Below are 57,671 nucleotides of genomic sequence, written 5' to 3' on the forward strand. Positions count from 1 at the left end.
TCTCGGCGCAACCGGCATGGTCGGTCAGCGGTTCATCCAGCTTCTGGAAAACCATCCCTGGTTCAACATCACCTGGCTCGCCGCCAGCGATCGCAGCGCCGGCAAGACTTACGCCGAAGCCTGCGCCTGGCGCCTCGACACGCCGCTCCCCAAACGCATCGCAGGCATGGTCCTGCAGCCAAACATCCCCGAGCTCTCCACCAGCGAAATCCCGCGCGTTATCTTCTCCTCCGTCGACGCTCCCATCGCCCGCGAGCTCGAGCCTCTCTTCGCCGCCGCCGGTTGCGCCGTCATCTCCAACTCGTCCGCCTTCCGCATGGCCCCCGACGTCCCCCTCGTAGTCCCCGAGGTCAACGCCGACCACCTCGCCTTCATCGAACAACAACCCACCCGCAAGCGATCAGGCGGCTACATCGTCACCAATCCCAACTGCTGTGCGATTGGCTTAGTTCTCCCCCTCGCTCCTCTCGAAGCCCGCTTCGGCATCGACAAACTTTTCGTCTCCACCCTGCAAGCCGTCTCCGGCGCCGGCTATCCCGGCGTAGCCTCACTCGACATCCTCGGCAACGTCATCCCCTACATCAAGAATGAAGAAGAGAAGCTCCAGGAAGAAGTAGCCAAGCTGCTCGGCACGGCTTCCACCTCTGGCTTCGAGCCCGCGCCCCTCACTCTCTCCGCACACTGCAACCGTGTCGCCGTAGTCGACGGTCACACCGAGTGCGTCAGCATCAAGCTCCGCAAGCCCGCAACCCACGAGCAGATCCTCCAGGCCTGGGCCGAATTCCAGCCCCTCCACGGCCAGGGTCTCGACGGCCTGCACCTCCCCTCAGCGCCGCTCTACCCAGTCGAGTACGCGCCCGAAGACACCCGCCCCCAGCCTCGCCTCGACCTCATGCGCGGCAACGGCATGGCCACCACCGTCGGCCGCCTCCGCCCCTGCTCCCTCTTCGACTGGAAGTTCACCCTGCTCTCCCACAACACCATTCGCGGAGCCGCCGGCGCCGCCCTCCTCAACGCCGAAATCCTCGCCGTCATGGGCAAGTTCGACTTCCGCGCGTACCCACCGATCTCGTCTGGTGAAAAATCAGCGACGCTGGTGCCTGCATGAGCACACCGCGCAGCAACATCGTCGTCATGAAGTTCGGCGGAACTTCCGTCGAGGACGCCACCGCCATTCTTCGCACCGCCGCCATCGTCGCCTCGCGCCTGCGTAGGAACCTCAACCCAATCGTCGTTGTCTCCGCGATGTCCAGGGTCACCGATACCCTGCTCGCTGCCGCAGCAGCCGCCGGCCGCAACGATCGCGAAGAGGCCCTCAAGATCTCCGACGCCCTGCGGACCCGCCATCTCAACACCGCCGCCGAGCTCGTCTCCAACCCTCCCAACTCCCATCCCGACGAACACGGCGACCGCCTCACCAGTCTCCAGCTCAACATCCACCACGACTTCGACACCCTCGACGACCTTCTCCGCGGCATCTCCGCCGTAGGCGAACTCACGCCGCGCACCTCGGACAACGTAGTGAGCTTCGGCGAGCGCCTCTCGTCCGTCCTCGTCACCGCAGCCTTCGCCCAGCAATCCATCCCCAGCACCCACGTCGACGCCCGCACCGTCATCCTCACCGACAACCACTACGGCAAGGCAGCTCCCAACGAGCCCGCCATCGAAGCCGCGCTCACCGAGCAAGTCCTCCCCCTCATCGACCTCGGTCGCGTCCCCGTCATGGGCGGCTTTATCGGCTCCTGCAACGGCATCACCACCACCCTCGGCCGCGGCGGCTCCGACTACACCGCCGCCATCGTCGGCGGCGCTCTCCACGCCGGCGCCATCGAAATCTGGACCGACGTCAACGGCATCATGACCACCGACCCGCGTATTGTCCCCGAAGCCCTGCGCGTCAAAACCATCTCCTTCGAAGAAGCCGCCGAGTTAGCCTACTTCGGCGCGAAAGTTCTTCACCCCGCGACCATCCTCCCCGCAGTGCAAAAGAACATCCCCGTCTTCGTTCTCAACTCCCGCAACGCCGACAATGAAGGCACCAAAATCACCGCCACGCCTCCACCCTGCGCCAGCCCCTTCAAGTCCATCGCGGCGAAAAAGAAACTCACCATCATCGACATCGTCGCCAGCCGCATGCTCCTCGCGCACGGCTTCCTCGCCGCCGTCTTCGCCATCTTCGACAAGCACGGCTGCGCCATCGACATGGTCTCCACCTCCGAGATCTCCGTCTCCGTTACCGTCGACTCCAAGGAAGCCCTGCCTGCCATCTGCGCCGACCTCGGCCAGATCGCCGACGTCAAATACGAAGGCAACAAAGCTCTCATCTGCCTGGTCGGCGAAGACATTCGCGGCCAGTCCGGCATCTCCGGCCAGGTCTTCTCCTCCATCGCCCACGTCAACGTGCGCATGATCTCGCAGGGCGCCAGCGAAATCAACATGAGCTTCATGGTCAACGAAGAAGACGTAGACGAAGCCCTCCGCTCCCTCCACAAAAAATTCTTCGCCAACCCCGACCCCACCATCTTCGACATCGAAGCTCGCGTCGCGGCAATGGACAACGTTTAGAATTTTTCATTCGTGGACGCCCTTATGTTGCCGTCATCCTGAGCGAAGCGCGCAGCGCGTAGTCGAAGGATCCTTGTATTCTGCTCGCACCGCCGATACTCTTCGAGGGGTACCCCAGCGATGGCGCCAGTTCACGTCAACATCAAATCCCGCTCAACACTACTATTCATCGCATCCGCCTCGCTCTTGCTCGCCAACCTCCACGCTTTCGTCGCCCTCTCTCACAGACTCACATCCGTCGCAAGTCTGCTCGGCATCCTTCTCACCGGTTCCGTTGTTTGGAACCTCTATCAGCTTCACGACCAACTCTCCCCAGAGCCCCAAGACAAGCCCTCAACGTCATGGATTGATGCACTCTTCGCTGTAGCGGGTACAGCTCTCCTGCTGGTAAACCGATTCATTCATCTCAGGCCTTCATGGCATGGCGTTTTTAGCATTGCTGGATGGCTGCTAATTATCGCCTGCTGGTCATTCCCAACCTCACGCGCACAATCGTTCGCCGTCTCTGGCGTCTGCCTTATCGCGATCACCGACATTCGCTGGAGGACATTCGCCGCTTTCCGTGATGTGCCAACCTACGTAACGATTGTCCTCGGCGTGCTCTGGCTGACGGTATCCGCACTCACCTACCTCTACCTTTCCCGCCGAGCTGCATCTCCTTCGCCGCGGGTCTAAACTAGTCCCATGCGCATCCTAATTCTCGGTGCCGGCAAGACCGGCAGACTCGTAGCAGAAGTAGCCTCCGAGCGCAGCCACACCGTTCGCGTTCTCGCCTCGAGCGAAAACGCCAACGCTTCCGCCCTCACCCCCGCCTTCCTCAAAGACTTCGACGTCGCCATCGACTTCACCACCCCCACTGCCGTCGTCGCCAACATGCGCGCCTGCCTTCCCAACGGCATTCGCATGGTCATCGGCACCACCGGCTGGTACGGCCAGCTACCCGAACTCCGCGCCCTCGCCGCCCAACACAAAACCGCGCTCCTTTATGGCACCAACTACTCCATCGGCATGCAGATGATGCTCAAGCTAGCCAAAGAGATGACCACCACCCTCAAGGACGCAGGCTACGCCTTCACCATCTCCGAAACCCATCACGTCAGCAAACTCGACGCACCCAGCGGCACCGCCCTCACCCTCCGCGACGCCGTCCTCGCCACACTCGACCTCAAAGACGCCAGCCCCAACAATGAAATTGTCATCACGGCCAACCGCACGGGCGATGTAGAAGGCATCCACTCCCTCATTGCCACCGGCACCTGCGACCGCCTCATCCTCACCCACGAATCCAAATCTCGCCGCCCGTTCGCCGAAGGTGCCGTCCGCGCCGCCGAATGGCTCACCACCCACACCGGCGTCTACGATTTCCACGAAGTCTTCACCGAGCTCTAGACCCACCCGTCAACACCAGACCCCGCCCTGCAAAGTTGCATACATCGCCGCTGCCGCCTACCCTTGCATCATGAGTTCTGCAACCGCCCTCGCGCACGCCCCCTTCGCTCTCCTTCCCTTCGAACATAAGCTTGACCGCCTCGCCGAAGTCGCCGTCCGTATCGGCGCCGGCCTCCAGCCCGATCAGGAGCTCGTCATCACGGCTCCCATCGAAGCCGTTCCGCTCGTCCGCCGCATCACTGAACAAGCCTACAAAGCCGGAGCCAAACTAGTCACCACCTTCTACGCCGACGATGCCGCCAGCCTCGCCCGCTACCAGCACGCGCCCGACGGCAGCTTCGACTACGCGCCCACTTGGTACTACGACGCCCTCGCCGCCGCCTACAAATCCAACGCCGCCCGCATGGGCATCACCGGCGCCAATCCTGCGCTGCTGGCTGGCCAGGATCCCGCCAAAGTTTCGCGCGCGAACACCGCCATGTCGGTGGCCTACAAGCCCGCCATGGAACTCATCACCCGCTTCGCAATCAACTGGACCATAGTAGCCGCCGCCACCCCCGCCTGGGCCGCGCTCGTCTTTCCCAACGATTCCCCCGAGCTCGCCCTCTCCAATCTCTGGGAAGCCATCTTCTTCACCTCCCGCATCACCGGCGAAGATCCCATCGCCGATTGGAAACAGCACAACGCCAACCTCACCCTGCGCGTCGACTACCTCAACCACAAGCGCTACCACTCCATCCGCTTCTTCACCCCCGACAATGCCACCGACCTGACCGTCGGTCTAGCCGATCAACACCTTTGGGCCGGCGGCGGTTCCACGGCCAGCAACGGCTTCTACTGCAACGCCAACATCCCCACCGAGGAGTGCTTCACCACACCCCACAAGGCGCGCGTCAACGGCCACGTAGCCGCCTCCAAACCCCTCTCGCACCAGGGCACGCTGATCGAAAACATCCGCTGCACCTTCAAGGACGGCAAGATCGTCAAAGCGACCGCCACCGCCGGCGAAGCTGCCATCAACAAACTCATTTCCACAGACGAAGGCGCACGCCAGCTTGGCGAAGTTGCTCTCGTCCCCCACAACTCGCCCATCGCGCAGTCCGGCATCCTCTTCTGGAACACCCTCTTCGACGAGAACGCCGCCAGCCACATCGCGCTTGGCCAGGCCTACTCCACCTGCCTCATCGGCGGCGACAAGATGTCCAAGGAAGAGCTCTCCGCTCTCGGCGCCAACGACAGCCTCATCCACGTCGACTGGATGATCGGCGGCCCCACCATGAACGTCGACGGCATCTCCGCCGATGGCACCGCCGAACCCCTCATGCGCGACGGCGACTGGGTTTAGCGCGAGCAATGTCATGCCTCCTGCAACAGTCTCCATCCGTCGCGCAACCGCGAGCGATCTCCCCTCCCTGCACGCTCTCCTTCAGCTCTATTACAGCGAAGGAGACGTGCACCACACCGAAGACGAGCAGTCACTCCACGCAACCCTCAACCAACATCCCTACGGTTTCTTCTTAGCCGAACTCTCTCCCACAGCCACCACAGCACAAAGCGCCGCGGCAAATACTATCGCTGGCTGCGTTCTCTACCGCGCCCTCGACACCATTCCCCAAGCCGCTGAGTGCAAGCGCCTCTTCGTCCTCCCCGAGTTCCGCGGCCACAACATCGCCGCCCGCCTCATGGACACGCTCGAAGACACTGCCCGCGACTCCGGCCTCCGCTGGATCTACCTCGACAGCAAAGAAAACTTCCAGGCCGCCATCACCATGTACCGCGGCCGCGGCTACACCGACTGCCCTCGCTACAACCAGAACGCCGAGGCCACTATCTTTCTCCGCAAAGATCTTGCAATCCACAAAGAGCTAGGAATGTGACGCAGCCACCGGCGCCTTCCCCCCGACCGCGGATCCCACAGCAGGCGTCACCGCCCGCATTCCCACTTTCGCAAAATCAATAAACGCCCGCGCCGGATCCGTGTGCAGCAGCTTCACGCTCACCTTGTCGCCCACATCCAGCCCCTGCTCGCCCTGGATCACGCGTCCCTCAAACGGCGGCTGAAGTACGCGCGCATACACACCCTTGTCGCTCGACCCGGTGACGACGGCCGCAAACACTTCGCCAATATGCGACGCCATTGCCACCGCGGCAACGCGCTTCTGCATATCGCGTTCAATCTTCCGCAACGCCTTGTCCGCATCATTGCAGTGCGCCGCAATCGCCGTAAGATCCCCGTCACTATAAGGCGCGGGCTCTCCATGCGCCATCGCGTGCAGAACCCTCTGCGTCACCAAATCCGGAAACCGCCGATTCGGTGCAGTCGAGTGCGTATAGTCACGTGCCGCCAAACCAAAGTGTCCCGTCGGATCGTCATCCGGCCGCATCAACATGTACTCACCCGGCCCCATCAACTTGATCACCGCCACCGCAATATCCGGATAGTGAACCGAATCCGTCCTCCGCTGCACCTCCAGAAAATCATTCAGCAACACCGAGTTCGGCACCGCCGGCAACTCGATCCCATGCTGCGCCGCCAGCGCTACAATCCGATCCCAACGCGCCGGCACCTTCACCACCCGCTGCAATCCACTGCGCCCGCCCTTGCGCAGCGCCCGCGCCATCACACCATTCGCCGCCACCATCAAGTCCTCAATCAAATTCATCGCGCGATTCTGTATCGCCTCCTGCACCGAAATCACGCGCCCATCCACCACCACCGGATCAGCCTCCGACTTGTGAAACTCCAGCGCTCCGTTCTTCACCCGCGCCGTATGCAGCGCCTGCGCCGCCTCATCCTGCAGCTTCAACTGCTCCACTAACCAGTTCGCCCCCAACGGTCCGGGCGCTGTAAACAGAGAAGCATCCGCATCATGCTCCCGCGCGCTATCCGACCGCAACGACATCACATCGTTATCCACCACGCCCGCTGCCGTATTCTCCAGCCACGGTCCCACCCGCGAGTACGCCAGCTGCGCCCGATTCCTCACCAGCGCCAGCGACACATTCTCATCCAGCATCTCGCCATCCGGCCCCACCGTGAACGTCATCATCACGGCCTGCCGGTCGCCACTCTCGTTCAGCGACGTCACACCCGTCGACAGCTCCAGAGGCAGCATCGGAAAATTCTTCACTGCCGTATAAATCGTCTGCGTCTGCGCCTGCGCATGTTGATCGATCGGACTTCCCTGCGCCACCGCCGCCGCCACATCCCCAATCGCCACCCTCAGTTTGATCCCACCCGCAATACGCTCCGCGACCTCAATCTGGTCCAGGTCCTTCGACGTATCGTTGTCGATCGACGACCATCCCAACCCCCTCAAATCCTCCACGCCCGCCGTCGGCGTCAGCTGCGCCAGCACCTTCTCAATCGCCGCCGTCTGCTGATCTACCCCCGGCCCAAACTCCGGCTTGAACCCGGCCGCATGCATCTCATCCAGCGCCGATTGAGCCAGGTCAAAACCGCCACCATGCCCACCATGCGTCGGCTGCGATTCTTCGTGCGATCCCTGCGGATGCTGTGGTTGCTGTTGTGAAGAAGGAATGGACGAGAAACCTTGCGAGCGACCTCCGCCACGCTGGCGGTAGCTATGTTCAGACATGCTCCGCAGACTACCACGCAACCCCTACCCCTCGCCTTCCCCGCTTCCATGTCAGCAGAACGGATCTGTTCCCTCGACGGGCCAACGAGCCTCTCCCTTTCTTTACAACTAGAGCAATCCGGTACAGCGCTCCCCGCAACCCCTGGTAGAACATTGAACTGCCTTCGCTTACGCGCTCAACTCCCAGGAGGCCTGCCATTCTCCCTCGCAACTGTCAAAACTGTTCGGTTCTCGGCGCCCCGGCCTTCGACACGCTCTCATCCAAGGCTCTGCGCGACTTCGATTCCATCGGAATTTGTCGCCATCGCGAATCCCACGCAGTCCTCTTCCACGAAGGCTTACCCGCCGATCACCTCCTGATCCTTTGCGCCGGCCGCGTCAAAGTCACCGCCTCCTCCAGCAATGGCCGTCTCTTCCTCCTCCGTGTCGCCGGCCCCGGCGACATCCTCGGCCTCGCCGCTTTGCATGAGCAAACCGCCCACCGCGTCACCGCCGAGACCCTCTCCCCCTGCACCATCAAATCCATCCCCCGCGCCGACTACATCCGCGTCATGAAAACCAACCCCGACGTCAGCCTCATCACCGCTTTGGCCATCGCACGCGAGTATCAAAGCGCCTTCCTCTCCGCGCGTCGCCTCGCTCTCCATACCTCCGCCGCCGGCAAACTCGCCAGCACCCTTCTTGACTGGGCCCGTACAGACCACGGCAGCCACTGCCCCACCCCAGCCAACCTCCCCATTTCCTTCCACATGCAACTTAACCAGGAAGAGCTCGGCAGCATGGCAGGCCTCTCCCGCGAAACCGTCAGCCGCCTCCTCACCCGCTTCCGCCGCGAGGGCCTCGTCGATCAGAGCGACGACCGGATGACCCTCAACAACCCCGGTCGCCTCGAAGCACGATACCGCTAGACCCTCCCACCCAACCCCTTAAATCTAGTTGCCGCTCGAGAGGGACCCCGAGCGGCAACGTCTCTATCCTGAGGCCCTTTCTCCCAAGAGAGTCCCGAATAGAGCTTCAGCTACCAGTAGTTACCGTCCTGCCGACAGCAATATTCACTGGTTTGAAGATCAATCTTCTACGCGGCTGCCTCCTCATCCAACGAAGCAGCCAGCTCCTTCTTGGCCTGATCCAGCGTCGCCAGCACCAGCAGCGAGGGGCAGCCAGTTCGAGTTCCATATCCAGCACAGGGTCCAGCACACGAACAAGGTGTCGGCAACGATTCCTGCACAACCTCTGGGAGAGAGTTCGACGGCATCTGGTGAATCCTCCAACAACTTCATCCTGAAGCCTCGCATCAAGACCCGTCTGTGATACTCATCACACCCCCAGCCTTTCTCTCCCCCGGACCCCACCTCGCGTCCAAACCCAATCCCATGACATCCTATGAGTGCATGCCTGCCACTTTACAAGTAGAAACAACCCGCGAAACCACCTTCGACCTCTTCCGCCGCTGGGGCTACCTTCAGGCCTCCCTCGACCCCCTCGGCCAGCTCCTCCCGCCCACGCCATTCCCTATCGCCGACCCCGCGCCCGACGAAGACTCCCCTGACACCAAAGAAGCCCGCCGCATTTACGCCTCCTCCGTTGGCGCCGAGTTCATGCACATCCCCTCCGCCGAAAAGCGCGCCTGGATCCAGCAGCGCCTCGAAGCTCCGTTTATCAATCCCGACGCCGTCACCCCCACCATCCCGGCCGCCCGCATCCTCACCGGCCTCCTCCGCGCCGACCTCTTCGAGCAGGTCATCCAGCAGCGCTACCTCGGCACCAAGCGCTTCTCCCTCGAAGGCCTCACCGTCCTTATCCCGTTCTTAGACCAGCTCTTCACCACCGCAGCCGAGCTAGGCGTCAACCGCTCCCTCTTCACCATGAGTCACCGCGGCCGCCTCAACGTCATGGTCAACACCATCAACCGTCCCTCCCGCGACATCTTCACCAAGTTCGAAGATGTTGACCCTCGCAGCACCCTCGGCGGCGGCGACGTCAAATACCACATCGGCGCCACCGGCGACTTCATCACCGCCACCGGCAAGACCGTGCACCTTCACCTCGCCTCAAACCCAAGCCACCTTGAAGCCGCCGACCCCGTCATCATGGGCCGCGCCCGCGCTTATCAAGAACGCCTCGCCAAAAACCGCAGCAAAGAAAACTTTCTCGAAGCCCGCCGCCAGGTTCTCCCCATGATCATCCACGGCGATGCCGCCTTTGCCGGCCAGGGTATCTGGGCCGAGAGCCTCAATCTCGCGACCCTGCACGGCTACAACATCGGCGGCACCGTCCAGGTCATCGTCAACAACCTCCTCGGCTTCACCGCCCTTCCCGGCGAATCCAACTCCTCACGCTTCGCCTCCGACCTCGCCAAGCGCCTCCCCATCCCCATCTTTCACGTCAACGCCGAAGACCCTCAGGCCGTCGTCCGCATCGCCGCATTAGCCGCGGAGTACCGCCAGACCTTCCACTCCGACGTCGTCGTCGACCTCATCGGTTACCGCCGCCACGGCCACTCCGAAGTCGACGACCCCACCGTCACCCAGCCCCTCCGTTACGCCAAAATCAAGGACCACCCGCCCCTCTACCAGCTCTACGCCAAACAGATTGGCGTTGACCCCGCAGAAGAAATCGCCTTCTCCCAAGGCAAGTTCCTCGAAGAGCAGAAAGCCGCCACTGCCGCCAACCGCAAGCCCAAGCTCTTCGACATCCGCGACTACTGGAACCCCTACTACGGCGGCCCTCTCCGCGCCGACGACGACCCCCGCACCGGCCTCGATCTCGCCGAAATCGCCTCCCTCACCAATGCCCTCACCACACCGCCCGAAGGCTTCCACGTCCATCCGAAAGTACAGAAGCTCCTCGAGCAGCGCGTAGAGATGGGCACCGGCAAGAAGCCCCTCGACTACGGCATGGCCGAGCTCCTCGCCTACGCCTCTCTGCTCAAAGTCGGCACGCCCGTGCGCCTCTCCGGTCAGGACACCCAGCGCGGCACCTTCAACCAGCGCCACTCCGTCCTCATCGACATCGAGAACGAAACTCGCTTCTCTCCACTCTGGAACCTTGGCCCCAAACAAGGCCGCTGGTCCGTCTACAACTCCATGCTCTCCGAGGCTGCCTGCCTCGGCTTCGAATATGGCTTCTCCCGCGACTACCCAGAAGCCCTCGTCCTCTGGGAGGCTCAGTTCGGCGACTTCGCCAACGGCGCCCAGATCATCATCGACCAATTCCTCTCCGCCGGCGAAGCCAAGTGGGGCCTGCTCTCCGGCCTCGTCATGCTCCTCCCCCACGGCTACGAAGGCCAGGGCCCCGAGCACTCCAGCGCCCGAATCGAGCGCTACCTCCAGCTAGCCGCGCAGGACAACATCCAGGTCGCACAGCCCTCCACAGCCGCGCAGTACTTCCATCTCCTCCGCCGCCAGTCCTTGCGCAAGTGGCGCAAGCCCCTGATCGTCTTCACCCCGAAATCCATGCTCCGCCATCCCGACGCCATGTCTCCCGTCGCCGACCTCACGCTCGACCACTTCCAAAACGTTCTCCCCGACAACTCCGTCACCAACCCCCACCGCCTGCTCGTCTGCACCGGCAAAATCGGCCACAACCTCCGCGTCGAACGCGACAAGCGCAAGGTCACGGACGTCGCCATCATCTTCCTCGAACAGCTTTACCCCTTCCCCGAAGCCGAGCTCCAGGCCGCCCTCGACCAGCACCCTTCTGCGACAGAAATTGTGTGGGTACAAGAAGAGCCCGCCAACATGGGAGCCCTCTCCTTCGTCATCCCCCAACTCCGCCGCCTCGCCGGCGACCGCGCCGTCCTAAGCGTAAAGCGCACCGCCGCCGCCTCGCCCGCCACCGGCTCCGCCAAGGCCCACGCCCTCGAAGAGAAAACCCTCATCGACTTAGCGCTAGGCCACGAGTCTTAAGTTCAGATCAGCACACAAACCGGGTGCCCTATGTCTCGCTTCTGAGACGTGGGTTCGCAGAATATAGTTCGGCGCATTCAACCCACTGAGTAAACCTCAGGCCCACTCAACTTGGGCCTGAGCGCCTTACTCTCGCTCGCCGCCGGCGTCCGCACCTCACCTCCCACCAACAAACGCTCGCCCTCGCCGAGCACCCGCACCCTCTCCAGCACGCCCGCGCGTTTCGCCGCCTTCAACAACCTCGCCAACGGCTCGTCCATCGACTCTCTTCCCAACCGAAACGTGTTGTAGTGCATCGGCACCATCGTCTCCGCGCCTAAATCCAGAAACCCCTGCAGCGCCTCCTCCGGACTCGTATGCACGCTCCGATAACTATCCGGGAAATATGCCCCAATCGGCAGCAGAGCAATCTTCGGCGCCAACCTCTTCCCGATCTCCGCGAACCCCCCAAAGTAAGCTGTATCGCCCGAGTGATAAACCGTCTCCGCCCCCTCAGCCTCAAGCACATACCCACCAAACCCCCGATGCGTGTCCTTGAACATCCGCGCGCCCCAATGCCGCGCCGGCGTAGCCGTAACCTTCAACCCCAACACCTCCGCAGACTCCCACCATTTCAACTCCACCACCTTCGAGAACCCAAGGTCCGCCACCAAATCTTCCACGCCGTTCGGCACAATCGCCACCGGCGCCACACGTCCCCGCCGCCGCATCTCCTGCACCACCGCGCGCAGCGACGGCCGATTCAAATGATCCATATGCGCATGCGTCAACAGCACCGCATCGATCACCGGCAAATCCTTCACGCGAACGCCCGGCCGCCGTTGCCGCCGCAACAAAATCAGCCGCGTAGCAAACACCGGATCAATCAACACACCCAGCCCCTTCATCTGCACCAAAAACGACGAGTGCCCAATGAACGTAGCCGCCTGCTCCTCAACCCCCAACACCGCAGGCTTGCGCGGCTCACCCTTGAGTGGCTCCGCATGACTCTCCCTCACCAACCGCCAAAGCTGCTTCAACTTCTCCATCCGAAACGCCATGCTCACTCCTAAACTCATTAACCAGTAGATGGCGCAACCGCGTCCCTCGATGCGGCAAACATCCCACGCCCAACCGGCCACATACCCGAGTGCCCCACATCTCGATTCTGAGATGCGGGTTGTACGATGAGGTCAAGCGACCGCGAGCCGCCTCGATCAGTCAGCCACCCCATGCCCCGCAAAACGCCTCATCCCGCTAGTCGCCGCCGCTTCCTAAAGCAAGCCGCAGCAGCAGCCCTCGCCTCAACCCTCCCCTGTCCCACGACCCACGCTTCCCCTATCGCGCCCACGACCCCCAAGAACCGCGCCCTCCTAGCCCCCAACGCCTTCTACCCTCTCCCGCTAGGCTCGGTCCGCCCCACCGGCTGGCTCCGCGCCCAACTCCAGATCCAGGCCAACGGCCTGGGAGGCCATCTCGACGAAACCTGGCCCGACGTCGGCCCCAACAGCGGTTGGCTAGGCGGCACCGGCGAATCCTGGGAGCGCGGCCCTTACTTCCTCGACGGCCTAGTCCCCCTCGCCTACCAACTCGACGACCCCCGCCTCAAAGCCAAAGCGCAAAAATTCATCGACTGGACCCTCACCCACCAGCAACCCAACGGCAGTTTCGGCCCCGCCTCCAACAACGACTGGTGGCCCCGCATGGTGATGCTCAAAGTCCTCACCCAGTATTACGAGGCCACAAGCGACCCGCGCATCCTCCCCTTCCTCACCCGTTATTTCGCCTACCAGCTCGCGACCCTCCCCTCACGGCCTCTGCAAGACTGGGGCAAGTTCCGCTGGCAGGACAACGCCCTCACCGCACTCTGGCTCTACAACCGCACCGGCGACACATCCCTCCCCACACTCGTCCGCCTGCTCCACACCCAGGGCTTCGACTGGCAAAAAAACTTCGCCGACTTCCGCCACACCGAACGCATGACCGCCGACCAACTCCACCTCCCCGAAGGCGGCCTCAGCGACCTAGCCCTCGCCACCCACGGCGTCAATAACGGCCAAGCCATCAAAGCAGCCCCCGTCTGGTCCGTCCTCTCCAACAAAGAAGAAGACCGCGCCGCCATCCACCGAATGCTCTCCGCGCTCGACACCTACCACGGCCTCCCCAACGGCATGTTCTCCTGCGACGAGCACTTCGCCGGCCGCAACCCCTCGCAAGGCTCCGAGCTCTGCACCGTCGTCGAGACCATGTTCTCCCTCGAACAATCTCTCGCCATCCTCGGCGACCCCACCCTCGGAGACCGCCTCGAACTCCTCGCCTTCAACGCCCTCCCCGGCGCCTTCACCGACGACATGTGGGCCCACCAATACAACCAGGAGCCCAACCAGGTCGAGTGCTCCCTCCACCACAAACCCTGGACCACCGATGGCCCCGAGTCCAACCTCTACGGCCTCGATCCCAACTTCGGCTGCTGCACCGCCAACTTCCACCAGGGCTGGCCAAAGTTCACCGCCAGCCTCTGGATGGCCTCCCACGACGATGGCCTCGCCGCGACCGCCTACTCTCCCTCCACGGTAACCACCACCATCCGCGGCGTCCCCCTCTCCATCCACGAAGACACCGAGTACCCCTTCCGCGATCGCATCACGCTCACCCTCAATCCCGCCACGCCGACAGCCTTCCCCCTACATCTCCGCATCCCCGCCTGGGCCGCGAACGCAACCCTCCGCATCAACAACCAACCTCAACCAACTCCCACCCCCAACACCTTCGCTCGCATCCATCGCACCTGGACCTCCGGCGACGTAGTCGAACTAACCCTCCCTCTAACGCCGCGCCTCATCACCGGCTTCAACCAATCTCTCTCCATCAACCGAGGCCCACTAGTCTTCTCCTACCCCATCGGAGAAACCTGGCTCAAACTCCGCGACCGCGACCTGACCGCCGACTGGCAAGTCTACCCCAACACCCAGTGGAACTACGCCCTCGCCGTCGACAACACCACAACCCTCCACGCAACCGAACACCCCCTCACCGACGCCCCCTTCACCCGCCATGCCGCACCCGTGACCATCACCCTCCCCGCCCGCAAACTAAAATCCTGGCAAGCAGTCGACAGCGTAGCCGACCCCGTCCCCCCAAGCCCAATCACCACCTCCGAGCCCCTCGAGCAAATCACCCTCATCCCCTACGCCGCCGCAAAACTCCGCATCACCGCATTCCCCCGATGCGCTCCCGCACAAGTCTCAACTTAATCCCACAACCTCTCCCAACTCCACATCGCACTTATTACATCCTTCGGCAACTCAAACCCCATCTGATGCGCCAGCATGCAAACCTGCCCACGATGATGCGCCTCATGCGCCACCATGTAACAAACCATCTCCGTCCCACCCGGTGTCATCCCCAAACGCCAGGCTGTCGCCCACCCATCGCGAAGAAACTCCCTGACCCCGCCGTTCTCTACCAGCGCCAGCATCCTCTCACAAGCAAGAGCACTCTCCCCTAACCCCACCTGCGCCTGCTCCTGCGTACAACTCGCCCACTTTAGCTGCGCCGGCACTCCTACCTGCGGTGCATTTAGCCGCACCCATTTCGCGCGCACATTGTGCACATGCGTAACGATTGCGGCAATCGTCCGCACCCCACCCACTGGCTTCGTTCTCCACGCCGCAGCATCCAGCCGCTCCAGCAGCAACTGGTTCACACGCTCATTCACCGCAAAGATCTCCGCAGCCGTCCGACCCACTCGAGTCTCCACCGCTCGCCGACTCTTCGCCACGGCTCTCACTCCTCAAGCGCGACATCCAGCAACAAAATCCGGCCGCCCCGTATCTCGATTCTGAGATGCGGGATTGCAGGATCCTGGTAAGGGCGCGCCGCTAATCCGCCGCCCGCTCCGTCCCAGCCACAAAGCTCTTCGCATGCGCAAACTCCGGCCGCGCCGACCCCGCTCCCCCGTCGGTGGACTTCAACAGCGCCGCATAATAAAACTCCGCCTTGCCCTTCTCGCCAGCCGCCTCCGCCGCCCTGCCCGCGTTGAACAATCCGTTCAGCCGGTTCGGACTGAGCTTCAGCGCCACCGCATACTCCGCCAGCGCCTCCTTCGGCTTGCCAAAATTCAGCAGCATATCCGCGAGCATCTCGCGCGCCGGAATGTCCACCTCGCCCTGCCCCACCTGGTCCTGCAAGTCGGCCGCGGCGCGCATCGCCATCAACGCCGCCTCCTGGTTGCCTTCGGCATACGCAACCCACGCCACCATCTCGTTGCGCTCAATCTTCGTACCCGTTCCCTCCAACTCGTACGCGTCTTTACTCTTCTGCACCTCCGCAACAAGCGCGTCATACTTCGCCAGATCTGCACGCGCCTTCTCCGGCTCCTTCAAGTGCCCATCTCCCACCACACGCAACCAGTAAGCCAGCGTAGCCGTTGCCGGTCGCGTTCCCGCCACCGGCTCTATCCCAGACGCGGCCTTCCACTCATGCATCTCCAGCGCATAGAACCCCGGTAACTTCAGCCGATAGTACGGAATCATTCCCGCCATATATCCCGCACCCATTCCCTGCATCGCCGCAATCTTATCCAGCGGCTCTTTACTCGCCTCCAGCTCCTTCTTCGCCTGGACATCCTCCCCACTCTGCAAATACGCATAGATCAAAAAGTCATACGAGTGCGGCTCGTCCATCAGCCCACTCTCACCCCGCTTCTCCGCGGCCTGTGACGCCGCAATCGACCCTAACTGCGACGCCTCATCCTTTTGCCACAATCCTAGCCGTGAGTAAATGTGTCCCGGCATATGAAACGCATGTGGGCCAGACTGCGCTATCTCGCCATAGTGGTCGGCCGCCGCCAAACCCTCCGCCGCCATCGCCGGGTTATCGCACGCATGAATAATGTAATGCACCACTCCTGGATTATCTGGGTACTTCGCAAACAGCGGCTTCAACACCACCATCGCCTTGCGGTCCTGTGCCTGTGTCAAATCGTCAGGAGTCTTCGCGGCCAGCAGTGACAGCGCGTAAAACGCCCCCGCATCCACGTCTTCCGGATACTTCGCATACAACCTCCCCATCGCATTCGAGTACGCCGCAATCCGCGCTGGATGCTCCGCCGGCCCCGGCTTATAAAACTCCGCCAGCGCAGCAATATAATCCTTCTCCCGCTCGGTTTTCACCGGCAGCGCCTCCGCCGCCTGCATCTGCTCCCACCCCAACTTCCTCGACTCCGCGTCCGGCCGATCCCATATCTGGTGGAACGAGCTCATCGCCAAACCCCAATGCGCCATCGCACACCCAGGATCGTTCTTCGCAATCCGCTCAAACTGCTTCGTCGCCTCCGCGTACCAGAAGTCATGCAGTAGCGCCACGCCGCGATCGAAATACGCCTGCGTCCCCGCCCCGCACGACACCGGAAACGAAACCGTGCCCAGCCGCTCTTGCATCTGCGCCGACGTAGCCATCACCCCCGCTTCCGCAGGCCCCATCGACATGCCATTCATCGACTGCGCACCCAACGGCGCGGCAACCAAACAAGAAAGAACCACTGGAAGGAGGGAGAAGGTCGCACACAAGTTTTTCATAACTGAGGAATTATAAGTCGCCGAAACCCACCCGCGCCCACCCCACATCAGCCGCCACGCGAAGCACCCTCGCCGTCCGCGTAGGACCCCGCCCACACCTGGTACGTAATCTTCGGCGACTCCGTCCCCCGATGCAGCGCATTCACCTGCTCGCGAATCGCCTGGTCCGCCAGCGTCATTCGCTCCCGCGACCGCAAAAAATCCAGCCAGCTTTCCATGATGAATGTCTCGTTCAGATGCTCCGGATCAGCCGCATCCCGATAGATACCCCACCGCACCGCGCCCCCACGCAATCGCACCCCTTCCAGTCCTCGCACAGCACGTGTAAACGCTGCATAGTCCTCCGCCGTCACACGGTAATCCACCGAGATGCGCACCGGCCCCTCATCCGGATCAGCGGCCGTCGCAAACCCCGGCAGCGGCCGCTTCCACCGATAAGGCGTAAGGTCCGGCAGCATGCCCTTCAAGATATGAATCCGCCGCGTCAACGGCAGGCTCATCGCCAACCCCACCGCCGCACAAATCAACGAAGTCTTCGTTGACGTCCGCTCCGCCACCGCCCCCCACAGCGCACTGCCCAGCGCCAGCCCGCCCTGGAACGCCATCAGGTACACGCCCAGCGCCCGCGCGTACACCCAGGCCGGCACACTCAACTGCACGCTCACATTCAGCGTCGACATCGTGGTTGTCCAAGCAAATCCCGCACCCAGCAGCGCCACAATCGCCACCCACGGCAGCGGCACCAGCGCCAGCACCACCATCGTCGCCACGTAGTACACACCCGTCGCCAGCAGCAGCGTATCCGCATCCACGCGCTGCCGAATCCACGCCAGCGTAGTAGCCCCAACCACCGCCCCCACTCCCAGGCAGCCATTCAGAATGCCGTACCCCATCGCCCCCTGGTGCATATCCCGCTTCGCCACCAGCGCCAGCAACGACCACACTGAACTCACAAAAAATGTAAACGTAAACGCGCGAATCAACGGCCCCTGCAAGTCCGGCGCATAGCGCAGATACCGCAGCCCCGATCGCACCGAGCCCGCAATCCGCTCCGCCGGCAACGCACTCTGAAAAATCGGCTGCCGCTTCCACCGCCACAGTATCCAGATCACCCCCGCAAACGACGCCGAGTTCAGCGCGAACACCCAAGCCGCCCCGCGATGTGGCACCGCATACGCCGCAATCATCAGCCCACCCAGCGCCGGCCCCAATGCGCGCGCAATATTATTGCTCGCCGCATTCAACGTCACCGCATTCGGAATTTCATCATGCGGCACCAGCTCCGGAACAATCGCCTGCCAAGCAGGATTGTTCATCGCCGACCCAATATTCAACAGAAACGTAAACAGCAGCAGAGTCACCGGCGTAATCACGCCCACAAACGTCAGCACCGCCAGCACGGCAACACTCGCCAGCATCCAACACTGCCAAAAGATCAGCAGCCGCCGCCGCTCATAAATATCCGCAGTAGCTCCGGCCAGCAATCCGAGAAACAACACCGGCAAGCTAGCCGCCGTCTGCATCAACGCAATCAGCAACGGCGACGTTGTCAGCACCGTCATCAACCACGTGCCCGCCGTGTCCTGCATCCACGTGCCCAAACTCGACACCGTCGACGCAACCCATCGGTCGCGGAACAACGGAATCTTCAGCGGCTCAAACGCATTCGGACTGCGCTGCAGCGTCTCCGTCGTTACGGCGATGTCAGTCGAATCTACGTGCCCAGTCTCACCCACACCTCTATGATGCCATCCCCGTCAGCTGTCAGTCTTTGCCTCCCGCATCTCGCCTCTCGTATCTCGGTTTATCCTTCAGCATGGGCCAACGCTGCCGCGCACTCTTCCTCTGCATCGCCAGCGCGACCAGCTCCGCTCAGCAACCCACGCCTCCGGCCGATGCAACGCCGCCCACCATGCAGCCGTTCCCTCCCACCACCCAACTTCTCCTCGACGTCGAACGCAATCAGAAAGCATCCGAGGCTGCCAACAAGGACTACACCTACCACGTTCACATCGAGCAGCAGGAGTTAGACCGCAAAGGCGAAATCAAGAAGACCGACACCACTGACTCCGAGAGCCTCACTATCGAAGGCATCCGCGTCGACCGCACCGTCGCACGCAACGGCAAGCCTCTCTCCGACAAAGATGTCCAGAAAGAAAGCGATCGCCTCGACAAAGAAGTCGCCAAAGCGAAGGAGCATCGCGAGAAACTCGCCAGCGAAGGCAAACCCACCGACGCCCGTGGTGACGACCTCCTCACCGTCTCCCGCATCCTCGAGCTAGGCACCTTCTCCAACCCCCGCCGCGTCGATCTCAACGGCCGCCCCACCATCGTCCTCGACTACGCCGGCGATCCCAACGCCAAAACCCACAACGAATTCGAGAAAGTGTTCCGCGACCTCGTCGGCACCGCCTGGATCGATGAACAGGACCATGTCCTCGTTCGCGGCCAGGGCCACTTCCTCCACGACTTCAAAGTCGGCGGCGGTCTCGTCCTCAACATCCATCAAGGCCTCAGCTTCGACTTCACCGCTACCCACATCACCGACAACATCTGGCTCCCAGCCGCCGTCGACGCCCAGGGCAGCGGCCGCTTCCTGCTATTCGACGGCATCAATGGACGCTTCCACCTCGTCACCTCCGACTACCGGAAGTTCCATTCAAAATCCACCATCATCGACTCGAACCGCCTGATCGGCCCGGACGGTCAGCCCATCCCCGACCCGCCACCACCCTCGACCACGCCCCCGCAGCCTTAAATGCAAAAGGGAAGAGCACAGCTCTTCCCTTTTGCTCAGTGAACAAAACTCACCCACCGGTCAAACCGCTTTAGCCGAAGCTTAGAGAGGCTGAACGTCGGACGCCTGCCACCCCTTCGGTCCCTTTACTACGTTGAACTGAACGGCCTGGCCCTCTTGCAGACTTTTGAAACCATTGGAGTTGATCGCCGAATAATGCACGAACACGTCTTCACCATTCTGACGGCTGATGAAGCCAAATCCCTTGGCGTCGTTGAACCACTTCACTGTTCCCTGTTCCATGTCTCGTAAATCCTTGTGATTGACTTTGACGCTGAATCCAAATGGGTATTCGGCTACCGCTGATGCAGAAACCAATCTGTTTCAAACGATTGAGAAATGTTAGCACGAAGGTCGAATTTTCCACCGGAAAAATTGCGAAAGGTTGATGTTTGCACTAAGAACAGTGCAACTATTCGCGCGATTCGCACAGTCTATCCCTTCGGCTCTCTCAAGTGAGCGTCAACAATCTCCTCCGCCGCCCGCAACACCTGCTCCAGGCTCATCGCCGTCGAATCCAAAATCACCGCATCCTCCGCCGCCCGCAGCGGAGACTCTACTCGATTCCGATCTCGCGCATCCCTCTCCTTGAGTTCGCGGATCACCGCTTCCTCCGTAACCTCCGCCTGCGCCGGCACCCCCTGCCGATACCGCCGATTCCCCCGCACCTCCGGCGCCGCATCCAGAAAAATCTTTACCTCCGCATCCGGAAACACCACCGTCCCGATATCGCGGCCCTCCATCACCACGCCACCAGCGTCCCCCAACAGCCGCTGCTGCTCCACCATCCATTGCCGCAACCGCGGATGCACCGACACGCGCGAAGCTGCCGCCGTCACATCCCCATCGCGCACCCGCCGCGATACATCCACTCCATCGAGCATCACCAGGTTGCCTTCCAGCTGCGGCTTCAACGCAATGCGCGTCCTTTCCGCCAGCTCCAGCAACTCCGGCTCCTCGTCAAAACTCAAATCATGGTCGATCGCCTTCAGCGCCAGCGCTCGATACATCGCCCCCGTCTCCAGGTTCAGAAACCCGAATCGCCGCGCCAAGTGTGCTGCCAGCGTACTCTTCCCCGCACCCGCCGGCCCATCAATCGCGATCACCGGCCGCGCCCGCCGCGCCTTGCTCTCAGCGCCCGCTGATTCCATTCCTGATCCGGTAGTCGCTGAAGGCGTGCTCATCCTCAACTCCTATGCCCCAGGCTTCCTGCGAAATGTCGGCTTCGCTCCACCAGGCCCACTCCGCTTCGCTCCAAATCCACCCGGCTTACCACCAAACTTCGGCTTGCCGCCAAACGAGGACTTGCCGCCAAAGCTCTTTCGCTTCGTCCCATCGCCCTCGCTCTTCGGAACCCACGGCTCCTTCGTAAACGGACGCGTATGCGCATCCGCAGCGCGAGGCTTGTACGGCCGCTTCGGCAACGACCGCTCCACCGTCGACTCCGCACCACCGCTAGCCTCAACTCGCGGCGTATACGCCTTCTTCATAAACGGTCGCGTCCCGCCTTCACGCGCTTTGTAAGGACGCTTCGGGAACGGCTTGCCCCCGCCTTCCTTCCCGGCAAAACTCCGTGGCTTGAACGAAGCCCGCTCTCCACCCTCTTCCGTCCGAGGCGTGTAGGGTCTCTTCGCAAACGGCTTCGCTCCACCCTCTGCGGTCCGCGGCGTATAAGGCCGTTTCGTAAACGAACCCTCTGCGCCCTCACCACGAGGCGTATAGGGACGCTTGGCAAAAGGCTTCGCTCCACCTTCAGTGCGTGGCGTATAAGGCCGCTTAGCAAATGATCCCTCACCACCCTCACCACGAGGCGTGTACGGTCTCTTCGCGAACGGCTTTGCACCGCCCTCAGCATCGCGCTTCACATACGGCCGCTTCGCTCCAAACCCGCCAGCCTTCGCCACGCGATCCTTGCTCTCATAACTCCGAGGCTTGAACGTCGCCCGCTCACCACTCTCTTCGGTCCGAGGCGTATACGGCCGCTTCTCAAATGACTTAGTCGCCGACCGTGGCGGAGTCCGCCGTTCCACCGGCAACCCCGCCTGCTCGCGCGCACCCAGCGGCGCACGATCCTCAGGCGCCGGCCGCCGAAACTTTGTGAACCCATCAGCCTTGGCAGGCGCCGCAGCCCGCGGCTTCCGATCCTCGTCCCAAGGTTTCGTGAATGTCTTCTTCACCCCACCAGCCCGCGCCGGCGCCGCTCCATCCTTCTTGAACGGCCGACGATCCTTATCCGTCTTCCCATCCAGCCGCGCCCCAAACCGAGCCGACGGTTTCACCGGCCCAGCCCCCGGTCGCTTCGCCGCAAACCCGCCACGTCCCGCAGGCTTTGCAAAACTCTTCCCAGCAGGCTTGCCCCTGAACTCGCTAGCAACCTTACCTTCGCTCGCAAAGCTCTTGATCCGTCCCGTCCCAATCTTCTTCGGACGCTCGACCACCGCAACCGGCTCTTCACCCTCCACCGCGAGCGCCTCGCCCTCAACCGCCGCAGCCACCGGCAGCCCACCAGGAATATGCAGCAGCGTCTTGCCCTCGACCACCACGGTCTCCAACTGCCGCGCACCCACCAGCGCATGCAGCACCTCGCGCACGCGCGACCGCGCTGTCAATGGCGAAAGAAATGTCGTCACCTCTTCTTCCGTCGCCGCAAACACCTGCGCCAAATACAACGACACCAGCGCCGACAGCGCCGTAGGCTGCCCAGCATTTGCCCCCGCCTTAATCGCCTTCGTGAATCTGCGCGACGTCAACTCCCACAACGTCCCGCCGTCACCCTGTGCCAACAGCGGAATCACCCGCAGCTGCGACCAAAGCTCTGTCAGCGAGCGCAGAATCGCCGCCTCCGTAACCTCGCGTCCCAACTCCTGCGCAACCTCCGCAGCCGACACCGGCCCACGCTCCGTCACCACCTCGTACACCTTCAGCCCCAGCGGCGAAACCTTCACCGCCCCCGACGTCGACGGCGGCTGCTTCCACGCCTTATCACCCCGCATCGTGAACACAAAGCTGAACACCTGCGCGCTCACTACGAAGTCCGGCGCATCGCCAGGCACTCCCAGCAGATTCAGCGGCAGCGCCAATCCCTCACCCACCAGCCGCGAAACCAATCCCCGCGCAACCTCTGTCTCGGCAAACGTAGGTGCAGCCTTCGCCACGCCAAGTGTAGCCTCCACCAGCGAGGGCGCCGGCACCGGCAGTTGCGAACCGCGCGGCGCAAACAGCACCAGCCCGCGTTCGTTGATCCAGTCGCGCGCCGCCTCGAGCGTCAGCAACGGCTCGCCCGTCTGCTTCCATGCTGCAGCGCGAGCAGCCTCGAGCTGCATATCGTTAAACTCCGGTGTTGTACTCAAAATTGCCTCTATCGTTTTCTGCTACGCCTTTTACGCGCAGCTTCCGAGATACCACGCAGAGAATAGACCTCAGTTCGCAGTGCTGTCATCGGAGAAAATCCTGTAAAGTATCCGTAAAAAAATCCTGCAAGAATAGCTCTTGCTCGCGCCTAGATACGCTGAAACGCGCGTTGGATGTCTCTTAGAGAATACCGCAATGCGATCGGTCTGCCGTGCGGACAGCTCATCGGATGCTCAGTTTTCCCCAATTCCCGCAATAACCAGTCAATCTTCGCCGGCTCCAGCACCATATTCACCTTGATCGCCGCATGGCACGCAATCGAAGCCGCAATCCGCGTCCGACGCAGCTCCTCGTTCTCCACCTGCGCCGACTTCTCCGTCACCCCCAGCACCTCCTCCAACACCCGTTCCAGCACCTTTCCCTCCAACCCCACAGGAGTCGCCTTCACCGCCAGCGTCCGTGGCCCAAACGGCTCAGCCTCAAACCCATTCCGCTCCAGCTCCTCAGCGATCGCAGCAAACGTCACAATCTGCTCCGGCAGCAACTCCACCAGTACCGGCATCAACAGCCGCTGCCGCTGCACCGCCTCCACCTGGCGCTCGCGCAGGATCTTCTCAAACAGCACCCGCTCATGCGCCACATGCTGATCAATAATCCAAAGCCCCTCCTCATTCACCGCCAAAATAAACGAGTCCCGCAGCTGCCCCAGCGGCTTCAACGAAGCCAGCCCATTCAACGTCGCCTGGCTTCCCACGCTCTCCTCCGCCAGCTCCGTCAGCGTCGCTCCCACGGCCTCCTCATACCCCACCGCCATCCCCGGCCCACTAAATCCCAGCCTCCCAGCCGAAGCAGGCACCAACCGCTCCCTCAACTCAAAGTTCGCCACATCGCCCGGCTCAATCGCCCCCTCACTCTCCTCCACCATCAGCGCTCGCGGCTCAAATACCGCACCATCCACACCCGGCAGCGGACTAACATCCACCATCAACGACTCGCTAGCCCGAGCTCCCCCGCTCAGCGCCTGAAAAAAACTAGCGGCAGGCCGCGCATTCATCAACGCCGTCCGCACCGAGTCCCTCACAAAATCATGCACAAAGCTTCCCTGCCGAAACCGCACCTCGGTCTTAGCCGGATGCACATTCACATCCACTTCCTGCGGCGGCATCTCCAGAAACAGCAGCACCACCGGAAACGAAGTCGGCGGAATGATATTTCGATAAGCCTCATTGAACGCATGCAGAATCAGCTTGTCGCGAATCAGCCGCCCATTCACAAACACATAAATCGAGTTCCGATTCAGCTTCTGCAACTCCGGCTTACTCACAAACCCACTCAGCCGCACAAAACCCGGCTCCGGCGCCTCATAATTCTGCTCTCGCTTCCACGGCGGAGGCTCCGGCAATCCCGCCCGTGCAAAATCAATCTCCGCCGCCACCGGAATCAAACTCTCAAACGTCTCACGCCCAAAAATCTGATAAAGTCTCTCGCCGGCATTCGCCACCGCAGGCGCAATCAACAACGCCTGAGTAGCCGAGTGCAACTCAAAATGTTTCCCAGGGTTCGCCAGCGCATAATGCGTCACCAGCGCCGCCACATGTCCCAGCTCCGTCTGCTCCGCGCGCAGAAACTTCCGCCGCGCCGGCGTATTAAAAAACAAATCCCGAACCGCAATCGTCGTCCCCTCAGGTAATCCCGCATCTTCCACGCGCAACAGATTGCCCCCCGCAATCTCCATCACCGTGCCTACTTCATCCTCCGCCGCACGCGTCTCCAAACTCACCCGCGCCACGCTCGCAATCGAAGGCAGGGCCTCGCCGCGAAACCCCAACGTAGAAATGCTCAACAAATCATCCGACGACCTTAGCTTCGACGTAGCATGCCGCTCAAACGCCAACAGCGCGTCATCTCTCCCCATCCCATGCCCGTTATCGACGATGCGAATCAGCTTCCGCCCGCCAGCCTCAATCTCCACCCGAATCCGCGTAGCTCCCGCATCCAGCGAATTCTCCAGCAGCTCCTTCACCACCGAAGCAGGCCGCTCCACCACCTCGCCCGCTGCGATCTGGTTCGCTACCTGGTCCGAAAGAACGCGTATCTTGCCCATGGCTCGATTGTAGTCAGCGGCCCCACATCAACCCTGCGCAAATCTCGCCTCTATCTATCCCCCGCCCGATGTAGCCTCATGAAATTCGTCGCGCCCGTCTTCGTCGCCGTTCCCGCCACGATCCCCACAACCTGCTGCGGCTTCAGATATCCGCGCTGCTCCAGCATCTCCTCAGCCATCATCACAAGCGTGTCCGTCCCCACAAACCGCTCGCAATGAATCGCCATCGTGCCCCACAGCAACATCGCCCGATGCACCACTTCTTCAAACGGACTCAGCGCAAAGATCGGCGCATCCGGCCTGTACTTCGACAGCAGCCGCGCCGTGTTCCCGCTCTCCGTAAAGATCGCAATCGCCGCCAGATCCAGATCCTGCGCCGAGTGCGCCATGCACTCGCAAATCGTCTCCGGCACCGTCAAATACGTTCGCTTCCCCTCGCTCACATGCCTCGGCCCAAGCCTCTGTCCCAGCTCATGCATATGCTTCTCTGTCTCGAGGATGATCTTGGCCATCATCGCCACAGCTTCCACCGGGTACTTTCCCGCCGCGCTCTCCGCAGACAGCATCACCGAATCGCTTCCGTCATAAATCGCATTCGCAACATCTGACGTCTCTGCACGCGTCGGCCTTGGGTTCTCAATCATCGACTCAAGCATCTGCGTCGCCGTAATCACCGGCTTCCGATACTCCGCTGCCCGCCGAATAATATGCTTCTGAATCGCCGGCACTCGCTCCGGAGGAACCTCCACGCCCAAATCGCCGCGAGCCACCATAATCCCATCGGCCGCCTCCAGGATGCTGTCCAGGTGGTCCACCGCCTGCGGCTTCTCCAGCTTCGCAATCACCCACGCGTCCGATCCCAGTTCCTTGATCCGCCGCTTCACGTACAACACATCCTCAGCCGTCTGCACAAACGACACCGCCACCGTGTCCGCGCCAGCCTTCAAACAAAACTCCAGGTCGATCTCGTCCTTCTCCGTCAGCGACGGCACCTTGATCGCCACGCCCGGCAAATTAATTCCCTTGTTCTCGCCCAGCATCCCGCCGTTGACGATCTCCGTCACCACATCGGCGCCGGCAATCTCCACGACCCGCAACTCGATCAATCCATCCGACAACAAAATCTGATCGCCCGACTTCAAATTCTCCGCCAGCGTCGTGAACACCGTGCTCACACGCTCCACCGTTCCCTCAACCGTCTCAGGAGTAATCACCAGCCGTTTGCCCGCCGTCAGCAGCACCGGCTTATGGTCCACCAGCTTCCCGGTCCGGATCTTTGGCCCCTGCAGATCCGCGAGGATGCATATCGGCTTCCCCTCTTCTTTCGCTACCTTGCGCACCATCGCGATCAGCTCAGACTTCTGCTCGTGCGATCCATGCGAGAAATTCAGCCGCGCCACATCCAACCCAGCCCGCACCAGCTCACGAAACGTAGCCTCGGTACTCGACGCAGGTCCCAGCGTTGCCACAATCTTTGCCCGGCGTCCGCCACTCAGCGGCGTCAATCTTTCCCGTACATCCATTCCTGCATCATCCTTCCAGCCCAACCCCTGAGATCACATTCCCAGGACGAGGCCGCAAACGTTTTCTCTCTGTCAGTCAGCAATTCTACCTGTCCGGCGTCTATGCAGTCCCGGCAGCTTCCACAGGAACTCCGAAAGCTCCGGATCGCGCCTCCCTGGACCTTGCGCCGCTCGCTGCGCATTAAACTCCGCGCCCAGCAACACGCTCAGCGCAATGATGTATAGCCACGCCATCAGAGCTATCGCCGCACCCAGCGATCCATACACCCTCGAGTAATCCGCAAAGCGCGTCACGTAATACCCAAACAGCAGCGTAGTCACCAGCCAGAACACCGTTGCCAGCGCCGCTCCCGGCAAACTCGCGCGCCAGCTCCAATCCTTGCGCAGAATCCCCCATGGCTCCCGCAGCAGCGGCTCCAGGTGCTCCCGCATATGCTTGGTCAAGTCCGTTCCCAGGTGATAGATCACCGCAATAATCCCCACACTGCCCGCAAACGCAATCGTCCACCGCATCACCGACGAGATCACCAGGACCGGCACGCGCAGCGCCGGCGTCACCTCTCCCGCGAGCCACTGCGAGATGAAATGGCCAAACACCACCAGCGCACTCGCCGCCGCCAGCGGCACCAGCGATACCGGTACCAACGCCAGCGATCGCACCCTTCGCGGCCAGAAGCTTCTCCGCGTCAACGGCAGCTCATACGCCCGCCGAAATCCTTCCATCAGCGTCCCCATCACGCTCGACGCACCCGTCACACTCACCACCACCGCCCCCAGCAGCGCCCTCACCGTATGCGCGCTTCGATTCACCGGCGAAAAATAAATTTCCAGCAGTGGACTCACATTTGGCGGCAGCACCTGGTTGAAGAACTGCGCCATCTGCGCTCGTAGCGGCGTCGTATCCGGAACGAAGCTGATAAATGCCGCCGCCACAATCAGCGCCGGGAATAAAGCCACCATCGCCGAATACGCTGTCGCCTGCGCCACCGTCAGCGCATCGTGCTCCAGCGCCGCGAGGGCCGCACGACGCACCATCTGCGCCGTGCGCAACGCCGCTCCCGGCCATTGCCTCCAGCCGCGCGTGTCCAAACTCTCGCCCGTCACAACTTCCATCCGAGCCTCGTGCTCTTACGGCTTCCACTTGTTCAGAAACTCCGTCACCGACGAGGCCTCCATGTGCCGCATATCCGCGAACTCATTCTTCTGCGAATACAGCACCTTGCCGTGCTCATCCAGCACCACCAGTGCCGGAACACCATGCGGCATCGGTACGCCGTACTTGCTCGCAATGTCAAGATTGGCGTCCTCGCGTCCGATATTCACATCCACCAGGATGAAATTCTTTTCCAGCAACTCCGCATTCGGGCTCTGGTGAAAATAAATATTCAGCACCTGGCAATCCCCGCACCAGTCCCCACCAAAATCCAGGATCACCCGCTTATGCGTCTTACGCGCCTCTTCCAGCGCCGCGTGAATATCCGCCTGAGCCGAATCCACCGTCGGATAGATGTGCGCATGTCCCGGCACAACCTGTGCCTCCACTCCAACACTCAACCCCAACGCCAACGCCAAACCCGCCGCAACCAAACCCATCCGAAGCTTCCCTGCTGTCATCACCGTCTCCTTGTTCCAACTACATCCATCATCTGTCAGGTTGCACCAGCATCCAAGCCCTAAATCAAAAAACGCGCCCGCTTGCCCTTCCCGGGCATCCAACCCGTCATGGAAATCGAGCAGCTTCCACCTAACCAGCCCAACTTTCTGCGCGTCGTCCTTCTCTTCGGCGCCGCTTTGATCGTGTTTTTCATCCTCGCGCTTTTCTTCCTCCGCTTCGACGGAAAACACCTCACCTTCCGCCACCACCGCGCGCACCCCACCTCGCAACTCGTTCTCCCCAAAACACCCCACACATTCGGGTTCCCCATTCATGACAGCTTCACGTCGTGAGTGGGTTCGGAAGAAGCTAGTCGCGCCCATACACCACCCCGGTTGACGCAATAAAGCTGCGCCATGGAGCCCGCGCAACTTACTCGTCGCTCTCCCGCAACTGCGCCAGGATGCTGAAGTCCTCCAACGTCGTCGTGTCGCCCTTCACCTCGCCCGTCGTAGCCAGCTCCCGCAGCAACCGCCGCATAATCTTTCCCGATCGCGTCTTCGGCAACCGTTGAATAAATCGCAGATCATCCGGCCTCGCCAGAGGTCCAATCTCCTTGCTCACCCACTGCCGCAGCTCCTGCTTCAACGCCTCGCTCGGCTCATGGCTTTCTTCCAGCGTCACAAACGCAGCGATCGCCTGCCCCTTCGCCTCATCCGGGCGACCCACCACCGCGGCCTCGGCCACGCTCGCATGTCCCACCAGCGCCGACTCGATCTCCGCCGTTCCCAGTCGATGCCCGCTCACATTAATCACGTCATCGACGCGCCCCATCAGCCAGTAATACCCATCCCCATCGCACCGAGCTCCATCGCCAGTCACATAAACGTTCTTCTCGCCCGGAAAGTACGCAGCCTCATACCCTGCAGCATTCCCCCAGATGCTTCGCGCCATCGATGGCCATGGCCGTGTAATCCTCAGCAGACCTCCATGTCCCGGCTCAACCGGCTCGCCGGTCTGCGACACAATCTCCGGCACCACTCCGAAGAATGGCCGTGTAGCCGACCCCGGCTTCGTCGCCACTGCTCCCGGAACCGGCGCCAGCATAATCGCTCCCGTCTCGGTCTGCCACCACGTATCCACAATCGGGCAGCGCTCCTTACCAATCTCGCGGTGATACCACATCCATGCCTCAGGATTGATCGGCTCGCCCACCGTCCCCAGCAACCGCAAGCTGCTCAAATCATGTTTGTGCACCCAATCCGTGCCCCACTTAATGAACAACCGCACTGCCGTAGGCGCCGTATAAAAAATGCTCACCTTGTGCCGGTCAATAATCTTCCAGAACCGATCCCTCTCCGGAAAGTTTGGTGCCCCCTCATACATCACCACCGTCGCGCCATTCTGAAGCGGCCCATACAGCCCATAACTATGTCCCGTCACCCACCCAATATCTGCGGTGCACCAATACACATCCTCGTCCCGCAGATCGAACACATACTTGGTCGTCAGATATGTCTGCACCGCATACCCACCCGTCGTATGCACCAGACCCTTCGGCTTACCCGTCGTCCCACTCGTGTAAAGGATGTACAGCGGATCCTCTGCATCCATCCACTCCGCCGCACAATCACTCCCCTGAAACTTCAACATCTCCGCATCCAACCAGTGGTCACGCGTCGGATGCATCGCGATTGGCGTTCCCGTACGCCGATGGACAAGAATATTCTCAACGGTCGGGCACAGGGCGACGGCCTCATCCACAATCGACTTCAATTTGATCTCAGTTCCGCGACGATATAAACCGTCTTGGCTGATGACCAACCTGCATTGGGCATCATTGATACGATCCGTCAGCGCCTGCGCACCGAACCCACCAAACACGACCAGGTGCACCGCGCCAATCCGCGCACAGGCAAGCAGCGCGATCGCAAGCTCTGGGCACATCCCCATATAAATGGCGACCCGATCCCCCTTCCGAACCCCCATCGATCGCAACACATTGGCAAATGCCTGCACCTGCTCATGCAACTCCCCATAGGTCAGCCGTCGCACCTCGCCACCGCCGCCCTCGGAAACCGGCTCACCCTCCCACACCAGCGCAACCTTATCCCTGCGCGCACCCTTCGCATGACGATCCACACAGTTGTGCGAAAGGTTCAGTTTCCCGCCGGTAAACCACTGCGCGTGCGGCCCACTCTCATCCAACACCCGCTCCCACGGCGCAAACCACTCCAGCTCCCCCGCCGCATCTCCCCAGAACCCCTCCGGGTCTTCCACACTGCGCGCATACATCCGTTCATACTCTTCCATGCTTCCCACGCGCGCTTTCGCCGAAAACTCGGCCGGCGGAGGAAACACACGCAACTCATGCATGTGCGTTTCGAACAAATCTGTATTCAAATTTAAAGTCACGACATCCTGCGGCATCGTCTCAATCCTACTGGAGTCCGAATCGCGAGCAGGATCGCGACACTCGGCACAGCACCCAACATCCTTAAATTACCCCAGAAAAGTCCCTCCAACTTCCCGGAAATAACTTATCCTGCGGCTGCTAGAACGAGCCGGCCTAGCCCTGCAGAGCACAGGGCATACCATTGCTTCATCGTGGACTTCTTCTCCAGCTCGCTCATCGGCGTCTTCCTTGGCTTCGTCTTCGGCGTCGGCTGCGCCCTGGCCGTCATGTACTCCATCTTCATGGGAGGCTACCGCGCCGCCATCAAAGACGCGCACCTGCCCTCGCCCCCAAAACGTCTCGTCGCCGCCCGCGCCAAATACCTTCCCACCCCAGCGCCGACCCCACCCAATGACTAGGCCGCCCGCAACTAGCCCTGCGCCGCGACTTCCCGCCTCAGTGCCTGCACCTCCGCCGTCAATGCCGCCAGCGCCTTCATAATCTCCCCCCGCTGTAAGTCATCGCTCGACAGTTTCTTCCCCTCCACGAAGAACGTCCCATTCGGCTCCAGCACGCACGTGTGCACGTCCCCCAGATCGTTAAACCCATTCTTGTTCAGCACCGAGATCAAATCCTCGTGCGTCAACGACTGGTTCTTGAGCTCCGCCTCGTCCACCACTCCGTCCCGTATCAGTGTCGCCGGATGCCCCGACAGCAGTACCGTAGCCTTCGGAGCACGATATAACACCCACGCCAGCACCCAGTTGATCGCCAGCAGCGAGAATGCCCCCACCAGCCCGCCCGAGACCGAGTTATCGTCCCCAATCATGGCATTCTGTACCGTGTTGGACAAACTCAGCAGTACCACCAGATCGAACGGGTTCAACTGCGCCAGCTCCCGCTTCCCGAAGATCCTCAGAAACACCACCAGGAACAGGTAGACAATCACCGGGCGAAGAATCTTCTCCGCCAACGGAAGCGGCATCAAAAACATGTCGTGGGACAGCGTATGCGTTAGCTCGTGCATCGATAGTATCTCCAATGGCTACAGGCCTATTTCAGACCCACCCCGGGATTAATCCGCCGGTACCTTTGTGCTATCCTAACCGCGACGGTGATCGCGCCTGTGAATCATTCCGGTCCGCCGTTCGACCTGCTGTATTTCTTCTCCTGTACGCGCTAGCCAAGTAAAGTCTCCGACCACGGAGCGCCTATATCCTACTTATTCGCCTCGCGATTCTTTCCGTATGCGATGAGTTACTTTTGGATCAGCTGCGTTCATGCTAGTAGCTAACTCGCCAATGAGAAGAAAGATGCACAGTGCCCACATACACTAGAACTTCAATCTTCGCAGTGATGGTTAGCGAAATTCTTCTGCTATGCTCTGGATACTCTTTTCCATGAGTGCTACCCCCTGCACCCCTATTAGTGCAAGTTTGAGGACCGAATTCTAAATGGCTAAGCCACTTCGTAGCGACGATCCCAATCCACCTAGTGTCCAGTTCCGGGACTTCGGTGTTCTTAACGACGGCCAGCGCAGCAAGGGTGCTGCCGCAGCCTCCATTGCGATCAATGTTACCCTCCTGGCCCTGGTGGTCATCTTGGGCATTGTCATTAAGACCAGCCCCGCGGTCGCCAAAGAGGTTGCTGTCCTGACCCTGCCCCCTCCGCCTCCCCCGGAGAAGCCGATCCCCAAGCCGCCACCCATCAAGATCAAGCCGGCGCCGCCCATGCCAGTGCCGCCACCCAAGATCAAGCTGCCCACGCCGCCGCCCATGCCGGTTCCCCCCGATATGAAGCCGCTGCCCACGCCGCAGCCCAAGCCCGTCCTCGCCCCACCGACACCGCCCAAGGCGGTCACGCCCCCACCCGCGCCGGTCAAAGTCAATCTCGGCGTCGCTTCGGCGGCCTCAGTTCCCAATCATGACCTTCACCCCAGCGCTGTCCGGCTTGGTGTAGCTACCAATCCCCTCAAAACCCTTGATGGTCCCGCCGTATCCAATGTCAACCTCGGCAATGCAGGCATGCCGGGTATGAACAAAGGCAATACAGGCAACGGCCCCCCAGCGACTGCCGTAAACCTCGGTTCCGGTTCACCCAACGGCAAGATGGGTGGCAAGGATAACGCCGCCCAACCCGTTCGCGGAGTCGCACTGGGCTATGGAACCGGCCCTGTTGGCGCCAAGAACTACGCCGCGGTCAAGCCCGTCGGTCTTGGGACCCCTCCGCCAGCGGCCGCCGAACGGCCCGCTATGAGTGCTTCTTCGATTTCGGCTGCAACCCCGCCAAAGGTCACCTTCAAGCCTGAGCCCGTCTATACCCAGGAAGCCAAGGACCACCACGTCGAGGGAGATGCAGTCGTCAAGGTCATCTTCCGTGCCAACGGCACGATCGAAGTCATCGGCCTGGTCCGCGGCCTCGGTTATGGTCTCGACGAACCGGCCCTCCAGGTTGCGCGAGGTATCCGCTTCCACCCCGCGCTCAATGCGGCTGCCGAGCCGGTCGACTTCCCCACCAACGTCATCATTCACTTTGTGATTAATAACTAACCGGTATGCCGACGATACTATTCGGTAGCAAGCTTTTAAAACTTCAGGATATTCTAAAGTCGTATCAGCACAATAGCCCGACAGGCGTACCTGATCAAACGTAGTCTTTTCCAGAATTTAGAAAGGGTCACCCGCAGGGGTGACCGCACTAGCCAAGGAGCCCCCGAATCCTATGAACCTCCCGTCAAAACTGACCGCCGCCGTGGCTCTCACCGTCCTGGTCGCATCGGCCCTGCCCGCTGCAGCCTTCAAACCCAAGAAGGCAGATGCGGACTCCCCCTTTGCGCGCAAGCTCACGCCGACCCAGAATGAACTGGTCAATAAGGCCATCGCCCGCGAGGCCGTCATCATCAAGACCCTCCGCGAGCGCAGCCCCATCGTCGAGACCTATATCCAGAACATGCGTCCCGACCCCGTCATGGGCCAGACCGTAGATAGCGATGCCCATTTCCTGGCACGCGTCGACTTCGGCAAGGTCATCGGTGAGAGCGGCTTCCTCACAGGCAATGAGGCGAAGCAAGGCCGCTTCAAGCACTCCCTCAGCTACGTTACCGGCCTCTCCAAATCGCTGCGTCTCAACTTCAACGAAGCCGGCTTTGTGCGCATGATCGTCATCGATAGCACCGGCTTCGATCGCCAGCACTACAACTTCGCCTTCCTGCGCAACGACTTCCTCGGCACTGTTCCCACCGTGGTCTTCGATGTCGCCCCCATCAAGAAGGTTCCGGGTCGCTTCTTCGGCCGTATCTGGGTTGAGCGCAACGGCGGCAACATCGTCCGTTACGACGGCGACCTGGCCGGCGGCGAGAAAGACAATATCAACGAGTACTTCCACTTCAACTCCGTCCGCACCAACGTTCAGGATGGCCTCTGGCTGCCCACCGCCTCCTATATCGAAGAAACCGACCCCAAGAGCCCGTCTCACAGCCTCAAGTTCAAAGCCATCAACCAGATCTGGGGCTACTCTCTGAAGGTTCCTGCCAAGGAAGAGGACCAGGCAGACATCGAAGTCGAAGGTGCAACCGACGAGAGCTCGCAGAACGGCAACCTGAGCCCCCTCGCCGCCCAGCGCCAGTGGATTCAGCAGGCTGAGGACAACGTCATCGACCGCCTCTTCTCGGCCGGTCTCATCGACGCCCCCAGCGACTTCGACAAGGTGCTCGCCCTGTTGGCCAACAACATCCTGGCCTACAACCAGATCCCCATCGATCGTCCCATCCGCGTTCGTACCCTGCTCACCGCGCCTCTGGAATCAGTAGCGGTCGGCAACACCATCCTGATCTCTAAAGGTATGGTCGACACCACCGCTGTAGTCACCGCGGACGGCGCCCAACAAATGGGTAACCTCAATGCCCTGCTGGCCTTCCAGACCGCCCACATCGTCCTCGGCCATCACATCGACACCAAGTTCGCCTTCAGCGATCGCCTGCTCTTCCCACCTGAGTCGGCCTTCGCCCGCCTTCCGCTCCAGCACACCGATGCCGATGACACCGAAGCCTCGAAAAAAACCCTCGAGCTCCTCAGCGTCAAGGATTTGGCCGACGGACAACAGTACTTCGGCCTTTACCTGCAGCAGTTGCAGGCTCGCGAGAAGGGTCTCAAGGCCCTCACTACCCCGCAACTCGGCGATAGCCTGGTCAAGACCGACGGAACCTTCTGGTTGCAGGCAATCATCTCCAAGTCTCCCAAGCTCAACAACACCGACCTCAAGCAGCAGGCTGCTGAGCCTCTCAACGCCTACCTTCGTAATGATCCCTGGACCGATCAGGTCATCAAGCTGAATGCAGCCGTTGAGCCGCTCCTCAGTGCCCGCGACAAGCTGCCCTTCGAGATCACGCCAGTCTCGGTGAACCTTGCCTACTGGAAGCCGGCCGCTGATCCCGATGCAACCTCCGGCGCCGCCGCACCCGCAGCTGCTCCTGCTGCTCAGCCCCAGCCCTGATCCCTGGGCATCCCCGCCGGGTCCAGGTAACTAATCAGTCACTCCAACCAACGGCACTCACCCTTCCAGTGAGTGCCGTTTTCCGATAGGATCACCACAACCCTCTTCGCACGAGGAGCGTCTTAGCTCCTAAGAGAAGCTTCAACTAACAACAATTGTGTCTCCTTCAGGTTCGTCCAAACTACTGGAATCATGAGGATATCCTCAAATAATGCTGGTATTTCCAGCACAACTTCAACTACACTGAAGTCGAACCCGATACCATACCCCGGCCAATGGAGGCCATCCATTGAAACGAATTGTTCTCATTCTGGCTATGTTGGCTGCTAGCTCCTCTTTTGCTCTCGGACAGGCTATACCCGGTGCCACCCGCAGGATTGATATTCAGGCGGGCGGCCTGTTTACCTACGCCGTCCCCGACTACACTCCGCAGAACGCCATAGGCTATGGCATCTTCGGGGATATAGATATTACCCCCCACTGGGGCGCCGAATTGGCGTTCAATTCGATCGACATCCTCCAGCACTCCCCTGCAAAAGAGTGGACGTTTGAGTATGGTGTCCGTTACCACCGTGACTACGGTCGATTTAGTCCCTACGCCAAACTCTCTGCCGGTCGCGGTACGTTCGATTCCATCCCCCTGTTCTATCAAGGCAACCGGTCTCTGGGCTATAACATGATCGTGTTTGGCGGTGGCACTGACTTCGCTATCAACAACCGCTTCAGCGTTCGCGCCGGTGCTGAGTATCAGGACTGGTTCACGGGCGGCCTCAAAGGCGCGGAGGGCGTTGGTGGACCTGGTCAAGACGTCTACCTGCCCCATGGACTAACGCCGTTCCTCGTTCAGGTTGGCATAGCCTACCACTTCACGGGTAGCGAAAAGATTCAGTAGTTGCACCCTCACCCATTTGCCTGGATAGCCGGGACGGATGATTTGCACGGGCTTACCCACGCAAATCCCTCCACCCCCGCTCTCCAGGCATTTGCCGTTTCTAAGCCGACCCAGCATCTTGCCCACCGAAGGACATCCTTCTCACCGCAAATGCTCAACCCTCCCGGCCGGCCCACCAGGAGACCGTCAACATTCCCGTCAGCATCGAGCCCCCAGCCTCATCGCCCTCGCCTCTAGCCCTCCTATACCGCCTCCCGCGTAGCGGCTCGGGCCTGTATCTTTCCCTCTCCCCCACCAAACAAAGCGGCCCAGCCATAAGGCTGGGCCGCTTGCGTCCTTCCCATCGAATTAGAAGTGGTAGGCAACACCAATCGACGGCGTCATTAAGATGTAGTAACGGTTGGTGGTAAACAGACCATCCGTTGCGCCAAACGTCGGTGCCTTCATGATGAAGCCGCGATACTCTGTCCGAATGTCCCAGCTCGGGCTCAGTTCATACGCCACTCCACCGCCAAACAGGCCGCCAATCTGCAGATCCTGCTTCAGGCCCTTCTGGGTCGTCCCGTTGTCCAGGATTGGCGTAAAGATTTCCACGCCAACGCCGCCTTCCAGAAACGGGTTCCACCGCTTGTACGTCCGCTGGTATACATAAGCGCCGCTAAGCTCCTGCGCGCGCGAGTGTACCCGGCTGTTGGGCTGCGAAATCGGGTTGTACTTAATCGAGTTCTGGAAAAAGGTGTAGTTCAACTCCACAGCGCTGCGGGGTGTCAGCAAATAACGGTAGCTCGCCAGGAAGCCTCCGGTGTGCGTCGTCACCATTGGATGAATATTCAGTCCATAAACGTCTGGTGCCAAAACCCCGAAAAAGCTGATGCTGGCGTCTTGCCGGCTCTCTTGTGCGTGTCCCACGGCGGCGATGCACAACGTCATCAGTGCACCGAGCAAAATTCTTTTCTTCATGCTTGCTGAAATCCCTTCGCATGCTCACCACGGCCCAAAAACTCCACACGTCTCTCGTTGTGGTCGTCCAGCCGGTAACCGCGGCGCGCTATTGTCTTATTGTACCTGTACGCGACGCCGTAACGCGCATCACGCCTCATTCTGGCCCGCATCCTTGCTTGTTTCTTCCTTAAGTTTGTTCTTCCGGTAGTGTCTAAATCATTTTCTGGTGGTCTCCCTATAGACGAAACAAGCCCCGTTCCGTGATCCGGAACGAGGCCTCTTCGCTTGCTTTTTGCTCTCTCTTACGCCTGCGGGCTTCCTGACGGTGGAGGAGGCACAGGCGCGCCCTGCCCTCCCTCATCGCCATGACGCTCCCGCATCCTCGCCTGCATCGCGTCAAACTTCGCCTGCTGATCCGGCGTTAGCACCGCGCGAATCCTCGCCTGCTCACCCTGGTGCAGCGTCATCATCTGCGCCCGCCGATCCCCTGGCGCCAGCGACGCATTCGACCGTATCGTCTCCATCTGTGCATGCGATTCCGTGAAGATCTGCCGCACCTGCGCCGTCTGGCTGTCATTCAGATTCAGCCGCTGCTGCATCATCTCCACGCGCCGCTCCGGATCCATGTGGCGCGGTCCCTGCATCTGCCCGTTCGGCGGCGGCCCTTGCTGTTGCTGATCCGGCGGTGGTGGAGGCGCCGTCTCCTGTTGCGCTACCGCCGCGCTCAAACCCAGCCCGGCACTACACAGCACGACCGCTGCTGCACGAAACATCCTGCTCTTTGCAAAGTTTTCCATCGCCTGTACCCTGCTCTCTCGAAGCATCGCTGCATCCTTTCGCTGCGCTGCCGTCACCAGTACAAACGCGACTTCCCGCAAAATGTTCTGCCTTCCCTTCGAGATTCTTTCGCTGAAACTTTCCCCAATCACCCGCGTCTTAAGCCGGCCCGCCCCCCTCAATTTCGCACCTGCACTTTCCTCTCTGGCTGTCATCCCACAGGGATCTCCCTTTGCTCTTGCTCTTGCTTTTCTAGCTGTCATCCCGCAGGGATCTGCCTTTGCATTTGCGCTTGTTTTTCTGGCTGTCATTCCGAGCGGAGCGAGGAACCTGCTCCTCGCGCGAAGCGCGCCGGTTCTCCCCTACCCATGACTCCAACCCCGCCTCAGCCCTTCTCGACCACAAAACTAAATGGCTTTCCATGCTCCACCGCATGCGCCTGCACCACGCGCAGAAACTCTCTCGCCGCATGGCTCAACGCCGCGCCCCGCCGATGCACCAGCCGCAGCTTCCGCTCCATCTGCAGCTCAGGAACCTCCACCGCCACCAGCGTCCCACTCTCCAGCTCTCCCTCCACCGTCAAGCGCGGCACCAGCGCCACACCATTTCCCCGTTGCACAAACCGCTTGATCGCCTCCAGCGACGGCAGCTCCACCTCCATCTGCAGCGGAATCTTCCGCCGCGCAAACGTCTCAATCACCTTCTGCCGCAGCGGCGACGGCACGTTATGCGCCACAAACGTCTCCTTCCCCAGCCGCGCCACCGTCACCTTTCCCGCCTTCGCCAGCGCATGCCCCGGACTCATCACGCACACCAGCTCATCCGTATACACCAGCGTCGACACCACCTGCGGATCCGCCGGCCGAAAACTCACCACCCCAATCTCCACCGAGTGCGACTGCACCTCGTCCGCAATCCGGCTAGCCAGCGTCCGCTGCACCGCTACCTTGATCCGCGGATGCTCCCTCCGGAACGCATCCAGCACCGGCAACAAATAAAGACACGTGTACTCATTCGCCGCTAGATCCAGCCGTCCCCGATGCAGCGACCTCAAATCCACCAGCGCCGCACCCGCATCCTTCCGCAGATTCAGCATCTTATGCGCGTACTCCAGCAGCACCTTGCCGGCGTCGGTAGGCTGTCCCGCCGACCGTTCCAGCAGCGTCTCCCCCAGCTCCGCCTCCAACTTCGCAATTACCTGGCTCACCGCCGGCTGCGTACGGTGCAAACGTGCCGCCGCTCGTGAGAAACTTCTCTCCTCAGCGACGGCAACAAATGTCTCGAGCTGAAATAAATCCACGCGCCCCCACTCAGATTCCGTGCTTCGATCTGACCTATAGGATCATTAGAATGCACAATACATCTGGTTCTGAGCATAAGGGTACGTTATGATCCTGTCTAGACGGAAAGGTCTTCAATCTATGGCTACCGACACCCAGCTCGTCATCTTCGACACCACCCTCCGCGACGGCGAGCAGTCTCCCGGCTGCACCATGCACCACGCCGAAAAGCTGCGCTTCGCCCACCAGCTCGCCTCCCTCGGCGTCGACATCATCGAAGCCGGCTTCGCCATCGCCTCCCACGGCGACTTCAACTCCGTCCATACCATCGCCCGCGAAGTAAGTGGTCCGCGCATCGCCTCCCTCGCCCGCTGCAAACGCGAGGACATCGAAGCCGCCGCCCGTGCCGTCGAGCCCGCCGCCAAGAACCGCATCCACGTCTTTCTCGCCAGCTCCGACCTCCACCTCGAAGCCAAGCTAAAAATCACCCGCGCCCAGGCCCTCGACAATGTCGCCACCGCCGTCGCGCTCGCCCGCACCTTCGCCGACGACGTAGAGTTCTCCACCGAAGACGGCACCCGTTCCGACCTCAACTTCCTCGTCGAAATGGTCAACGTCGCCGTACAAGCCGGCGCCACCACCATCAACATCCCCGACACCGTCGGCTACACCACCCCCGCTGAGTACAAGCAGCTCTTCGAAACCGTCCGCCTCCGCGTTCCCGGCAGCGAGAAAATCATCTTCTCCACCCACTGCCACGACGACCTGGGCATGGCCGTAGCCAACTCCCTCGCCGGAGTAGAAGGCGGAGCCCGCCAGATCGAGTGCACCATCAACGGCATTGGCGAACGCGCCGGCAACGCCGCCCTCGAAGAGATCGCCGCGGCCATCGCCACCCGCCACGACCGCTACCCCTACACCACCAACCTCGTCATGACCGAGCTCTACCCCACCTCCCACATGCTCGGCGAGATCATCAGCTTCACCTGCCCGCCCAACAAAGCGGTCGTCGGGAAAAACGCCTTCGCCCACGAGTCCGGCATCCACCAGCACGGCGTCCTCTCCAACCCCCTCACGTACGAAATCATGACACCAGCCTCAGTAGGCTTCTCCGGCCAGAACATCGTGCTAGGCAAACACAGCGGGCGCAAAGCCTTAGAGTTCCGCCTCAAAGAACTAGGCCACACCCTCTCCACCGAAGAACTCAACGCGGTCTACCACCGTTTCACCGAACTAGCCGACCGCAAGAAGAACATCTACGACCAGGACATAGTAGCCCTACTCCACGCCCCAACCACTGAACCCCTGGTCACCAACGTCCCGTAGCTCGCCACTGAGTTGTCGTACGCCACAGATTTGTCATCCCGCGCGGCAGGCGGAGGACCTGCTTCAAGGTTTTGTCGTTGCCTTGCTTTCGCCTTTGCTAGTTTTTCGTCGTTGCCTTGCTTTCGCCTTTGCTAGTTTTTCGTCGTCGCCTTGCTTTCGCCTTTGCTAGTTTTTCGTCGTCATCCTGAGCGAAGCGAAGGACCCCCGTATTGTCTGTTGCGCTTGCAGTTGTCGTTGCGCTTGCAGTTGTCGTTGCACTTGCTTTTCTGTCTGTCATTCCGAGCGAAGCGAGGAACCTGCTTCCTCCCGTTCTTCACTAACACTAGCCACTAATCACTGGACGCCCATGAACCTCAAGATCGCAATCCTCGCCGGCGACGGCATCGGCCCCGAAGTCACCCACGAAGCCGTCAACATCCTCCAGGCAGTAGCCGAAGCCGGCGGCCACGACTTCACCTTCACCGAAGCCCTTCTCGGCGGCGTAGCCATCACTGCCAAGGGCACGCCCCTCCCGCAGGAAACCATCGACATCGCGCTAGACTCCGACGCGGTGCTCCTCGGCGCGGTAGGCGACAACAAGTTCAACGCGCTCTCCCCCGACAAGCGCCCCGAGTCCGGCCTCCTGCAAATCCGCCAAATCCTCGGCGGCTTCGCAAACCTGCGCCCCTCGGTCGCGTACCCCGCGCTCAGCGAAAATTCCCCCCTCCGCCCCGAAGTCACCAAAGGCGTCGACATCCTCTTCGTCCGCGAACTCCTCGGCGGCCTCTACTTCGGCCAACCCCGCAGCTGGAACAAGGACGCATCCGCCCCCGGCGGCGGCGAAGCCATCAACACCATGCGCTACACCCGCGACGAAGTAGTCCGCGTAGCCCGCATAGCCTTCGAGCTAGCCGGCAAGCGCCGCAAGAAACTCACCTCGGTAGACAAGGCCAACGTCCTCGAGTGCTCCCAACTCTGGCGCGCAACCGTCGACTCGCTCAAGTCCGACTACCCCGACATCACCGTCGAGCACCAGCTAGTCGACTCCATGGCCATGCACCTCATGAACGTCCCCCGCAACTTCGACGTAGTACTCACCGAAAACCTCTTCGGCGACATCCTCTCCGACGAATCCGGCATCATCACCGGCTCCCTAGGCATGCTCCCCTCAGCCACCATCGGCGGCAAAGTAAATCTCTACGAACCAGTCCACGGCTCTGCCCCAGACATAGCCGGCACCGGCAAAGCGAACCCCCTGGGCGCGATCCTCACCGCAGCCATGGTCCTCCGCCACTCGGCAAATCTCGAGCAGGAAGCCCTCGCGATCGAAGCAGCAGTACAGCAAGTCCTAACCGCCGGCCACCGCACCGCCGACATAGCCCGCGGCAACATATCAGCAACGGTCACCACCCAACAAATGGGCAAGCTAGTCCACAGCGCCCTAGCCGAATCCATCGACCGCAGCCAATCCCTCCACGCCGTCTAGCAACGTCGTTGCTTTTGTCTTTCTGGTTGTCATCCCGTAGGGATCTGCTTCTGTCGTTGCAATTGCTGTTGTCGTTGCTTTTGTTCTTGTCGTTGCTTTTGCTCCTGTCGTTGCTTGTTTTTCGCCGTCATCCTGAACGAAGTGAAGGACCCCCGTATTTGCTTTTGTGGTTGTCGTTGCTCTTGCTCTTGCTCTTGCTCTTGCTCTTGCTCTTGCTTTTCTAGCTCACATCCCGCAGGGATCTACTTCCGCTCTTTCCGACAATGCGCACAAACCTCCAACTCGCCGCCACCCTCCTCCTCTCCATCGGAGCAGCGACGACCACCCGCGCCCAAGTCTCCGACCCCAACAAACTAATCGCCCCACCGCCCCGCAATCCCGCGCTCCAGCACACGGCACCCGCCGACAACCTCCAGTACCTCTGGCAATTCACCCACCCCGCCCCCCTCGGCGAAGCGGCCAACCTCCGTGTCGACGCCCGCTTTCAATCCTTCCTCCGCGACGCCTTCCCCCAGCCCCAATCCATGTGGGGCCCGCCCAACAGCAATGAGCCCCTCGCCACCATCATCCCGCTCTTCCTCACCCAATACGGAGCCGTCACCGCCACCGACAACCGCTACATCACTATCGACGGCTGCGTTCCATCCTTCTGCGCCGCCTCCGGCCTCCTCTGGATAGACCTCGGCCGCCCCCACCCCCTGGCCGTCTTCGCCGCCGTCAACTGGAATCCCGAAGACCACACCACCGACCAACCTCAGGCCGACTACAACCTCTGGCTCTTCGCCAACCACCAGCTCGACGCAGACGCCCTCCCGCTAGCCCTAACCCAAGCCATCGCCCACTGGAACATCCGTCTCGCCACAGCGCACCGCCTGGTCCCCCACATCGCCCACGCCCTCCTCGTCGAGCCCGACGGCACTCCGCTCGCCCTCAACCCCGAACAAGCCGGCGCCAACACCATAGCCCCTCAACCCGACACCACAACGCAAGCCGCAGCCAACTGACATTTCGCACTTCAACTGACAACGAAGAACTGACAACTGAGAACTAATCCCCATGACCACATCCACACCCCGCACCCTCTTCGAAAAAGTCTGGCAGCAGCACGTAGTCACCGAACCCGCCGGCGAGCCCACCATTCTCTACATCGACCTTCAGCTAGTCCACGAGGTCACCTCCCCACAAGCCTTCGAAGGCCTCCGCCTGGCCAACCGTCCGCTGCGCCACCCCGAGCGCCACGTCGCGACGGTAGACCACAACGTCCCCACAACCTCCGTCCACGATCGCCTAGTCATCACCGACCAGATCGCCGACGCCCAAATCAAAGCCCTCCGCAAAAACTGCGCCGACTACGGCATCGAGCTCTTCGACGTCCAGGACGCCGAGCAAGGCATCGTCCACATGATCGGCCCCGAGCTAGGCCTCACCAAGCCCGGCATGACCATCGTCTGCGGCGACAGCCACACCAGCACCCACGGAGCCTTCGGAGCCCTCGCGTTCGGCATCGGCACCAGCGAAGTAGAGCACGTCATGGCCACGCAAACCCTCCCGCAGGACAAGCCCAAAACCTTCCGCATCACTGTAGACGGCGAGCTCCCTCCCGGTGTCACGGCCAAGGACATCATCCTCGACATCATCGGCCGCATAGGCACCGACGGAGCCACCGGCCACGTCATCGAATACGCCGGCTCCGCCATCCGCGCCCTCTCCATGGAAGGCCGCATGACCATCTGCAACATGAGCATCGAAGCGGGAGCCCGCGCCGGCATGATCGCCCCCGACGCCACCACCTTCGCCTACCTAAAAGGCCGCCGCTTCTCCCCCGGCACAAAAAATTATGAGTTGTCATCCTTCGCCAAAGGCGGAGGATCTGCTTCTCCAGCCGACACCATCGACGAAGCCACCTGGAACCTCGCCGTAGAGCAATGGTCCGCCCTGGTCACCGACACCAACGCCACCTTCGACCGCGAGCTAGCCATCGACGCCTCCACCCTCGCCCCGTCCGTCACCTGGGGCACGTCCCCCGGCATGGTCACCACCATCGACGCGACCGTCCCCTCCCTAGCCGACGCCCGCTCCGAAGCCGATCAGAAATCCTTCTCCCGCGCCTACGAGTACATGGACCTAAAGCCCGGCACCCCCATCGAAGCCATCAAAGTAGACGCGGTCTTCCTGGGCTCCTGCACCAACGGCCGCATCGAAGACCTCCGCGCCGCCGCCAAGGTAGTCGACGGCTACCACGTAGCCACCACGGTCCGCGCCATGGTCGTCCCCGGCTCCCAAGCGGTCAAGCATCAAGCCGAGCAGGAAGGCCTCGACCGCATCTTCAAGTCCGCCGGCTTCGAATGGCGCGAGCCCGGCTGCTCGATGTGTCTCGGCATGAACCCCGACATCCTCCAGCCCGGCGAACGTTGCGCCTCCACATCCAACCGCAACTTCGAAGGCCGCCAGGGCCGCGGAGGCCGCACCCACCTCCTCAGCCCCGCCATGGCCGCAGCCGCCGCCATCACCGGCCACTTCACCGACATCCGCACCTGGAAATTCAACAAATGATCAAACCGCCGCCGTTGCTGTTGTCGTTGCGTTTGCTGTTGTCGCGCCGGTCGTTCGCGTCACCCAAACTCTCGTCATCCTGAGCGGAGCGAATGGACCCCTGTAGTTGTCGTTGCTGTTGCTGTTGCCTGTTTCACCGGATTAGCGGCGGGCTTTAGCCCGCGGTACCACCACCAAATGAAGAGGGGCTTTAGCCCCGGGCCTTTCGCCCCTCGAGGTACGAACCCAATGCGACCCATCAACACCCTGACCTCCACCGCCGCCCCGCTCCCGCTCCCCAACATCGACACGGACCAAATCATCCCCAAGCAATTCCTAAAACGCATCGAGCGCACCGGCTACGAAAACTTCCTCTTCTACGACTGGCGCCGCCTCCAGGAAGGCCCTGACGCCGGCCAGCCCAACCCCACCTTCGTCCTCAACAAGCCCGAGTACAAGGGCGCCGAAATCCTCCTCGCCGAGCGCAACTTCGGTTGCGGCTCCTCGCGCGAACACGCCGCCTGGGCCATCAACCAGTACGGCTTCCGCGCCGTCATCGCCCCCTCCTTCGCCGACATCTTCTTCTCCAACGCCGGCAAGAACGGCATCATCCTCGTCCGCCTCACGAACGCTGAAGTCGAAACCCTCATCCAGCGCAGCACCGCCAACCCGCAACACAAACTAACCATCTCGCTGGAAGACCAAACCGTCACCGACGCCGAAGGCTTCCACGCGACCTTCGACATCGACCCCTTCCGCAAGCACTGCCTCTTGAACGGTCTCGACGACATCGGCCTAACCCTTCTCCACGAAGACAAACTAAACGCCTACGAATCCAACCACCAAAAAGAATTCTGGCTCTCCCCGAAAGCAAACATCGCCTAACACCCAATGCCGACGCCCCTCCATCTCGATCGCCGCACCCTCCTCAAGTCGCTAGCCTTCGCAGCGGCTGCGAGTTCCTTCGGCGTAGCGTTCGGCGATGATCAGCTTCACCAACCTCTCCCCGCCTGGACCGAAGGCCACTTCGACATCCACCACATCGACACCGCCCGCGGCAACTCCGCGCTCCTCATCTTCCCCGACGGCACCACCATGCTCATCGACGCCGGCGACGTCACCAACGCACCTGCCGACACCATCAACCCCGCCCGCCCCAACGCCTCCCGTCGCGCCGGCGAATGGATCGCCCGTTACATCCTCGCCCACTCCCCCAAGCCCACCCTCGACTACTTCCTCGCCACCCACATCCACGGCGATCACATCGATGGCCTCCCCGACGTAGTCACACAAGTCCCGATCACCACCTGCATCGACCGCGCCTTCCCCAACTACGCGCCCAACCAACTCCCCGCCACCGCCCCCTTCGCGCAAAACTATCTCACCTACCTCCGCACCCGCACCAGCAACAACCAGTCCGTTGAAGCCGCGCAAGTAGGTTCCACTACGCAAATCCGTCAGCACCTTCACCCCGAAAAATATCCCACCTTCAGCGCCCGCATCCTCTCCGCCAACGGCAACATCTGGAACCCCACCACCAACGCAGTCGACGCGCACCTCGCCAACATCCCCCACGCCTACGAGAACAACTTCTCCATCGCCACGCGCTTCACCTACGGCGCCTTCAGCTACTTCACCGGAGGCGATCTCAACTGCGACACCTTCGATGGCCGCGTCCCCGAGCTCGACACAGAATCCCCCGTAGCCCGCGCCGCCGGCCGCACCGAAGTCGCCGTCGCCGACCATCACGGCTACTTCGACGCCTGCGGCCCCGCCTTCACCAACTCCCTCAACGCCCAGGCCTACATCATCCCCTCATGGGACATCGGCCACCCCGGCAGCGCCCAAATGCAGCGCATGCTCGGCGCCTGGAACGACAACAACGGCAAAGCCACGCACGACGTCTTCGCCCTCGAGCTCCTCCCCGCCAACGCCCTCCTCAACCGCCGCTTCGCCCCGCAACTAAAATCGCAAACCGGCCACGTAGTAGTCCGCGTAGCCCCCGGCGGCAGCACCTACACCATCCACACCCTCGACGCCACCACCGAAAACGGCACCATCACCGGCACCTTCGGTCCCTACCAATGCAGAGCCTAGACCATCAAGGGAACACGATGACCAACACCACGAGCAAGCTCAACTCGAATACCTTTACCCAACGCGCAATCCTCGCGCTCACCCTGCTCCTCGCCATCACTCCGCACCTGCGCGCGCAAGCAACCGCCTCCGCACCACTCCCCGCGCAACTCACCACCGCGACCACCGCCTTCCTCGCCAACGCCGGCCTCGACAACGCCACCAGCACCCAGGCCTACAACACCTTCTACCAGGGCCTCTACACCTGGAATCACTACCAGATGAAGCCCACCCCCGCAGCCGCTGAACTTACCTTCGAGCTCTCCATCAACAGCCTCGTCACGAACGTCAACAACGGCTCCTCCTTGAACGACACGTACCTACGCCTCGTCATTCGCGATACCAAAACGGGCGCCCTCCTCTGGAGCCTCTCCGAAAATATCCGCCCCGCCGCTCGCCAAAAAACCTTGGACACAAACCTCAACGACGCCGCGACGAAACTCCTAGCCGATCTAAAAGCCGTGACCTCATCCTCCACTGCTTCTGCACCGCGGTAACGCACAAAATCATCAAGGACCCAATGACAAACACCGGCAAGACCCACAGCAACGCACTCACCGAAGGCCCCTCCCGCGCCGCAGCATTTTTCCTCTGCATCGTTGGTGCTCTCCTTCTTGCGGTCGCACCCAGGCTGTCCGCGCAGGCAACTCCGTCGCACATTCCGACGCAGATCGCCTCGGCCAAAACAGTTTTCCTCTCCAACAATCTCGGAGCGCCGCTGGCCGACACGGACAAAATCTTCAATGAGATCTATGCAGGAGTTCAACAGCAGAACCGATTCACTATCGTCACCGACCCGCAAACCGCCGATCTTCTCTTGCAATTCAGCCTCGTCAACAGTGGGGGTGCTGGCGTAGTTCAAACCATCACGCTGCAAATCATCGACCCCAAGACGCAGGTGATTCTCTGGTCCGTCAGCGACGCGGGACAGACAAAGGCTATCTATGGCTCCAAAGATAGAGACCTCAATAAGTACGACGTCGTGGATAGCGTCCTCGCCTATCTCAAAATCATCTCTGGACCGCAACCCACAACTTCGTACTAGGGAGAAAGCATCCTCATGGCCAACACCGGCAAGACCCACAGCAACGCACTCACCGAAGGCCCCTCCCGCGCCGCAGCCCGCGCCATGCTCCGCGGCGTCGGCTTCTCCAAAGAAGATCTCCACAAACCCATCATCGGCATCGCCAACACCTGGACCGAAATCGGCCCCTGCAACTTCCACCTCCGCGATGTAGCCGAGGCCGTCAAGCAAGGCATCCGCGAAGCCGGCGGCACGCCTATGGAGTTCAACACCGTCACCATCTCCGACGGCATCACCATGGGCACCGAAGGCATGAAAGCCTCACTCATCTCCCGCGAAGTCATCGCCGACAGCATCGAATTAGTCGCCCGCGGCAACTCCTTCGACGGCCTCGTCTGCATCGCCGGTTGCGACAAAAATATGCCCGCCGCGATCATGGCCCTCGCCCGCCTCAACATCCCCGGCCTCATGCTCTACGGCGGCTCCATCGCCCCCGGCCACATGCACGTAGGCGCCGACAACAAGACTCCCGACCCCACCTCCACCAAGACGATCGACATCACCATCCAGCAAGTCTTCGAAGCCATCGGCTCCCACGCCGCCGGCCGCATCACCGACGCCCAACTAGAAGAAGCCGAAGCCACCGCCTGCCCCGGCCCCGGAGCCTGCGGCGGCCAGTTCACCGCCAACACCATGGCCATGGCCGGCGAGTTCCTCGGCATCTCCCCCATCCAACTTACCGGCGTCCCCGCCATGTCCGCAGAAAAACACGAAGCCTCCCGCGCGGCTGGTCGCTTAGTAATGGACCTGGCCCGCTCCGGCCTCACCCCCCGCAAAATCATGACGCGCGAGTCCCTCGACAACGCCATCGCCGCCGTCTGCGCCTCAGGAGGCAGCACCAACGCAGTCCTCCACTTAATCGCCATCGCCAGCGAGCTAGACATCCCTCTCACCGTCGAGGACTTCGACAACATCAGCGAAAAAACTCCCTTCATCTGCGACCTCCAGCCCGGCGGCAAGCTCGTCGCCAAGGACTACCAGGACGCCGGCGGCTCCCGCGTCCTAGCCGCCCGTCTCCTCGAGCGCGGTCAACTGAATAACACTTCTACCGTCTCCGGCAAAACCCTCCACGAAGAGGCCGCGCTCGCCGTCGAAACCCCCAACCAGCAAGTCATCCACCCCTGGTCGAACCCGCTCAAGCCAACCGGCGGCCTGGTCATCCTCAAAGGCAACCTCGCCCCCGAAGGCTGCGTAGTAAAAGTAGCCGGCCACGAGCGCATTCACCACACCGGCACCGCCCGCGTATTCGACAGCGAAGACGCCTGCTTCCACGCCGTAGAAGCCGGCCTCATCAACCCCGACGACGTCTTAGTCATCCGCTACGAAGGCCCCCGCGGAGGCCCCGGCATGCGCGAAATGCTAGCCGTCACCGCAGCCATCAAAGGCATCCCCGAACTCTCCAAAACCGTAGCCCTCTTAACCGACGGCCGTTTCAGCGGAGCCACCCACGGCCTAATGGCCGGTCACGTAGCTCCCGAAGCCCAGCTAGGCGGCCCCATCGCCGCCGTCCACGAAGGCGACACCATCACCTTCGACATCCCCAACCGCAAACTAACCCTCAACGTCTCCGACGAAGAAATAGCCGCCCGCCTAAAAACCATCAAGCCCCCACCTCCGCGCTACAAGCGAGGCGTCTTCGCCAAATACACCAACTCCGTAAGCGGCGCCAGCCAGGGCGCCGTCACCAACTAACCCGAGGCCAAACCACCGTCCTCCAACCGCCGTCATCCTGACCGTAGTGAAGGATCCCTGCATTGCTATTTGTCGTTGCACTTGCTGTTGCACTTGCCTTTCTTTCTGTCATTCCCTCTGGGAATCTGCTTCCGCTCTTGCACCTGTATTTGCATCTGCCCTTGTCGTTGTATTCAACACGCAACGCCATGAAAGGTTTTTAACCGTGAAGACGACAAGACTCACCACCTCCGAATCGTTGGCGCTCGACGTCATTCGCGTAGTGGCGTCTGCGGTCGTGGCGTTTGGTCACCTCACCCAGTCTTATTTCTCCACTGGCTGGCGAGACTACACCTACCTGGCGCAGGACTCCGTAGCAGTCTTCTTCGTACTCTCCGGTTTTGTCATCCGTTACGTCACCTGCAGGCGAGCCGGCACCTTCGGCGGCTACCTCAGCGATCGAGCCTCGCGAATTTATTCCGTTGCCATACCGGCACTGCTCTTCACCGCCCTCATCGTCCCTATCGTTCTTCGCTACGACCCGGCCCTGTACAACAGCATTCCCAAAAGTTCCGGCTCGACGGCATACCAGCTTGCGATCAACCTCGCTTTCCTTGGTCAGCTTCCATTCCATGCGACCGAAGCGCTCATCAATCTTCCGTACTGGTCCGTGACCTACGAGGTCGCCTATTACGTTCTCTACGGCTGCTTCTTTTATCTCTCCGGCAAAACGCGCTGGCTTTCGCTTCTATTCCTCGCCCTCCTCGCAGGCACAGCCGTCCTCTATCTCTTCCCTTTGTGGATCGCCGGCTGCATTACCCATGATCTTTACCAACGCTGGAACGAAGAAGGCACAACTCTCAGGAACCTCCTTCGCGCCACATTGATCAGCGTGATCGCGCTAGGGATCGCAATCCTCCTGCTAAAGCATTTTCATTTAGCCGGCCAGCTTAGCCATTACCGCCCGTCCAGTGTCGGCGATCGACTCCCCATCACTAGTTATGCGTTTGGCGGATTCTCGGCCATCGCGTTTATTGCCATCCTCTCCTTCGCTCGTCGATTCGCGATCAGCTCGGAATCAACCTTCGTCAAAGTCACCCGCTTTATCTCCGAAGGCACCTTCCCCCTCTACCTCTTGCATTTCCCACTGTTGGTGTTAATCGCAGCCTGTATTCCTTATAACCACGCCGCAGTCATTCCTAAATTAGCCATCTTCTTCTTCGTCCTGCTTGCCGGCATCCTTGCAGGACATCCGTGCAATCTCTTAAAGGACCGACTTCGCAACCTATTTCAGTACGCCCTGTCTCGCCCCGCTACTTCAAGCTAGCTTGCGTTACTACTTACGAGGACCATTCGCATGTCAACTAACACCAACCAACACCCCACCCTAACCGGCTCCGAAATCCTCTGGGCCACCCTAGCCGGCGAAGGCACCACCACCGTCTTCGGTTACCCCGGCGGCGCCATCCTCCCGATCTACGATGCGCTGAGAAAATTCCCCACCATCCATCACGTTTTGGTCCGCCACGAGCAAGGCGCCGCCCACATGGCCGACGGCTACTCCCGCGCCTCGGGCCGCGTAGGCGTCTGCATGGCCACGTCCGGCCCCGGTGCCACCAACCTCGTCACCGGCCTCGCCACCGCCATGCTCGACAGCATCCCCATCGTCGCCATCACCGGCCAGGTCTCCTCCAAAGTCCTCGGCAGCGACGCCTTCCAGGAGATCGACATCACCGGCATCACCCTCCCCGTCACCAAGCACAACTTCCTCGTCACCCGCGCGGAAGACATCGCCCCCGCCGTCCGCGAGGCCTTCCAGATCGCCCGCTCCGGCCGCCCCGGCCCCGTCCTCGTCGACATCACCAAGGACGCCCAACAAGCCTCCGCCCTCTTCGACTTCGATGCCGCCAAGCCCCACGCCTACCGCCCCCACCCCATGCTGCGCGCCGAGTCATCCTCCATCCGCGAAGCCGTAGAGCTCATCCAGCAATCCCAGCGCCCCATCATCCTCGCCGGCCACGGCATCGTCGAGAGCGGTGCCGAAAAAGAAGTCATCGCCTTCGCCGAAGCCCACCAAATCCCCATCGCCAGCACCCTCCTCGGCCTCGGCGCCATCCCCGCCGCCCACCCTCTCTCCCTCGGCATGATGGGCATGCACGGCGAGAGCTGGGTCAACAACGCCATCCAGCAAGCCGACCTCCTCCTCGCCTTCGGCATGCGCTTCGACGACCGCGTCACCGGCAACCTCACCAAGTATTCCCCCAACTCCAAAAAGATCCACGTAGAAATCGACCCCTCCGAGATCAACAAAAACGTCCGCGTAGATGTAGCCCTAATCGGCGACCTAAAAGAAGTCCTAAACCTCTTACAGCCGTTGCTTTCAACTGACAACGGACAACTAACAACTGAGAACCCCACCCACCAGTGGCTGGATACCATCAATCAGTCCAAAGGCACCGCCGCAGTCCGCGACATCATCAACCTCCCCGACAACGGACACCTCTACGCCGCGCACGTCATCAACGACATCTGGCACGAAGCCGCCGCCGCCGGCCGCCTCGAACAAACCATCATCGTCACCGACGTAGGCCAGCACCAGATGTGGGAAGCCCAATACTTCAAGCACGAAGCCCCCCGCTCCCTCATCACCTCCGGAGGCCTCGGCACGATGGGCTTCGCTCTCCCCGCAGCCATCGGTGCGAAGACTGCCTGCCCCGACAAAGACGTCTGGGTCATTGCCGGCGACGGCGGCTTCCAGATGACCGCCGCCGAGCTCTCCACCATCGTCCAGGAAAACCTCGCCATCAACATCGCGGTCATCAACAACGGCTTCCTCGGCATGGTCCGCCAGTGGCAGGAGACCTTCTACGACAAAAATTATTCTGCGTCCCCCATCCTCTCTCCCGACTTCGTCCTCTTAGCCGCAGCCCACGGAATAGCCGGCGCCAACGTAAGCAAGCGCTCTGACGTGACGCCCACAGCCACCAAAGCCCGCACCTCCAACCAGCCATTCTTAATTAACTTCCAAGTAGAAAAAGAAGACGGCGTCTACCCCATGATCACCCCCGGCTCTGCCCTCCACGAAATGGTCCGCCGCCCCACCAACGACCCCCTCCTCGAACTCCCGGAGGAAGATTAATTATGCCGCGACTTTCCGCACGAAATATCCTGATGACAATTTGTTTTCTGGCGGCAGGCTATTGCCTGATTCAGTCGATTTTTTGGCACGTGATGGCAGCCCTGCCGGGGCTCTACGGGCTCACGTGGGGGAAAATTTCCGGCCTTTTGCTAATTGCTGAAATCATCTCGCTCGCGCTCTTCTTCAAGTGGCCGATTGCACTCCTTACGTTCACCACACTGCGACTCGCGCTGTCCGCCTTTCGCTTTTTCCCATGGGATGGCGCCGGACCGAAGGCCTTCACTACGCAGCATGCATGGACCCTCGCGCTTTTTTTTGTGACGATTTCCGCCACATTCATTTCGCTCATGCCGGACCGGCCTCAACTGCACCCTCGCAGCTCCACCACGTGACGACCACCCTCCAACTCGCCACCCCCCGCCTCCTCCTCCGCCCCTGGCAGGACCGCGACCGCGCGCCCTTCGCCACCATGAACGCTGATCCCGAAGTCATGCGCTACTTCCCCACCCTGATGACGCAGCAAGAAACCGACGACGCAGCCGATCGCTACAACCAGCAACTCGACCGCGACGGCTTCACCATGTTCGCCGTCGAAGACCGCACCGACCAATCCTTCCTCGGCGTACTCGGCGCGCAAACCATGCGCTTCGAAATCCCCAACCTCCCTCAACCGGCCGTAGAAATCGGCTGGCGTCTAGCCTCACAAGCCCAAGGCCGCGGCCTCGCCACCGAAGGCGCCCACGCCATCATTAACCACCTCCGCAACGAAACCACCATCCGTGAAGTCGTAGCCATCACCACCCCCGACAACCTCGCCTCGCAAAACGTCATGCGCAAACTAAACATGACCGTCCGCCCAGAGCTCACCTTCGACCACCCGCTCATCGCCGCCGACCATCCACGCCGCCAACACGTCCTCTACAACCTGGACCTCTCTTCGCCCTATGCCAAATAATCTTCAGCCACGGATTCTCCTGCCAACACCTCTACACCGCGCCAACTAACTGACAACTGAGAACGGACAACCAACATGCTCCATACCTTCGTCGCATTAGTCCAAGACAAACCCGGCGTCCTCACCCGCGTCGCCTCCCTCTTCCGCCGCCTCAACATCAACATCGTCTCGCTCACGGTAGGCGAGTCCGAGCGCGCCGACACCTCGCGCATGACCATCGTCGCCGACGCACCCGAGAACGCCGCGCATCGCATCCGCGCCTCCCTCTACAAGCTCGAAACCACCATCGACGTCGATGAGGTCAACCGCTCCGAAGCCGTCGTCCGCGAGCTCTGCCTCATCAAGGTAGCCGCCGGCCCCAACCAGCCCCACGGCCTCCACTCCCGCTCCCAAATCTTCGAGCTAGCGCAAGTCTTCCGCGCCCGCGTCGTCGACCTCGCTCCCGAATCCATCATGCTCGAAATGACCGGCAGCGCCTCCAAAATCGAAGGCCTCCTGCAAGTCCTCCGCGAAAGCTCCTACACCGTCCTCGAGGTCTCCCGCACCGGCCGCATGGCCATGCGTCGCGGCCACCACACCACCCGCGTCCTCAAGGCCCTCGGCACCCCTGGCAACAATCCCTCGGCCCCTACAGAAAATCCCTCGCCGTCCGCGCAGGACCTAACCGACGACGAAATCCTCCCCACCGAATTTGACGAAGAGTAGGAACGCCGTTCCGAGTCACGCCTACGATTCCCAAAACTTCCCTAAACTAATAACTGACAACTGAGAACGAACAACCGAAAGGCATCTCTAATGGCAAAGACCTACCACGACCAAGACGCAGACCTCTCCCTCATCCAAGCCAAAAAAGTAGCCATCATCGGCTACGGCTCCCAGGGCCACGCCCACGCCCTCAACCTCAAGGACTCCGGCGTCGACGTCCGCGTAGGCCTCCGCCCAAACTCTCCCAACGCCAAAAAGGCAGCCCTCGCCGGCCTCCACGTCGGCTCCGTCGCCGAAGTCTCCGCCTGGGCCGACGTCATCATGAACCTCACGCCCGACCAGACCGCCGCGCGCGTCTATCACGACGAGATCGCCCCCAACATGAAGCCCAACGCCACCCTCATGTTCGCGCACGGCTTCAACATCCGTTTCCGCACCATCACCCCTCCCCCCACGGTTGACGTCTCGCTCGTCGCACCCAAGGCCCCCGGCCACCGCGTCCGCGAAGTCTTCACCGAAGGCGGCGGCGTCCCCGCACTAGTAGCCGTCGAGCAGGATGCCAGCGGCACCGCCCTCGCCCTCGCTCTCTCCTACGCCAAAGGAATCGGCTGCACCCGCGCCGGCGTTCTCCAAACCACCTTCACCGAAGAGACCGAGACCGACCTCTTCGGCGAGCAGGCAGTCCTCTGCGGCGGTACCTCGGCCCTCGTCAAGGCTGGCTTTGAAACCCTCACCGAAGCCGGCTACCAACCCGAGCTCGCCTACTTCGAAGTCCTCCACGAGCTCAAGCTCATCGTCGACCTCATGCAGCGCGGCGGCCTCGAATACATGCGCCACTCCATCTCCGATACCGCCGAGTGGGGCGACTACGTCAGCGGCCCCCGCATCGTTACGCCCGCCGTCAAGCAGGCCATGAAAGAAGTTCTCGCCGACATCCAGTCCGGCGCCTTCGCCAAGCGCTTCATCGACGACCAGAACAACGGCCGCAAGGAGTTCGAAGCGTTCCGCGCCCAGGATCGCAACCACCCCATCGAAAAAGTAGGCGCCGAACTCCGCGCCGGCATGCCCTTCCTCGACCCCGTCAAGGTAGTCGACGGCGCCGTGGTCAAAGCCTAACCAACCCGCACCAAACCGGGTGCCCCATGTCTCGCTTCTGAGACATGGGGTTTCTCTTTGCGCACCATTTTCAACCAGTCTTCCGCGGAGGCTCCGCCGCACTCCCCCGCAACCGCCCACTCTTCAGCTTCCAGCTAAACTGCCGCTTCCTCAACATCGCCCCAAACTGTTCCGCCGGCACCGGCGAGCTAAAGTAAAACCCCTGCGCCTCATCACAATCCTGGGCTCGCAAAAACTTCATCTGCTCGAGAGATTCGACGCCCTCGGCCACCACTCGCAGTTTCAGGCTCCGTCCCATACGAATGATCGCCACCGCGATCGACGTGTCGTCCAACTGCTCCTTCAGCGGGCGCAGGAACGACCGGTCGATCTTCAAAATATCCACCGGCAGCCTTTTCAGGTGACTCAAGCTCGAGTAGCCTGCGCCAAAATCATCAATCGACACCTTCACGCCCATCCCTCTTAAATGCTGCAGCACCGCCAGCGCTCGCTCCGGCAGATTCATCAGCACTGTCTCCGTCACCTCCAACTCCAGCGACGCAGGGCTCAGCCCCGTCTCTTCCAGCACCCGGCACACCTCGTTGCGAAAGTTAGCATCCTGCAGTTGAATTGCCGAAGCATTCACAGCCATACTCACCGCCGGCAGCCCTTCGTCCAACCAACTCGCCGCCTGCCTGCACGCCTCGCGCAGCACCCATGAGCCAATCGGCAACATCAGCCCACTCTCTTCCGCCACAGCAAGGAAGGTCTCCGGAGTCACTACCCCGCGCGAGCCGCTGGTCCACCGCAGCAACGCCTCCACCCCCGCGATCGCACCTGTCTTCAGATCAATCGTCGGCTGATAATGCAGCTGAAACTCATTCCTCCCCAACGCCCGCCGCAGGTCCTCTTCGATTGACCGCCGATACACCGCCCGTGCATTCATCGCCGGCTTGAAAAACTTCACGCACCCGCGCCCACTCGCCTTCGCCTGGTACAGCGCCGTATCGGCATGCTTCACCAGCGTCTCTGCGTCCACTCCATCCGCCGGATAGCGGCTTACCCCAATGCTCGCCGTCAGGTAAAGCTGGTTCTCCCCAATCGAGTGCACGCTAGCGACCGCGTCCAGAATTCTCTTCGTCACCACCTGCGCGTCTGCCTTGGTCTTCACCTCCTGCAGCAGCACTACGAACTCATCGCCGCCCTGCCGGCTCACCGTGTCCGGCGTCCGTACCTGTTCCTGCAGCCGTTCTGCAACCGACTGCAGCAGCTTGTCCCCTACCAAATGTCCCAGCGAATCATTCACCTGCTTAAACTGGTCCAGGTCGATATACAGCACCGCCACTTCACCCGAGTGCCTCTCCGCCAGCGCAATCGCCTGCCCCAGCCTGTCCTCCAGCAGGAGCCGATTCGGCAGCCCCGTAAGAAAATCATGCTGCGACGCATGCATCATCTCTTCCGCCACGCGCCGCGCCTCGCTCACATCCCGAAACACGATCACCGACCCGGTAACCTTCCCACCCCGACCGTGAATCGGTGCCGTCGAGTCCTCAATGTAAATCTCTCCCCCATCCCGGCGAATCAAAATACAACACCCCGGCAGATGCCCCGGCCGGTGTTGCTGTCTCGACGACTCCATCGGATCTGGAATGCTCTCCCGCGTCGTCGCATCCACGACCTTAAACACCTCTTCGATCGACCGGCCGCGCGCCTCCCTCACCGGCCACCCTGTTAATCTCTCCCCCACCACGTTGAGAAACGTAATCTTCGCCTCGCGGTCCGTACTGATCACAGCTTCGCCAATCGACTCCAGTGTCACCTGGGCGCGATCCTTCTGCTCAACGTTTACTCTCTTGATTCCAGCTTTAGACACTTCACCCAACTTCTTGACGGGACTAACCCCGGCAACCATCTCAGCGTCCGCAGGAAAATCGCCTATCCTTCATCAGACACCTCCGCGGCCCTCGGCGTTGCATTGAGCACACACCTTGCGCCGCAAAGCCCATTCCTGTCTATCCCTTCACCTTCCGCGGCGTCCGAATACCGCCGCCACCTCCCGCCCCCCAAAGCATCTGATCCCTATAAGCCCCACCCGACCCAAGGAGCACCGCATGTCCGCCACCGCCCTCCGCCTGAACGCCTTTGGTCTCGACAACCTCTCGCTCGAACCCCTCGCCCTCCCTGACCCCGGCCCCACCGAAATCCTCGTCGATCTCCACGCCGCCAGCCTCAACTACCGCGACCTCATGGTCATCCTTGGCACCTACAACCCTAAGCAGGCTCTCCCTCGCATCCCCGGCTCCGACGCCGCCGGCATCGTCACCGCCATCGGCTCGGCAGTCACCCGCTTCAAAGTAGGCGACCACGTCACCAGCCTCTTCTTCCAGGACTGGCTCGA

At 61.3% G+C, this 57,671-nt stretch carries 50 protein-coding genes (2 of these 50 cut by a window edge); 31 read left to right on the plus strand and 19 right to left on the minus strand.

Annotation, left to right across the window (positions count from 1 at the left end):
• The 6 genes from asd to GSQ80_RS03410 all read left to right on the plus strand — a co-directional run.
• Positions 1-1,108, plus strand: partial view of an aspartate-semialdehyde dehydrogenase gene (gene asd / locus GSQ80_RS03385; protein ID WP_158786079.1) — the 3' portion only. The gene continues 23 nt to the left of window position 1, outside the view; 1,108 of the gene's 1,131 nt are visible here — the last part of the coding sequence; its start codon lies off the left edge, out of view; its stop codon occupies positions 1,106-1,108.
• Positions 1,105-2,565, plus strand: coding sequence for a lysine-sensitive aspartokinase 3 (lysC, locus tag GSQ80_RS03390; RefSeq protein WP_158786080.1), 1,461 nt, complete (start codon positions 1,105-1,107; stop codon positions 2,563-2,565). Before asd ends, lysC begins: the two co-directional genes overlap by 4 nt.
• A gap of 120 nt (positions 2,566-2,685) precedes the next feature.
• On the plus strand, positions 2,686-3,240 hold the full coding sequence (locus GSQ80_RS03395; protein ID WP_158786081.1) for a hypothetical protein: 555 nt from the start codon (positions 2,686-2,688) through the stop codon (positions 3,238-3,240).
• A gap of 9 nt (positions 3,241-3,249) precedes the next feature.
• Complete coding sequence (gene dapB / locus GSQ80_RS03400; RefSeq protein ID WP_158786082.1) at positions 3,250-3,954, plus strand: 4-hydroxy-tetrahydrodipicolinate reductase; 705 nt, start codon at positions 3,250-3,252, stop codon at positions 3,952-3,954.
• A 70-nt stretch (positions 3,955-4,024) separates the two neighbouring features.
• The gene (locus GSQ80_RS03405) at positions 4,025-5,299 is read left to right on the plus strand and encodes an aminopeptidase (RefSeq protein WP_158786083.1); all 1,275 of its coding nucleotides are present in this window, start codon (positions 4,025-4,027) and stop codon (positions 5,297-5,299) included.
• Between the two features lie 13 nt (positions 5,300-5,312).
• Positions 5,313-5,831 carry a GNAT family N-acetyltransferase gene (locus GSQ80_RS03410; RefSeq protein ID WP_158786084.1) on the plus strand — a complete coding sequence of 173 codons (519 nt, stop codon included), beginning with the start codon at positions 5,313-5,315 and terminating at the stop codon, positions 5,829-5,831.
• Here GSQ80_RS03410 and GSQ80_RS03415 read toward each other — a convergent pair.
• Positions 5,820-7,553 carry an RNB domain-containing ribonuclease gene (locus GSQ80_RS03415; RefSeq protein WP_158786085.1) on the minus strand — a complete coding sequence of 578 codons (1,734 nt, stop codon included), beginning with the start codon at positions 7,551-7,553 and terminating at the stop codon, positions 5,820-5,822. The genes GSQ80_RS03410 and GSQ80_RS03415 overlap by 12 nt on opposite strands.
• A gap of 359 nt (positions 7,554-7,912) precedes the next feature.
• Between GSQ80_RS03415 and GSQ80_RS03420 the strand changes: the two genes are divergently transcribed.
• Positions 7,913-8,461 carry a Crp/Fnr family transcriptional regulator gene (locus tag GSQ80_RS03420; protein WP_254059426.1) on the plus strand — a complete coding sequence of 183 codons (549 nt, stop codon included), beginning with the start codon at positions 7,913-7,915 and terminating at the stop codon, positions 8,459-8,461.
• Between the two features lie 167 nt (positions 8,462-8,628).
• Here GSQ80_RS03420 and GSQ80_RS03425 read toward each other — a convergent pair whose 3' ends face one another.
• Entirely contained in the window at positions 8,629-8,808 is a 180-nt protein-coding gene (locus GSQ80_RS03425; RefSeq protein WP_158786087.1) for a hypothetical protein, read from the minus strand.
• 136 nt (positions 8,809-8,944) lie between these two features.
• On the opposite strand from GSQ80_RS03425, the gene GSQ80_RS03430 reads away from it, so the two are divergent.
• Positions 8,945-11,461 carry a 2-oxoglutarate dehydrogenase E1 component gene (locus GSQ80_RS03430; protein WP_254059410.1) on the plus strand — a complete coding sequence of 839 codons (2,517 nt, stop codon included), beginning with the start codon at positions 8,945-8,947 and terminating at the stop codon, positions 11,459-11,461.
• Between the two features lie 77 nt (positions 11,462-11,538).
• On the opposite strand, the gene GSQ80_RS03435 is transcribed toward GSQ80_RS03430, so the two are convergent.
• Entirely contained in the window at positions 11,539-12,501 is a 963-nt protein-coding gene (locus GSQ80_RS03435; RefSeq protein WP_254059411.1) for an MBL fold metallo-hydrolase, read from the minus strand.
• Between the two features lie 171 nt (positions 12,502-12,672).
• Here GSQ80_RS03435 and GSQ80_RS03440 point away from each other — a divergent pair, with 171 nt between their 5' ends.
• Positions 12,673-14,694, plus strand: coding sequence for a beta-L-arabinofuranosidase domain-containing protein (locus GSQ80_RS03440; RefSeq protein ID WP_158786089.1), 2,022 nt, complete (start codon positions 12,673-12,675; stop codon positions 14,692-14,694).
• Here GSQ80_RS03440 and GSQ80_RS03445 read toward each other — a convergent pair.
• The 3 genes from GSQ80_RS03445 to GSQ80_RS03455 form a co-directional block, all read right to left on the minus strand.
• A complete protein-coding gene (locus GSQ80_RS03445) occupies positions 14,691-15,221 on the minus strand; it encodes a DinB family protein (protein ID WP_158786090.1) in 531 nt (176 codons plus the stop codon). The genes GSQ80_RS03440 and GSQ80_RS03445 overlap by 4 nt on opposite strands.
• A 100-nt stretch (positions 15,222-15,321) precedes the next feature.
• Positions 15,322-17,019, minus strand: coding sequence for a hypothetical protein (locus GSQ80_RS03450; RefSeq protein WP_254059427.1), 1,698 nt, complete (start codon positions 17,017-17,019; stop codon positions 15,322-15,324).
• A 47-nt stretch (positions 17,020-17,066) separates the two neighbouring features.
• The gene (locus GSQ80_RS03455) at positions 17,067-18,755 is read right to left on the minus strand and encodes an MFS transporter (RefSeq protein ID WP_158786091.1); all 1,689 of its coding nucleotides are present in this window, start codon (positions 18,753-18,755) and stop codon (positions 17,067-17,069) included.
• A gap of 80 nt (positions 18,756-18,835) precedes the next feature.
• Here GSQ80_RS03455 and GSQ80_RS03460 point away from each other — a divergent pair, with 80 nt between their 5' ends.
• Positions 18,836-19,777 (plus strand): hypothetical protein, encoded by a 942-nt coding sequence (locus tag GSQ80_RS03460; protein WP_158786092.1) that lies wholly within the window; start codon positions 18,836-18,838, stop codon positions 19,775-19,777.
• Between the two features lie 81 nt (positions 19,778-19,858).
• Here GSQ80_RS03460 and GSQ80_RS03465 read toward each other — a convergent pair whose 3' ends face one another.
• The 7 genes from GSQ80_RS03465 to GSQ80_RS03495 all read right to left on the minus strand — a co-directional run bounded on the left by GSQ80_RS03465 (position 19,859) and on the right by GSQ80_RS03495 (position 28,408).
• The gene (locus GSQ80_RS03465) at positions 19,859-20,059 is read right to left on the minus strand and encodes a cold-shock protein (protein WP_013581125.1); all 201 of its coding nucleotides are present in this window, start codon (positions 20,057-20,059) and stop codon (positions 19,859-19,861) included.
• Positions 20,060-20,250: 191 nt separating this feature from the next.
• Positions 20,251-20,967, minus strand: coding sequence for a (d)CMP kinase (gene cmk / locus GSQ80_RS03470; RefSeq protein WP_158786229.1), 717 nt, complete (start codon positions 20,965-20,967; stop codon positions 20,251-20,253).
• Between the two features lie 42 nt (positions 20,968-21,009).
• Positions 21,010-23,166 (minus strand): hypothetical protein, encoded by a 2,157-nt coding sequence (locus GSQ80_RS03475; protein WP_158786093.1) that lies wholly within the window; start codon positions 23,164-23,166, stop codon positions 21,010-21,012.
• A 149-nt stretch (positions 23,167-23,315) separates the two neighbouring features.
• Entirely contained in the window at positions 23,316-25,271 is a 1,956-nt protein-coding gene (mutL, locus tag GSQ80_RS03480; RefSeq protein WP_158786094.1) for a DNA mismatch repair endonuclease MutL, read from the minus strand.
• 50 nt (positions 25,272-25,321) lie between these two features.
• Positions 25,322-26,794, minus strand: coding sequence for a pyruvate kinase (gene pyk, locus GSQ80_RS03485; protein ID WP_158786095.1), 1,473 nt, complete (start codon positions 26,792-26,794; stop codon positions 25,322-25,324).
• Positions 26,795-26,866: 72 nt separating this feature from the next.
• Complete coding sequence (locus tag GSQ80_RS03490; protein ID WP_158786096.1) at positions 26,867-27,907, minus strand: YihY/virulence factor BrkB family protein; 1,041 nt, start codon at positions 27,905-27,907, stop codon at positions 26,867-26,869.
• A 15-nt stretch (positions 27,908-27,922) separates the two neighbouring features.
• Positions 27,923-28,408, minus strand: a complete 486-nt coding sequence (locus GSQ80_RS03495; protein ID WP_254059412.1) for a thioredoxin family protein — start codon at positions 28,406-28,408, stop codon at positions 27,923-27,925.
• An 81-nt stretch (positions 28,409-28,489) separates the two neighbouring features.
• Here GSQ80_RS03495 and GSQ80_RS03500 point away from each other — a divergent pair, with 81 nt between their 5' ends.
• A complete protein-coding gene (locus GSQ80_RS03500) occupies positions 28,490-28,741 on the plus strand; it encodes a hypothetical protein (protein ID WP_158786097.1) in 252 nt (83 codons plus the stop codon).
• A gap of 79 nt (positions 28,742-28,820) precedes the next feature.
• On the opposite strand, the gene acs is transcribed toward GSQ80_RS03500, so the two are convergent.
• Positions 28,821-30,818 carry an acetate--CoA ligase gene (gene acs / locus GSQ80_RS03505; protein ID WP_158786098.1) on the minus strand — a complete coding sequence of 666 codons (1,998 nt, stop codon included), beginning with the start codon at positions 30,816-30,818 and terminating at the stop codon, positions 28,821-28,823.
• A 177-nt stretch (positions 30,819-30,995) separates the two neighbouring features.
• Between acs and GSQ80_RS03510 the strand changes: the two genes are divergently transcribed.
• Positions 30,996-31,202 carry a hypothetical protein gene (locus tag GSQ80_RS03510; RefSeq protein WP_371315676.1) on the plus strand — a complete coding sequence of 69 codons (207 nt, stop codon included), beginning with the start codon at positions 30,996-30,998 and terminating at the stop codon, positions 31,200-31,202.
• A gap of 11 nt (positions 31,203-31,213) precedes the next feature.
• Here the strand turns inward: GSQ80_RS03510 and GSQ80_RS03515 are convergent, their stop codons facing one another.
• Positions 31,214-31,810 (minus strand): DUF421 domain-containing protein, encoded by a 597-nt coding sequence (locus tag GSQ80_RS03515; RefSeq protein WP_254059413.1) that lies wholly within the window; start codon positions 31,808-31,810, stop codon positions 31,214-31,216.
• 427 nt (positions 31,811-32,237) lie between these two features.
• Between GSQ80_RS03515 and GSQ80_RS03520 the strand changes: the two genes are divergently transcribed.
• The 3 genes from GSQ80_RS03520 (at position 32,238) to GSQ80_RS03530 (ending at position 36,166) form a co-directional block, all read left to right on the plus strand.
• The gene (locus GSQ80_RS03520; RefSeq protein ID WP_158786099.1) at positions 32,238-33,332 is read left to right on the plus strand and encodes an energy transducer TonB; all 1,095 of its coding nucleotides are present in this window, start codon (positions 32,238-32,240) and stop codon (positions 33,330-33,332) included.
• A gap of 172 nt (positions 33,333-33,504) precedes the next feature.
• Entirely contained in the window at positions 33,505-35,274 is a 1,770-nt protein-coding gene (locus GSQ80_RS03525; RefSeq protein WP_158786100.1) for a hypothetical protein, read from the plus strand.
• 289 nt (positions 35,275-35,563) lie between these two features.
• Positions 35,564-36,166, plus strand: a complete 603-nt coding sequence (locus GSQ80_RS03530; RefSeq protein WP_158786101.1) for an outer membrane beta-barrel protein — start codon at positions 35,564-35,566, stop codon at positions 36,164-36,166.
• A 348-nt stretch (positions 36,167-36,514) separates the two neighbouring features.
• Here the strand turns inward: GSQ80_RS03530 and GSQ80_RS03535 are convergent, their stop codons facing one another.
• The 3 genes from GSQ80_RS03535 to GSQ80_RS03545 form a co-directional block, all read right to left on the minus strand.
• Positions 36,515-37,126, minus strand: coding sequence for an outer membrane protein (locus GSQ80_RS03535; RefSeq protein ID WP_158786102.1), 612 nt, complete (start codon positions 37,124-37,126; stop codon positions 36,515-36,517).
• A gap of 284 nt (positions 37,127-37,410) precedes the next feature.
• A complete protein-coding gene (locus GSQ80_RS03540) occupies positions 37,411-37,881 on the minus strand; it encodes a hypothetical protein (RefSeq protein ID WP_216850109.1) in 471 nt (156 codons plus the stop codon).
• A 389-nt stretch (positions 37,882-38,270) separates the two neighbouring features.
• Positions 38,271-39,185 (minus strand): LysR family transcriptional regulator, encoded by a 915-nt coding sequence (locus tag GSQ80_RS03545; RefSeq protein ID WP_158786104.1) that lies wholly within the window; start codon positions 39,183-39,185, stop codon positions 38,271-38,273.
• 121 nt (positions 39,186-39,306) lie between these two features.
• On the opposite strand from GSQ80_RS03545, the gene GSQ80_RS03550 reads away from it, so the two are divergent.
• From GSQ80_RS03550 to ilvC, 15 genes are all read left to right on the plus strand, one after another.
• Positions 39,307-40,491 (plus strand): 2-isopropylmalate synthase, encoded by a 1,185-nt coding sequence (locus tag GSQ80_RS03550; RefSeq protein ID WP_158786105.1) that lies wholly within the window; start codon positions 39,307-39,309, stop codon positions 40,489-40,491.
• A 346-nt stretch (positions 40,492-40,837) separates the two neighbouring features.
• Positions 40,838-41,956, plus strand: a complete 1,119-nt coding sequence (gene leuB / locus GSQ80_RS03555) for a 3-isopropylmalate dehydrogenase (protein ID WP_158786106.1) — start codon at positions 40,838-40,840, stop codon at positions 41,954-41,956.
• Between the two features lie 263 nt (positions 41,957-42,219).
• Positions 42,220-42,960 carry a hypothetical protein gene (locus GSQ80_RS03560; RefSeq protein ID WP_158786107.1) on the plus strand — a complete coding sequence of 247 codons (741 nt, stop codon included), beginning with the start codon at positions 42,220-42,222 and terminating at the stop codon, positions 42,958-42,960.
• A gap of 52 nt (positions 42,961-43,012) precedes the next feature.
• Positions 43,013-44,509, plus strand: coding sequence for a 3-isopropylmalate dehydratase large subunit (leuC, locus tag GSQ80_RS03565; protein WP_158786108.1), 1,497 nt, complete (start codon positions 43,013-43,015; stop codon positions 44,507-44,509).
• 228 nt (positions 44,510-44,737) lie between these two features.
• Positions 44,738-45,373: a 3-isopropylmalate dehydratase small subunit gene (gene leuD, locus GSQ80_RS03570; RefSeq protein ID WP_158786109.1), complete on the plus strand. Its 636-nt coding sequence runs from the start codon at positions 44,738-44,740 to the stop codon at positions 45,371-45,373.
• A gap of 6 nt (positions 45,374-45,379) precedes the next feature.
• Complete coding sequence (locus tag GSQ80_RS23615; protein ID WP_158786110.1) at positions 45,380-46,585, plus strand: ComEC/Rec2 family competence protein; 1,206 nt, start codon at positions 45,380-45,382, stop codon at positions 46,583-46,585.
• A gap of 17 nt (positions 46,586-46,602) precedes the next feature.
• Positions 46,603-47,121, plus strand: coding sequence for a hypothetical protein (locus tag GSQ80_RS03580; protein WP_158786111.1), 519 nt, complete (start codon positions 46,603-46,605; stop codon positions 47,119-47,121).
• A 23-nt stretch (positions 47,122-47,144) separates the two neighbouring features.
• A complete protein-coding gene (locus GSQ80_RS03585; RefSeq protein WP_158786112.1) occupies positions 47,145-47,669 on the plus strand; it encodes a DUF4136 domain-containing protein in 525 nt (174 codons plus the stop codon).
• A 15-nt stretch (positions 47,670-47,684) separates the two neighbouring features.
• Positions 47,685-49,400, plus strand: a complete 1,716-nt coding sequence (gene ilvD, locus GSQ80_RS03590; protein WP_158786113.1) for a dihydroxy-acid dehydratase — start codon at positions 47,685-47,687, stop codon at positions 49,398-49,400.
• A 205-nt stretch (positions 49,401-49,605) separates the two neighbouring features.
• Positions 49,606-50,706, plus strand: a complete 1,101-nt coding sequence (locus GSQ80_RS03595) for an acyltransferase (protein ID WP_158786114.1) — start codon at positions 49,606-49,608, stop codon at positions 50,704-50,706.
• Positions 50,707-50,736: 30 nt separating this feature from the next.
• Complete coding sequence (gene ilvB, locus GSQ80_RS03600; protein ID WP_158786115.1) at positions 50,737-52,518, plus strand: biosynthetic-type acetolactate synthase large subunit; 1,782 nt, start codon at positions 50,737-50,739, stop codon at positions 52,516-52,518.
• A 2-nt stretch (positions 52,519-52,520) separates the two neighbouring features.
• A complete protein-coding gene (locus GSQ80_RS03605; protein ID WP_158786116.1) occupies positions 52,521-52,910 on the plus strand; it encodes a hypothetical protein in 390 nt (129 codons plus the stop codon).
• The gene (locus GSQ80_RS03610) at positions 52,907-53,473 is read left to right on the plus strand and encodes a GNAT family N-acetyltransferase (RefSeq protein WP_158786117.1); all 567 of its coding nucleotides are present in this window, start codon (positions 52,907-52,909) and stop codon (positions 53,471-53,473) included. The genes GSQ80_RS03605 and GSQ80_RS03610 overlap by 4 nt, the downstream gene beginning before the upstream one ends.
• A gap of 75 nt (positions 53,474-53,548) precedes the next feature.
• A complete protein-coding gene (gene ilvN, locus GSQ80_RS03615) occupies positions 53,549-54,178 on the plus strand; it encodes an acetolactate synthase small subunit (RefSeq protein ID WP_158786118.1) in 630 nt (209 codons plus the stop codon).
• A gap of 90 nt (positions 54,179-54,268) precedes the next feature.
• Complete coding sequence (ilvC, locus tag GSQ80_RS03620) at positions 54,269-55,294, plus strand: ketol-acid reductoisomerase (RefSeq protein ID WP_158786119.1); 1,026 nt, start codon at positions 54,269-54,271, stop codon at positions 55,292-55,294.
• Positions 55,295-55,364: 70 nt separating this feature from the next.
• Here ilvC and GSQ80_RS03625 read toward each other — a convergent pair whose 3' ends face one another.
• A complete protein-coding gene (locus GSQ80_RS03625) occupies positions 55,365-57,146 on the minus strand; it encodes a bifunctional diguanylate cyclase/phosphodiesterase (protein WP_158786120.1) in 1,782 nt (593 codons plus the stop codon).
• A 238-nt stretch (positions 57,147-57,384) separates the two neighbouring features.
• Here GSQ80_RS03625 and GSQ80_RS03630 point away from each other — a divergent pair, with 238 nt between their 5' ends.
• Positions 57,385-57,671: the beginning of an NAD(P)-dependent alcohol dehydrogenase gene (locus GSQ80_RS03630; protein WP_158786121.1), read on the plus strand. It continues 733 nt past the right edge of the window; the window shows 287 of its 1,020 coding nt (coding positions 1-287); its start codon is at positions 57,385-57,387; its stop codon lies beyond the right edge, outside the window.

The organism is Granulicella sp. L46 (genome assembly GCF_009765785.1).
In the GTDB taxonomy this organism is placed as follows: domain Bacteria; phylum Acidobacteriota; class Terriglobia; order Terriglobales; family Acidobacteriaceae; genus Granulicella.

Bases quoted from the DNA above. Each gene is read 5' to 3' on its own strand.
- lysC (WP_158786080.1), top strand. From the start codon at position 1,105: ATGAGCACACCGCGCAGCAACATCGTCGTCATGAAGTTCGGCGGAACT.
- GSQ80_RS03395 (WP_158786081.1), top strand. From the start codon at position 2,686: ATGGCGCCAGTTCACGTCAACATCAAATCCCGCTCAACACTACTATTC.
- dapB (WP_158786082.1), top strand. From the start codon at position 3,250: ATGCGCATCCTAATTCTCGGTGCCGGCAAGACCGGCAGACTCGTAGCA.
- GSQ80_RS03405 (WP_158786083.1), top strand. From the start codon at position 4,025: ATGAGTTCTGCAACCGCCCTCGCGCACGCCCCCTTCGCTCTCCTTCCC.
- GSQ80_RS03410 (WP_158786084.1), top strand. From the start codon at position 5,313: ATGCCTCCTGCAACAGTCTCCATCCGTCGCGCAACCGCGAGCGATCTC.
- GSQ80_RS03415 (WP_158786085.1), bottom strand. From the start codon at position 7,553: ATGTCTGAACATAGCTACCGCCAGCGTGGCGGAGGTCGCTCGCAAGGT.
- GSQ80_RS03425 (WP_158786087.1), bottom strand. From the start codon at position 8,808: ATGCCGTCGAACTCTCTCCCAGAGGTTGTGCAGGAATCGTTGCCGACA.
- GSQ80_RS03430 (WP_254059410.1), top strand. From the start codon at position 8,945: ATGCCTGCCACTTTACAAGTAGAAACAACCCGCGAAACCACCTTCGAC.
- GSQ80_RS03435 (WP_254059411.1), bottom strand. From the start codon at position 12,501: ATGGCGTTTCGGATGGAGAAGTTGAAGCAGCTTTGGCGGTTGGTGAGG.
- GSQ80_RS03440 (WP_158786089.1), top strand. From the start codon at position 12,673: ATGCCCCGCAAAACGCCTCATCCCGCTAGTCGCCGCCGCTTCCTAAAG.
- GSQ80_RS03450 (WP_254059427.1), bottom strand. From the start codon at position 17,019: ATGAAAAACTTGTGTGCGACCTTCTCCCTCCTTCCAGTGGTTCTTTCT.
- GSQ80_RS03460 (WP_158786092.1), top strand. From the start codon at position 18,836: ATGGGCCAACGCTGCCGCGCACTCTTCCTCTGCATCGCCAGCGCGACC.
- GSQ80_RS03465 (WP_013581125.1), bottom strand. From the start codon at position 20,059: ATGGAACAGGGAACAGTGAAGTGGTTCAACGACGCCAAGGGATTTGGC.
- cmk (WP_158786229.1), bottom strand. From the start codon at position 20,967: ATGGAATCAGCGGGCGCTGAGAGCAAGGCGCGGCGGGCGCGGCCGGTG.
- mutL (WP_158786094.1), bottom strand. From the start codon at position 25,271: ATGGGCAAGATACGCGTTCTTTCGGACCAGGTAGCGAACCAGATCGCA.
- pyk (WP_158786095.1), bottom strand. From the start codon at position 26,794: ATGGATGTACGGGAAAGATTGACGCCGCTGAGTGGCGGACGCCGGGCA.
- GSQ80_RS03490 (WP_158786096.1), bottom strand. From the start codon at position 27,907: ATGGAAGTTGTGACGGGCGAGAGTTTGGACACGCGCGGCTGGAGGCAA.
- GSQ80_RS03495 (WP_254059412.1), bottom strand. From the start codon at position 28,408: ATGACAGCAGGGAAGCTTCGGATGGGTTTGGTTGCGGCGGGTTTGGCG.
- acs (WP_158786098.1), bottom strand. From the start codon at position 30,818: ATGCCGCAGGATGTCGTGACTTTAAATTTGAATACAGATTTGTTCGAA.
- GSQ80_RS03515 (WP_254059413.1), bottom strand. From the start codon at position 31,810: ATGCACGAGCTAACGCATACGCTGTCCCACGACATGTTTTTGATGCCG.
- GSQ80_RS03520 (WP_158786099.1), top strand. From the start codon at position 32,238: ATGGCTAAGCCACTTCGTAGCGACGATCCCAATCCACCTAGTGTCCAG.
- GSQ80_RS03525 (WP_158786100.1), top strand. From the start codon at position 33,505: ATGAACCTCCCGTCAAAACTGACCGCCGCCGTGGCTCTCACCGTCCTG.
- GSQ80_RS03535 (WP_158786102.1), bottom strand. From the start codon at position 37,126: ATGAAGAAAAGAATTTTGCTCGGTGCACTGATGACGTTGTGCATCGCC.
- GSQ80_RS03540 (WP_216850109.1), bottom strand. From the start codon at position 37,881: ATGTTTCGTGCAGCAGCGGTCGTGCTGTGTAGTGCCGGGCTGGGTTTG.
- GSQ80_RS03550 (WP_158786105.1), top strand. From the start codon at position 39,307: ATGGCTACCGACACCCAGCTCGTCATCTTCGACACCACCCTCCGCGAC.
- leuB (WP_158786106.1), top strand. From the start codon at position 40,838: ATGAACCTCAAGATCGCAATCCTCGCCGGCGACGGCATCGGCCCCGAA.
- GSQ80_RS03560 (WP_158786107.1), top strand. From the start codon at position 42,220: ATGCGCACAAACCTCCAACTCGCCGCCACCCTCCTCCTCTCCATCGGA.
- leuC (WP_158786108.1), top strand. From the start codon at position 43,013: ATGACCACATCCACACCCCGCACCCTCTTCGAAAAAGTCTGGCAGCAG.
- leuD (WP_158786109.1), top strand. From the start codon at position 44,738: ATGCGACCCATCAACACCCTGACCTCCACCGCCGCCCCGCTCCCGCTC.
- GSQ80_RS23615 (WP_158786110.1), top strand. From the start codon at position 45,380: ATGCCGACGCCCCTCCATCTCGATCGCCGCACCCTCCTCAAGTCGCTA.
- GSQ80_RS03580 (WP_158786111.1), top strand. From the start codon at position 46,603: ATGACCAACACCACGAGCAAGCTCAACTCGAATACCTTTACCCAACGC.
- GSQ80_RS03585 (WP_158786112.1), top strand. From the start codon at position 47,145: ATGACAAACACCGGCAAGACCCACAGCAACGCACTCACCGAAGGCCCC.
- ilvD (WP_158786113.1), top strand. From the start codon at position 47,685: ATGGCCAACACCGGCAAGACCCACAGCAACGCACTCACCGAAGGCCCC.
- ilvB (WP_158786115.1), top strand. From the start codon at position 50,737: ATGTCAACTAACACCAACCAACACCCCACCCTAACCGGCTCCGAAATC.
- GSQ80_RS03605 (WP_158786116.1), top strand. From the start codon at position 52,521: ATGCCGCGACTTTCCGCACGAAATATCCTGATGACAATTTGTTTTCTG.
- ilvN (WP_158786118.1), top strand. From the start codon at position 53,549: ATGCTCCATACCTTCGTCGCATTAGTCCAAGACAAACCCGGCGTCCTC.
- ilvC (WP_158786119.1), top strand. From the start codon at position 54,269: ATGGCAAAGACCTACCACGACCAAGACGCAGACCTCTCCCTCATCCAA.